This is a genomic window from Actinobacillus vicugnae (assembly GCF_901687125.1).
GTDB classification, from domain to species: Bacteria; Pseudomonadota; Gammaproteobacteria; order Enterobacterales; family Pasteurellaceae; genus Actinobacillus; species Actinobacillus vicugnae.
This window is the reverse complement of record NZ_CABFJY010000009.1, coordinates 1-54502: the sequence shown is the minus strand read 5'-3', so window position 1 is coordinate 54502 and position 54502 is coordinate 1. Positions and strand designations below refer to the sequence as shown.

Sequence of the window (54502 nt, the reverse complement as noted above, 5' to 3'; positions counted from 1 at the left end):
GGAAGAATATGTGATGTATTACAACCAAAAGCGTATTAAAATGGATTTAAAAGGATTGAGCCCTGCACAATACAGAGCTCAATATTTATAGTGTACTAACCTGTCCAACTTTTGGGGGGCAGATCAATAAGCGGTCGTTTTTTATTAACATTTTGTAATTGTCACTAAAAACAACTTGCATGATTATGCAATAAAAATTACTATTCATTCAGTTGTTTAACATGTACAGGATTTTAAACGAATGGCAATTCGTATTCACAACGTTAATTTTTTTTATGGCTCAAGCCAAGCGCTATTTGATATTAATTTAGATATCGAGAAAGGCGATACGGTGGTGCTGTTAGGCCCGAGTGGCGCGGGTAAAAGTACTCTGATTCGTACACTAAACTTAATGGAAGTCCCGCAATCGGGTACGCTTGAAATCGCACAACACAAGTTTAATCTTTCTGCTAAAACGGATGCGAAAGAAATTGCATTATTACGCCGTGAAGTGGGTATGGTATTCCAACAATATCACTTATGGCCGCATTTAACTGTAATGCAAAATCTTATTGAAGCACCGATGAAAGTGTTAGGTTTAGCCAAAGAAGAAGCAATTCAATGCGCGAAAGCACATTTAGCGCGTTTACGTTTAGGCGAGTTTGCCGATCGCTTCCCGCTACAATTATCGGGCGGTCAACAACAGCGTGTGGCAATCGCTCGCGCATTAATGATGCAGCCGCAGGTCTTGTTATTTGATGAGCCAACTGCTGCGCTTGATCCAGAAATTACTGCACAAGTGGTTGATATTATTAAAGAATTACAAGGTACAGGCATCACTCAAGTGATCGTAACCCACGAAGTTGGTGTCGCTCGCAAAGTCGCAACCAAAGTGGTGTATATGGAAAAAGGTAAAATTATCGAACAGGGCGGTGCGGACTGTTTTGAACAGCCAAAAACTGCTCAATTTGAAAACTATCTCTCTCACTCAGAATAAACTATATGCAAGGACACATTATGAAAAAATTATTATTAGCATCAGCAATCGCATTAACTGCATTTTCAGCACAAGCAAAAGATTTAACATTTGCTATGGAACCAAGCTACCCACCATTTGAATTAACTAACGAAAAAGGAGAAATTGTTGGCTTTGATGTGGATATTGCGAGTGCAATCTGTAAAGAAATCCAAGCAAACTGTACTTTCAAAAGCCAATCATTTGATGGCTTAGTGCAAGCTGTGAAACAAAAACGTATTGATGCGGCCATTTCAGCAATAGATATTACTGAAGCGCGCGCTAAGCAAGTCGCATTTACCGATGCATATTACGATAGCTCGGCAAGTTTTATTGCGGTAAAAGGCAAAGCAGATTTAACCACAGCTAAAAATGTGGGGGTGCAGAACGGCACAACTTTCCAACAATATGTCGTTGCTGAAGCAAAACAATATGCACCGAAATCATACGCTTCATTACAAGATGCAGTGCTAGATTTAAAAAATGGTCGTATTGATATTATTTTCGGTGATACTGCCGTGTTAGCGGATATGCTTTCAAAAGAGCAAAGTCTTGCATTTGTGGGCGATAAAGTAACCAATAAAAAATATTTCGGTAACGGTTTAGGCATTGCAGTAAATAAATCAAATAGCGAATTAGTGGCTGAATTAAATAAAGGTTTAGCTGCGATTAAAACGAATGGCGAATACCAAAAAATCTACGATAAATGGATGACTAAATAAGCTTTATGTTTTCAGAATATCTTCCACTTATTTATAGTGCAACCCTAATGACCTTAGGGTTGGCGCTTGCCTCTCTTGTGGTCGGCTTATTACTTTCAATGTTATTTGTTGTATTTGAAATGCACAAACAACCTTGCATAAGTAAACCGACTTCTGTTTTTTTAGCGCTGTTACGTGGCTTGCCAGAAATTTTGGTGGTGTTGCTGATTTATTTTGGCTCGACAGAATTAGTTGAGAAAATCACGGGTGAATATATCGAATTTAGCGCATTTAGTTGTGGGGTGTTGGCGCTTTCATTAATTTTTGCGGCATACGCTTCGCAATCGCTACGAGGCGCAATTCAAGCAGTGCCAAATGGACAATGGGAAAGTGGTGCAGCCCTAGGCTTGAGCCGAGCACATACTTTTCTAAAAATTATTATGCCACAAGTTTGGCGTCATGCTTTACCTGGGTTAAGTAATCAATGGTTAGTGTTATTAAAAGATACCGCTTTGATCTCATTAATTGGTGTGGACGATTTAATACGCCAAACCGATTTAATTAATACCAATGAACATCAGCCGTTTACTTGGTATGGTTTAGCCGCATTGATTTATTTGGCGATTACCTTAATCAGCCAAGTGATTATCAACCGCCTTGAAAAGCGCTTCACTCGTTTTGAAAGAGGGGGTAAATAATGTTTCAAGATTATTTAGCCGTTATTGCGCAAGGGATCCCGACCAGCCTTGGTTTAACAGCGGTTTCATTATTGATTGCCTTTGTATTAGCGGTGATTTTAACCTTTTTGCTTTCGATGCAAAATAAGTTAGTCAAAGCATTAGTAAATGGCTTTTTAATGCTATTTACAGGCACGCCGTTGTTGGTACAGTTTTTCTTGATTTATCACGGGCCTGGTCAATTCCAATGGATTGTTGATAGTTTTGCATGGCAATTTTTATCGGATGCGTGGTTTTGTGCCGCATTAGCTTTGGCGTTAAACAGTGCCGCTTATTCCACTCAATTATTTCACGGTGCGGTAAAAGCGATTCCAAAAGGGCAATGGGAAACCTGCGCAGCACTGGGTTTAAGCCGTTTAGATACGCTGAAAATTTTAATTCCGTATGCGCTACGTCGTGCGTTACCGTCATACAGCAATGAGATTATCTTAGTATTTAAAGGAACTTCACTCGCTTCGACCATTACCTTACTAGATATTATGGGCTACGCTCGCCAGCTTTACGGCACGGAATACGATGCGATCACCATTTACGGTATTGCAGGCGCAATTTACTTAGTGATTACGGGCATTATGACGCTGTTATTACGCAAAGTAGAACGCAAAGTATTAGCATTTGAACGCCCTGCGACAGATAAAGCGTAGATGTGAATACTAAAGACAATTTTGTCTAATATGATTATACGGACGCCACACTTGGCGTCCGTTTTAAATTACGCTCTGTTTTTGATGGACACGAAGCGTTGTGTCCCTACCAATCACATGGTTTATATTTAGAGTGAAGCTACAACAAGCGGTCAAATCTTTCTGATTTTTTTGCAAAATTTTAGAGGAATTTGACCGCTTGTTTTTAGAATAAAATGGATAAATTAAGCGATTTTCTTGGCTAGCATTGTCACAAAACGCATTTTAATGCGGTTGCCGTTTTCGTCGGTTTTGTGTAGTTCGCCTAGATCTTCGTTGTATTTCACCAATTCCCAGCCTTGGTAATAATTTGCTAATTCGCCTTCTGCAAAGGTAAATGAGAATGGCATTGGGCATGGGTATTCCTCGGTACTCATCGCACAGACAATCAAGTTATAGCCGCCTACTTTGGTATTTTTCTGCATATTGTCGATAATCGCAGGAATACGTTCACGATTTAAGAACATCATTACCACGGTTGAAACAATCAAATCATATTCGCCATTTTGATTGCCAATAGTTGCTTGGTTAATATCATAAATGCCAGTTTCAATATTGTTGAGCTGCTCTTTCTCAATCATATAGGTTAAGAAATCGATGCTTTCAGCATTGTAATCAACCGCTTTCACATCAAAACCTAATAAGTTGAGATAAAGTGAGTTGCGTCCACGTCCACAACCTAAATCTAACGCTTTGCCTGATTTCACATAATTTACCGCATTCAGTACTTCGGAGTGCGTTGTAGTCAGATTATATTTTTTCGCATAGTAATCTTTCGGCTCACAATAGAAAGCCAGTTGGCATGCTAAATCATCAGAAAGCGCTTCAACTTTGTGCCAAAGTTGCGGTTCAACAAACGGCGGTTGATTTTCAGGCGTGAAAATTACGCCATTTACTTCTTCGCCTTGCTCGGTGAGTACATAGAATTTTAGTTCGCCTTTTAAAATCGTCAGTTTTGCCCAAGTGCCTTCTTTGGTGTTGTGTTTTTCTTGAAACATTTGTGGCAGAGAGTCTTTTTTCCAAACGGGCATTTGTTTATAGCAAATTAAGTTTTCCATATTTGATCCTTCTAACAAAGTAAATAATGCTGAATTTTACTCCGCTCATTTTTCTAGGCAATAAAAAAACCGACTAAAATAGTCGGTTATATCAAAAATACCTAAGATTTATTAGATTTCAACGCCTTTAAATTGGCGTCCGAAATAGACTAGGCTGGTGTTTGGGGTTACATCAATATGTTTCAGTTCAACCATAAAAATGGTGTGAGTGCCTACCGAATGGGTATCAACAATATCGCCTTGTAAAGATGAAATGGAACCACGCAATATGGGCTGACCGTCAAAGCCTTCATCCCAAATATCCCAAGCGAAACGCTCTTCCATGCTACTGCACATCATACAGGCAAAATGTTTTGCCATTTCTTCTTGTTCATGGCTTAACACATTGATACATACTTTGCCGTTTTGTTTGATAATATCGTGCACAGAGCTATTTTGATTAATACAGAACAGTAAAGTTGGGGGCGTGTCGGTTACTGAGCAAACCGAAGATACCGTAATGCCGATTTTACCTGCGGCACCATTCGTGGTAACAATACTTACCGCAGCAGATAAATGCGCCATAGCATTGCGGAATTGCTGCGAAAATTCAGATACTTCTTGGGGTTTTGGAATACAAGACATAAAGCTCCTTTTAAATTATTCTTTCCAGATAACGTGATATTCTCGGTTATCGGCATCATGAGAGATTAAGAAGCGGGCGAATACATCGTCCATTTCATCATTATCATTGACTAACCCAACCCATACTTCCGCAAAGGCTTCAGGATCGATGAGTGTACCAATTTCTTGATCCCAATCTTCCGAGGTTTCAACCATTTCAACGGCACCACGCTCTTCAAATTGTAAGTTAAATAATAAAATGTCCGCAGGATCTAAGTTCTCGCCTGCCATTTCAAGGAAAATATCGTAAGCGATGTCAATCGCTTCATCTGGCGTTAATTTGTTCATAATTTGTTATATAAAAGTAAAATAATATGACTTAATTTGCCATAACAGCGAAAAAAGTCAAATTTATAGACATTGGATCAAGCGACTTATTACTTGTCCTGCGCTTTTTTCTTTGATGATTTGCCAGTTGGCAGGGAGCTCAAGTGGTGGATGATTTTTTTCTGTTTCCACATAAATCAATGCATTTTCAGCAAGCCAGCCATTTTCTGCCAATAACATTAATACTTTTGGCACTAAATCATGATTAAAAGGCGGATCAACAAAGACGATTTCAAAGCCTTGTTCAGAATTTTTTTGCGCTAAATACTGCAGGGTATCGGTATTAATTACCGTGGCATTATGCGTTTTTAGCGAAGTGATATTCTGCTTTAATAACTTTGCCGCATTTGCAAATTTTTCAAGAAAAACGACCGCTTGTGCTTGGCGAGAAAGCGCTTCAATTCCAAGAGAGCCACTGCCCGCAAAGCAATCCAAACAACGGCTTCCTGCCACATCATTCATCAGCCAATTAAATAGCGTTTCTTTTACTCGATCCGTGGTGGGGCGCAAGCCTTCTGCATTAAGCACAGGCAGTTTTCGTCCTCGCCATAGCCCCGCAATGATACGCACTTCACCAAGCGGTTTATTTTGTAAAGTGGAATTACGATTTTTTTTCATACTACTAAAGGAAAAATAAGGATTATTTGATAAACTAGACAAGTTTAGTCCATTTTAAAGGAAAAGTGAGAAAAATATGGCAGAAAAGAAAAAAGGTTTTTGGTCTTGGTTAGGTTTTGGTAAAAAAGAGGAGCCGAAACAAGAAGCGGTTTCAACGGAACAAAGCACAGAAACAGTAGAGCAGGCTACTGAAAGTTTAGAACAAAAATTAGAACAAGCAGAACAAAAAGTTGAGCAATTAGCTGAAACGGTTGAGCAAAAATTAGACGTTATTGAAGACAACACAGAAGATAAATTTGAGCAAATAATTTCGCAACCTAAGGTGAAAGAGCTTGTTGATTCTGTTGAACAAAAATTAGAACAAGTAGAAGATTTTGTTGAACGCATTGAAGATTCAATTGAGCAAAAACTAGAGCAGGTTGAAGAATTTTTCGAACAAAAATCAGAGCAAGTTGAGCAATTTGTTGAAGATAAAGTTGAAGATGCGAAAAGCTTTTTGCAAACCAGTGTTGAGAAAATTGAGCAGGCTTTTGAGCAAGAAAAGCAAGAGTCAGTATCTATTGTGGATGTTACCGAGTCAACACAAGCAGAAAGCTCACCCGTGGCTGAGGCAGAGTCTGAACAAGCGGTCGAATTTGCGCAAAATTTTGCAAATGAGCAAATTAGCGAGTCAGAACCCATAAATCATCATCAGCAAATCGAACAACGTGTTGAACAAGTGGTTGAAGCGGAGTTAACGGGCGCTCAACAGCAAAAATCCGATGCAGAAGAGTATTTTGAAGAACTGGTAGAACTGGAAGCTGAAAAAGCAGCACACGAGCAAACCGAAGCAGCAGAAGCTGAAATCATTGCAGATGAGTCAAAAGCAGATGAATACCAAGAAAAACCAAGCGAAGGTGGTTTTTTCAGCCGTTTATTAAAGGGGTTGGTAAAAACTAAACAAAGCATTGGTTCGGGTTTCCGCAATTTCTTTAGTGGTAAAAAAATTGACGATGATTTATTTGAAGAATTAGAAGAGCAATTATTGGTGGCGGATTTAGGTATGCCAACTACTACTAAAATCATCAATAATTTGACCCAACACGCCACCAAAAAACAGCTGAAAGATGCTGATTTACTCTATCAGCAATTAAAATTGGAGCTAGGCGAGGTATTAAAACCCGTTAGCCAACCACTTGAAATTGACACGAGTAAAAAGCCGTATGTGATTTTAATGGTTGGCGTAAATGGCGTAGGTAAAACTACGACAATCGGTAAGCTAGCACGCAAATTCCAAGCTGAAGGTAAATCAGTGATGCTAGCAGCGGGCGATACCTTCCGTGCAGCGGCAGTAGAACAGTTACAAGTATGGGGCGAACGGAATAATATTCCTGTTGTCGCACAATCTACGGGTTCAGATTCTGCCTCAGTAATTTTTGATGCGATGCAATCTGCCGCTTCAAAAGGGATTGATGTGCTGATTGCCGATACTGCAGGCCGCTTACAAAATAAAAATAACTTAATGGATGAGCTGAAAAAAATCGTCCGAGTGATGAAAAAATATGATGAAAGCGCGCCGCATGAAATTATGCTCACCTTAGATGCAGGTACAGGGCAGAATGCGATTAGCCAAGCCAAACTCTTTAATGAAGCAGTTGGTTTAACGGGGATTACGCTCACAAAATTAGACGGCACGGCAAAAGGTGGTGTGATTTTTGCGATTGCAGATCAATTTAATATTCCAATCCGCTTTATCGGGGTGGGTGAAAAAATTGAAGATCTGCGCCCATTTAATGCTGAAGAGTTTATCGAAGCATTATTTGAACACGAAGCATAACAAGTATTGCGAATCGGCAGAAATTGCAAAAAATGAACAAAATCAGACCGCTATTTCTGTATATGTCGTGGTAGAAAAAGGTAAACACAATGATTAAATTCACAAACGTAAGTAAAGCTTATAAAGGCGGTAAGCCTGCATTGCAAGGGATTAATTTCCATTTGCCTGCAGGCGGTATGGCATATTTAACGGGGCATTCTGGTGCGGGTAAAAGTACGTTGCTCAAGTTAATTATGGGGATTGAACGAGCAAATGGTGGACAAGTGATATTTAATGGGCATGATATTACTCGTCTCGAAGCGCATGAATTGCCGTTTCTACGTCGCCAAATTGGTATGGTGCATCAAGATTACCGCTTACTTACCGACCGTACGATTCTGGATAACGTGGCTTTGCCATTGATTATTCAAGGTATGAATCAGCAAGTAGTGGAGCGTGAAGCACGTATTGCATTAGAGCGAGTTGGTTTAGCAAATAAAGCGAATTACTTACCGTTGCACTTGTCAGGTGGTGAGCAACAACGTGTGGATATTGCTCGTGCAATTGTACATCGTCCAATTTTATTATTAGCTGATGAACCAACGGGCAATTTAGATGAGAAATTATCGTTTGAGATTTTTCGTTTATTTGAAGAATTTAATCAGGCAGGCACGACAGTATTGGTGGCGACACACGATATCAATATTATTTCGAAACGTCCGAAACCATGCTTAGTCTTAGAGCAAGGTTATCTTAGAAATTAAGGAAAAAATATGGCTCGTTCATTTAATAATAGCTTTGGTGCGCAAACACGTTACACCTTACGTTCCGTCTGGCAAGATCTGCAAAAACGTAAATTTGGCACTTTTTTAACCGTGTTAGTGATTGCGGTATCGCTTACTATTCCAACTGTAAGTTATTTACTGTGGAAAAATACCCATCAAGCAGCAACTGAGTTTTATCCTGAACCAGAACTCACAATTTATTTGCATAAAAATCTTGCCGAACATGATGTCAATGCAGTAGTGGAGCGTATTCGTCATTTTGATGTGGATAAAATTGAATCCTTGAATTATATTTCTCGTCAGCAAAGTTTAGATGAATTTCGATCATGGTCTGGTTTTGGTGAAGCGCTAGATATTATTGATGACAATCCTTTGCCTGCAGTGGTTATTCTAAAGCCGAAAAAGCAATTTACAGGCAATGACAGTATGTTAGAACTGCGTAATGGCTTGCAAGCGATTAAAGGGGTACAAGAAGTTCGTTTAGATAATGGCTGGTTAGAAAAATTAACGGCACTCACTTGGTTAATCGCTCGAATTGCGATGGTTTGTACATTATTAATGCTGATTGCTGTCTTTTTAGTGGTAGGAAATGCAGTGCGTACCGATGTGGCAAACAGTAAGGCTTCAATTGAAGTACAACAATTACTTGGTGCAACCGATCATTTTATTTCTCGTCCATTCCTTTATACTGGCATGATTTATGGCTTCTTCGGTAGCTTATTGGCAATCTTATTTAGCTCGGTATTAATCGGCTATTTTACTGGCGTAGTGAAATATGTTACCGATATGTTTACTGTAAAATTTGAGCTAAATGGTTTGGCATTTAGCGAAATATTCTTCCTGATTGTGGCGTGTATTTTTATCGGCTGGTTATCAGCAAAAATTGCGACCAATCGCCATATTCATCGAATTGGTTCTCGCTATTAAGCGATAAGTAGAAGGCAATAAAAAACGGATATTCAATTGAATATCCGTTTTTTATTCCTTAAAGGCTAGAAATACCCTGCCTTAGCTGTCCTGTTAGAAGCGTCGGCTAAATTCAATAAAGGCACGATGTTTATCATAGCTATAGAACACATGGTTACTTTTCACTTTATTAAAGCTATAAGTTAAGTGAGGGGGAATGCCCCAATAGTGAATCGCGCGGTGCCACATACTCATTGAAGCACCATATTCTTTATTGCGCTGAGTAATGCCAAAGATTGGCATTGGTGCTTTGTAATTTTTTTGTGCATAGCTTAGCGCGAAACGGGTAGATAATCCAAACGGCCATTCTTGTCCCCAACCAAACGTTACACCACGGCGCACAAAGCTGTCGTCTTTGTCTCGCGTGGCGGTGCGGTTGTAATTAAGATGCGTAAACCAATACTGCTTGGCGCTAGCTAAATAGATTAAACCGCTTGAAATAAAATGATAGTTACCGTTTAAGTGTTTACGATCCATATAGCGTTGTTCAGCATATTCATAGTTTGCTTCCCACTGCCATTTTGGCGAAAGCCAGTAACTCATTTCTAAGCCTGTACCAGCTGACTTTGAGAAACGTTTTAAACTATCGCTGCTATTTGAACCGCCCGCATAGAAAGTTTGATCGATAAAAGGCAATAATGCCAGATTGAAACGTGCAGTTTGATATCCTAAGCCAAATCTTCCACGTACATTGACTTCGTTATATTTTTTATTATTCCAATAATGTTTTCCGTGACTACTCAAACGAAGCTCGTTATAGAAATTATTCCCCAAGACCACTTTTTCCCCGCATACAAATTAAAGCCGATGCCTTGTGCTGATTCTGATTTTGGCGCTTTCCATTGTCCGTAAGTTGTACTTGATTTGGGGGCGTTATTGATATTTGGATCGTTTAAATAAGTCAGTCCACCAGAGAATGTCCAACGATCTTTATTGACGATAGCTTCAATATAGTTATCAATAGTTAATTTAATTTGTTCTGGGATATTTTCAGAACGGATTTTTTGGAATTGATCTTCTGCCGCCTCTAACTCATTATTTTCAAATAATGCAATAGCAAGCTGTAAGCGAACAAGTGATAATTCAGCATGTTTAGCTAAGATTTCACGATAATTGTTGATCGCAATGTCATACGAGCCCCGATGACGAGCGATAATCGCATTAGCCCATTGGTACAAAACTGGATCTTGGTATTTTGTTGAGATCTGTTTGTAAAACGGTTGCAGGAAGATTACATTATCAACGTTATTAGTTCGTAATGACCAAAGTAGCGCATTAATAATTAAATCAGGGCGCTTAGCAAATGCTTCTTTGCTCATTGATGGTATTTTTTGTTTAGTAGCGTTTGGCTGTCCGATCGGGCGGACAACGGGCTTTTGTATACGAGATTCAATCGCTACTTCAGTTTGGCTACGAGTATCATTTAAACGTTCAGAAATTTGATGCTCAACCGTATCTGCCAATGTAGAAAAAGTTGTAGTGAGCGCAAGTGTAGGAATAAATAGTTTTAATTTCATTGGATAAGTTTTAAATAAAGAATGTAAATGAATTCTATAAGAAGTATTCTTATTAAAATGATTTTATAGAAAATTTGTGTTGTATTGCGGTGAAATTATGGTAAAGGGCGGAAACTATACCGCCCATATAAAATATTGCTGAAGGTGCGTATTAGTTAACAAATTTAAATGTTTTCAATGCGTGTAGAATACCGTCTTCTTCAATATGTTTTGTGACGTAATCAGCGTGCTGTTTTAATTCTGCTTCGGCATTTCCCATTGCTACGCTAAAACCAACGGTATCGAACATTTCAATATCATTGAAGCCATCGCCAAATGCCATACTATTTTCAATTTTTAAACCAAAATGTTTGAGTACATCTTCAATTCCACGGGCTTTTGAATTTTCGATACGGAGAATATCCACCGCTTCCGCATTCCAGCGCACCGCTTTAAGATCGTCAGACAATAAACCTGAAGCACGTACTGCTTCGTCACGGCTTTCTGGATAATAAGCAAGCATCTGTACAACGGTATTTTTTAAATAAAAGTCAGGATCAACAACATAATCGACTTTAATTGGCGCAGTAGCAGCACGCACAATTGGATTATCTTCAGATACCGCAATATCGTCAGTACTTACGAAAGCATAAGCAATACCTAATGCACGGAATTTCTCAATACAACGTTCAATTTGGGAGCGAGTTAAGCCGTATTCGCTAATCATTTGATCTTTATAGAAATTGTACTGACCGTTAATTGTTACAAATAATTCAAAACCGTGTTCGCCAATGAGGGGTCTTAATGCTTCAGGAAAGCAGCCAAAGTTACGTCCAGTTGCAATTGCAGGAATAATGCCGTTTGCTTTTAATTGAGGTAAAACTTGTTCGGTAATTGAAGTGGGGATGTAAGCTTTGGATTTGACATAAAGGGTTTCATCAATATCAAAAAAGATGATTTTAATTGGCTCGCTCGGTTGGCTCATAAATAAATGTTTCCTTAATAAAAAAGAGTAAATCAATAAAGATTTTACTCTTTTTTCGATCTATATCGCAAAAAATCTCCTAGGTTTTGCATAAAAGTTTGATAAAACAAAGTGAAAAGGAGAAAAAGATGAATTTTTGGGGATTTAGTTGCATTCATTGCCGTAAGCCATTAGCGCTGGCAAATCATATTATTTGTAGTCATTGCTATCGAAAAATAGAGCAAAGTAGCTATTGTGGTTGTTGTGGTGCGCTTTTGCCTGAGAACCAGCTTCATTGTGGTAATTGTTTGAAGGACGAGCCAAAATGGCATAGTGTTGTACAAGTAGGCTATTATCGACCTCCACTTTCTGAATGGATCCATCGTTTTAAATTTCAGGATCAATTTTGGCTGGATCAGGGATTGGCTCGCTTGTTATTGCTTGCGGTTAAACAAGCACAGCGAACGCATCAATTGGAATTACCTGAGGTGATTTTACCTGTGCCATTGTTTTGGCAGAGAGAGTGGGCGAGGGGATTTAATCAGGCACAGTTATTAGCGTACTATTTATCTCGTTGGCTTGCTATTCCACTAGATACACATAGTTTACTGCGAATTAGAGCAACATCTTCACAACGCCAATTAACCGCCAACGAACGGCGGTGCAATTTAAAAAATGCATTTTGCTATCAGCCAATCCAACCCTATCAAAGCGTAGCGATTATTGATGATGTACTCACCACAGGTTCAACGCTGAACGCAATTTGCGCCGAATTATTAAAACATGGCGTGAAACAAATTCAGGTCTGGGTATTGGCGAGAGCTTAAATCTTAAATAAAGAAACAAGCGGTCGAATTTTTGCAAAAAATAACCGCTTGTGTTGTTTTTTATTTATCGCCAATCAGCTCAAATGTTTAAAATAATCAATAATAAGCTGGCTTGCTATTCTCACTTTTTCCGATTGAATACGTTGTGGGGTGACCAAATACAGTGGGGTTTGAGGTAGTTTCCAATCTGGACATAAAGTAATTAACTCACCCGAATCCAATTGTTTTTGAATATATTGAATGGGCAATTGAGTAACGCCGAAGCCATTTAGTAATAGCGTTTTTGCGGTATTGAGTGAATTACAACTAATTCGATGATAAGGCATAAAAGTTTCATTATCTTTTCCTTTACTCAGCTGAATCGGTAATTGCTTCGAGCTGTTATTTGGATAGCTAATCCAGTCAAGTTTCTCTAATTCGGATAAATTCGAAGGCAACCCATGATGCTTGATATAGTCAGGGTGAGCCACAATTACCCACTCAAAATCATATAAATGACGAGCTACCATATGTTCATCGCTAATATCCCAATGTAATAAAATATCAAATTTTTGTTGTGAAAGTTCAATGAGAGAATCTTTAATAGTAAGCTCTAATTGAATTTCGGGATAATTATCGAGAATACTTTTGAGATGGCCACTTAAAAAAGTATCAATTAGACCACTTACAGAAGCAATTTTTAATTCACCAACAGGTTCGGAATGCAATGCTTCAATGCTACGAATAGCATTTTCTGCAGTTTGTTGAATGTGTGATATATGCTGGTAAAAAATATTTCCAGCATCAGTTAAAGAAAGCTTCCTTGTTGTTCTGCTTAACAGCTTAATTTTTAATTGGTTTTCTAACTTTTTAATCGATTGCGTTACTGCTGAAGGAGTCATGGATAACTTCTCAGCTGCCGCTTGCATAGTTCCTTGCTCTACGACCGTTACAAAGACCAACATTGCCTTGTAATCATACATACAAAATCCTTTATTAAGTTTTGCTTAATAATGTATTAAGCAAAACTAGATTGTTTCGGTGTTTAAAATCATTACAATAACTTTGAAATTTTTACTGTTTGATGTTTTAGCAATAAAATATGTATGTTTTTACACCTTTAGAATTGATGTGAATTCTACGGGATTTTGCTATATTTTCTTAGCGGACTTTTGTATAAAAATAGAAAATATTCTATTTACAATGTAAATCGCTTATGAGTAAATTAAATAGAAAAGTTTCAGTTGTCTCCATGTAGCTATGATTGTTCTTTGCGATATGTAAATCATACATGGAGTATAAGCATAGTGATCAACCGCACTAAACTATTTTAATAGTGATTTATGAAATTATTATTAGAAGTATTTTGTGACTGGTTTTTTCAAAGACGGCCGAAAAGGATTTCCTCGCCGTCTTTTTTCGTTTTAGGCTTTTGCGCAATACACTTTAAATTTGTTGGATTTAGCGATCACTTGGTGCGAACCAAATGCGTTATCCAACAATTCTGGATAAGGTAGGAATGCGTTTGCCACGATACGAAATTCTCCGCCTCGATTTAAGTGGCGTTTCGCCTGTGCGATCAAGGTTTCTACTGCGCAATAAGCGGTATCAATTCCATCGTGAAATGGTGGATTTGAAACAATTAAATCAAAGCGCTCTTCAATATTTGAAAACACATCGCTGGCGATAACTTCGCCTTCAAGCGCATTTACTGCCAAGGTTTTGCGAGTAGATTCCAGCGCCATCGCATGAATATCGGACAGCGTTAATTTTATTTTGCTAAATTGCTGTTTTAGCGTAGCGCCAATCACCCCCGCCCCACAGCCAAGATCCAGTACTTTACCTTTTAAGCGATCAGCTTTGTCAAAGCTAGCCAGTAACAGTTGCGTGCCACAGTCTAATTTTGCCGAACTAAACACAGAGGGTAAAGCAAAAATGTGTAGATCTTGATACTGGTAAGATTTCCAAAACTTCTGACTGTCGAAATTTGGTACATGAGTTAGCTCAAAATGATACAAACCACAGCGACGAGCTGAATCAATCTTCGCAATATTGCCATAATCAGCGAGTAATTTTTCCGCTGAGCGCACACCTGCACGGTTTTCACCAATCACTAACACTTTTTGCCCTGTACTCGCTTGCGAAAGCCATTGGAGTAATTGATATTGGCATTCTTGTTTATTTTTAGTCCAATAGAAAACGGCTAGATCAGCTCTAATTTCACAATTTAAACCAAAACTGACATCGCTATATTGACGAGCATAATCAAAATAGCTACTAAAAATAGCGACACTTTTCGCAGTTGATTTGATTTGATCAGCAAAACGATCACGCACATCACCAAACAACAATACCGATTTATTGGCAAATAATGGCAAATGGCGTGCTAAAACTTCACTTTCAAGAGAGAGCATAAATATCCTTTTATTCCCATATTACAGCAAAAACATTTCCGCATTGTACCGAGTTTTGATACTATTCCCTACTTGTTTTTGCGAGGTATGAGATGAATCGGCGAGATTTGTTATTAAATGAGATGAATATTACGCAATGGGTGCTAACCAAACCGCAAGTCTTAAAAGGCGATGCGCAAATTCGCCTTGATAAAGCGGTGAAGCTTGTTGTGGTATGTGAAGAGAATCATCAAACAAGCGGTCTATTTTTAGATGTTTTACGTACCTTGCAATTGCAGCCGAGTCAGTATCAATGGCTGGATGCAGAACAAGCTCTACGTTTATCTTTTGAACATCAACCGATTTTTTGGTTAATACAAGCAGAGCCACAAGCGCTCGAAATTGCAAAAAAATTTGCAGATCAAACCGCTTGGCAACATACCTCATGGCAAGATTTAACCCAAGTTGAAACAAAACGCCAACTTTGGCAACAAATGGCGATATTTTGCCAGCATTTCGAGGATAATCATGATTGATGTTATTAAGCCATCAGATTTTGACCGCTTGTTTGATATTGAGCAAGCGGCACACCTTGTGCCTTGGAGTAAAGGCACCTTACTGAATAATCAAGGCGATAAATATTTAAATCTGAAACTGACCAAACAACAGCAAATCGTCGCTTTTGCGATTTGCCAAACAGTATTGGACGAGGCTACGCTCTTTAACATTGCGGTTGAGCCAGCGTTTCAGGGTAAGGGCTATGGCAAGTGTTTATTGTTAGAACTAATCGAAAGGTTACGTAACCAAGGGATTTTAACCCTTTGGTTAGAAGTACGAGAATCGAATTTAAACGCCCAAAAATTGTATGATTCAGTGGGCTTTAATCAAGTGACTATTCGCAAAAATTATTATCCAACAGCAACGGGCGGCAGAGAAAATGCTGTGGTGATGGCGCTGTATTTATAAATTATTAGGACACAATAACAATGACTAACGAAACCCCATTACTGACTTTTGAGGAATTAGATTTAGCCCCTCAACTGTTAAAAGCACTGGCTAAAAAAGGCTATAAACGCCCGACAGCAGTTCAAGCAGAAACCATTCCACACGCATTGGACGGACGTGATTTACTTGGTTCAGCGCCAACAGGTACTGGCAAAACTGCCGCATTTTTATTACCCGCTATTCAACATTTGCTGGACTACCCACGTCGTAAACCTGGTGCGCCACGTATTTTAATTTTAACCCCAACCCGTGAACTTGCGATGCAAGTGGCGGAAGAAGCGCAAACCTTTGCGGAATTTACTAAACTCAGCATTGCGACAATTACGGGCGGAGTGGCATACCAAAATCATGGTGAAGTGTTTAACAGCAATCAAGATATTGTGGTCGCTACCCCTGGGCGTTTAATGCAATATATCAAAGAAGAAAATTTTGACTGTCGTGCGGTAGAGATTTTGATCTTTGATGAAGCCGACCGTATGCTCCAAATGGGCTTTGGTCAAGATGCAGAAAAAATTGCCGCAGAAACTCGTTGGCGTAAACACACGTGGTTATTCTCGGCAACGTTAGAAGGCGAATTATTAGTTGATTTTACCGACCGAATTTTAGATAACCCATTAAAAATTGATGCAGAGCCTAGCCGTCGTGAACGTAAAAAAATCCAACAATGGTATTACCATGCGGATAACTTAGATCACAAAACAAAACTGCTTGCCCGTTTAATTTCTTCCTTTGAAATGGAAAAAGCGATTGTATTCGTTCGTCGTCGTGAAGATGTACGTGAATTGAGCGAAACGCTTCGCAAACGTGGACTACGTTCTACTTATTTAGAAGGCGATATGGCACAAAGCCAGCGTAACCAAGCGATTGCCCGTTTAAAAGAAGGCGTGGTGAATGTGTTAGTCGCAACCGATGTTGCCGCTCGTGGTATTGATATTGATGATGTTGATTATGTTATTAATTTTGATTTGCCATACAGTGCAGATACTTATTTACATCGTATCGGGCGTACTGCGCGTGCGGGTAAAAAAGGCTCAGCGATCTCATTGGTGGAAGCGCACGATTACAAACTGCTTGGCAAAATCAAACGTTATACCGAAGAATTGCTGAAAGCACGAGTGATCGAAGGTTTAGCGCCTCGTACTAAAGCGCCAAAAGATGGTGAATTAAATACCACCACCAAAAAAGAAAAAGCGCGTATTAAAAAGCGTAAAGTGGCGAAAAAAGAAGCAGCAAAAACCAAAGTCAAGGTACGTCATAAAGACACTAAAAATGTTGGTAAACGCCGTAAACCTACTTTAGAACAGGCAGCAGCTAAATAAAACAAGCGGTTGAATTTTTGCAAAATTTTGCAGAAATTTGACCGCTTTTGTTTTAGTGATTTATAGGTTTAGCAAAAGGTGAAACAATGGATCTACATAATATTCGAGAAGATTATAGTAAACAAACATTATCACAAGCACATTGTCATGCTGATCCGCTACAGCAATTTGAACTTTGGCTAAATGAAGCCATGTTGGCGAAAGTCAATGAGCCTACCGCAATGAATGTAGCAACTGTGCTTGACGGAAAACCAACCAGCCGCATTGTGCTTTTAAAAGAAGTAAATCCAACAGGATTTGTGTTTTTTACAAATTACCAAAGCCGAAAAGGACAAGCGATTGAACAGAATCCTTATGTTGCCTTAACCTTTTTTTGGGCGGAATTAGAACGCTCGGTGCGGGTTGAGGGACGAATTGAAAAAATTTCAGAAGCGGAATCCGACCGCTATTTTTCTAGCCGTCCTTATACCAGCCGAGTTGGTGCTTGGGCGAGTGCGCAAAGCCAAGTGCTAGCGAGTAAAAGTGAGTTGGTGGCGAAAGCAGCATTGATTGCGGCGAAGCATCCGTTACAAGTGCCTCGTCCTCCACATTGGGGTGGGTATATTGTGTTACCCGAACGTATTGAATTTTGGCAGGGTAGACCAAGTCGTTTACACGACCGAATTTGTTATTGTTTGGTTGAAGGACAATGGCATAAAGAAAGGCTATCGCCATAAAATGGCAGAAAGAAAAAATGGTGGGTAATAATCCCACCATTTTTATTTGAATTGCCTAACCTAGCGTTAGTCAGCCAATTTTGTACCGTAGAGGTAAGTGTAGCCGAATGGACTTTGTTTGTAGTCTTGTACACGTTTACTGGTTGGCGCAAAGTTGATTGAGTGCGCTACATTAATCCATGGCGCTTGTTCTTTTAACAATACTTGCGCTTGTTCGTAGAGCTTTGTACGTTCCGCTTTATCGGATAAACCCAGTGCTTTATCTAATAACGCATCTAACTCAGGGCTGTTAAAGCGTGCGTAGTTACTGTTACCCACATTCGATGAACCGAATAATGGTGATAAGAAGTTATCAGGATCACCATTATCACCAGACCACCCGTAAGTACCTGCAGTTAATTCGCCTGCTTTGGTACGTTTGATATAGTCGCCCCATTCATAGGTAACGAGTTTTGCGTTCACCCCAATTTTTGCCCAGTCCGCTTGAATAATCTCAGACATACGACGTGGGTTTGGGTTTGAAGCTCGCACCACAGGCTGAACCCAAAGTTCGGTTTCAAAACCGTTTGGATAGCCCGCTTCTGCTAATAATTGTTTGGCTTTTTCGATATTGTATTCAGAGTCTGCTACGTTATCGTTATAGCCCCAAATGGTTGGCGGTAATGGATTTTTCGCAGCGATTCCCGCACCTTGGTAAACCACATCAATAATTGCTTTTTTATCCACGGCAAGATTTAATGCTTGGCGAACTTTCACGTTATTAAATGGTGCTTTTTCAGTATTAAATGCCACATAAGCGATATTCAAACCAGGTTGTGAAAGTAATTGTACTTTCGGATCGGTTTTCATTTTTTCAATATCAGTTGCATTTGGGAAATCGATTAAATCACATTGACCTGCTTGTAATTTGGCATAACGCGTGGTTGCATCAGGCACGATTTCAAAAATTAAACGGTCAATATCTGCTTTACCATTCCAGTAATCTTTATGTGCAACATAACGACTCGCTTGATCTAAAACGTAGCCAGTAAATGCAAATGGACCTGTGCCGATAGGGGTGTTATCAATCACTTCAGGCGTACCTGCTTGTAACATTTTATCCGCATATTCCGCCGAATAGATAGAGGTGAAATCCATACCAAGGCTTGATACAAAAGTAGCATCACGTTTGGTTAATGTGAATTTTACTGTGTGATCATCTACTTTTTCGACCGCTTTTAATAAAGTCGGGAATTTCATCGCTTTAAAGTACGGATATGTCGCTTTTGACACCGCGTGATAAGGATGATTTGGATCTAACTGGCGGTTAAATGAAAATAGTACGTCATCTGCATTGAAATCGCGACTTGGTGTGAAATTTTTGTTTGAGTGGAATTTTACCCCTTTACGTAAGTGGAAAGTGTAAGTTAAGCCGTCTTCAGAAACGTCCCAAGATTCAGCTAAAGCGGGTTCGATTTCGGTTGAACCACGTTTAAACTCAACTAAGCGGTTATAAACTTGTTGCGAACTCGCATTGTACGAAATACCATCCATTGCTAGGGCAGGGCTAAGGTGTTGTGGTGAACGGCTTACGCAGTTCACAAAGGTTTTTTCAGCAGTAGTTTTTGCTGTGGTTTTGCTGTCAGTGCTTTTATCATCACAAGCGCTTAGGGCAAGCGCAACTAATACGCCTGTGCTTACTTTTGTTAAAGTCGCTAATTTCATAACTGCCTCTCCAAGTAGGATTAATATTTCAAAATAAAAATTGGCGAGAGATTACCTTTTCTTCAGCATGGAGTAAAGAACAAAAGGCATTTCGTTATAATAAAATGATATAAAAGCGGTCTGATTTTTACCAAGATTTGCAAAAAATTGGCAAAATTAGACCGCTTGTATTGGTAACTAATATCAAAAAATTAATACATTCCCTCACGTTCTTCTCGGGTGCTAATATAGATATTTTTTACTTGGGTATAAGCATCTAACATCATTTGATGGTTTTCACGCCCGATACCAGAAGACTTGTAACCGCCAAATGGTGCGCCTGCTGGCAGAATATTGTAGCAATTCACCCAAATACGCCCTGTTTCAATGGCTCGCGCCACGCGTAATGCACGGTTAATGTCTTTAGTCCAAACCCCGCCACCTAAGCCGTATTCCGAATCGTTTGCCATACGGATAACATCCTCTTCGGTTTTGAATTTAATCACGGTGGCGACAGGTCCGAAAATTTCTTCTTGTGCAATGCGGCTGGTGTTATCTTTCGATTCAATTAAGGTTGGCTCAATAAATTCACCATTCGCAAGGTTTTCAGCTAATACTTTTTTACCACCAGTGATAATACGACAGCCTTCTTGTTCACCAATATTTACATATTTTAGGATGGTATTAAGTTGCCCTGCATTGACTTGTGCACCCATTTGAGTGTCGTCCTCCCACGGTAAACCCACTTTTACTTTACGGAATTCTTCCGCAAGTGCCGCCACAAATTTGTCATAAATACCTTCTTGCACAAAGATTCGAGAACCTGCACAGCAGACTTGTCCTTGATTGAATAAAATGCCTTTTTGAGCGCCTTCTAATGCTTTATCGAATGGCATATCATCAAAGAAAATATTTGCCGATTTGCCTCCTAATTCAAGCGTGGCTGGGATCAGTAATTCTGCGGCTGAAATCGCAATATGACGTCCAATTTCCGTTGAGCCCGTAAAGGCTAATTTATTAAAGCCTTTATGGTGCAACATATATTCACCCGATTTTGAACCTTTACCTGTAATGACATTTAACACGCCTTTTGGCAACAGGTGATTAATTTTTTGTGCGAAGGACAATAAACTGAGGGAAGTTGTGCTAGAAGGGTGAATGACTACGGTACAGCCTGCGGCCAACGCGGGTGCAATTTTCCATGCAGCCATTAAGAACGGGAAATTCCACGGAATAATTTGCCCAACCACGCCAATTGGCTCACGTAGCACCAATGAAAGTTCTTCTTGATTGATTTGATTTAAACTGCCTTCGTGCGCACGAATTGCACTCGCGAAGTAGTGGAAATGATCGGAGGCTAACGGAATATCAGCGGCTCTTGTTTCACGAATAGGTTTACCGTTATCTAAGGTTTCTTGCAAAGCAAATAGCTCGCTATGCTCATCAATCATATCGGCAATTTTATTTAAAATCGCCGCACGTTCAGCAACAGTAGTTTTACGCCAAGATTTAAATGCTTGTTGTGCCGCAGCTACTGCTGCATCAACATCCACATCTGTTGCATCCACAAAGTGCGCTAATACTTCACCATTTGCTGGATTATAGGAAGCGAGTAGCTCGTTACCACTGCCTTGAGTCCATTCACCATTGATTAATAAGCCATAAGTTTTATCAAAAACATTGAGATCTTTCATTGTCTGCTCCTTGGTTTATCACGGGAAATAAACTGTTACTATTTTAGCAATATACGCCTGAAATTTGTTCTTACAATGTTTTTGTTAAAAAAATGTGAAAAGTGTGAAGTGCTTCTCAAAAGCGGTTAAATTTAGCAATAATTTTGCAAAAAAGGACGCCGTAGCGTCCTTCTTGACAGAAAATCTGATTATTGTTTTGGTGCACCGATTGGTAATACTGTACGACCGAAGCTTTCATTGATGATTTCAGCAGCCGCTAAGTAGAACGCTAACAATGCAGTTAATAAACCGAAGTTACCGCCGATATGTGTGATTGAGTGATCACCAGTGAAATCACCTGTTGCTAATAAGTAGAAAGTGATGGTTAGGCTTAAGAAAATAGCTTGTAATGCACGTGCTTTTGCTAAAGTACCGATAAACATCATGAATGTGAATGTACCCCAAGCGATTAAGTACCAACCGATAAATGGCGCAGTTACACCTTCAGTGAAGAATACTTTGAATAATGCGAATGACCACCAGAACGCACCGTAGCTAGTGAATGCTGTAAAGCCAAAAGTGTTACCTTTTGAAAATTCGAACATACCAGCGATCATCTGTGCAGTACCACCGAAAGCAAAACCCATTGCAAGCACTAAGCCCACGTTTTCGCCACCGAATGTACCGTTGTTGATTAAGCTAAGTAACCAAGTTGTTAAAGCAAAACCGCATAAACCTAATGGACCTGGATTTGCAGTTAAAGCGTTATGATTTGACATTTAAGACCTCGAGTCGTTGTTTAATGTTTAAAAAAATTCGCCCTTCCACAAGGAAGGACGTTTGAGTTATAAGAAATAACAAGCGGTCGTTATTTCTTTAAATTTTGCAAATGGTAATTTGCGAATTTATTTGCCTGTTTTTAGCAAATTCCAGTATTTTTCGTAGATTTCAACCGCTTGACCTACGTCTGCTTGTAAGATGCCTTTATTAATTTCTTCCTTAGGCGGAAAAATTAGCGGGTCATTTGCAAGCTCTGGAGAAAGTAAGCTTCTTACACCTTCATTTGGCATAGAAAAGCCCATAGTTTCGATCACTTCTTTCGCACTTTCTGGACGTAACAAGAAATCGATAAATTTATGTGCGGCTTCTTTGTTTTGTGCGCCTTTTGGAATCACATAGTTATCCATCCAAATCACAGCCCCTTCTTTCGGGAATACAAATTTCAGATCTAGGTTTTCGCTTTTGGCACGATGAGCAGAGCCGCTCCATTGCATTCCCACTGCGACTTCGCCTTGTAAATAAGGCATTTCTGGTGAATCTGAATTAAATACCAATACATTTGGCATCAGCTTTTGCAAGCGTTGGTAAGCATTTTGAATGTCTTGCTCATTCTCGCTGTTTGGTGATTTGCCATCAAGTAACAGTGCAATATGGAACACTTCACGTGGATCATTCATCAGCAATAATTTGCCTTTGTATTCATCACGCCATAAATCACCCCAGCTAGAAATGGTCGTTGGATCAAAATCCTGCGAATTAACCCCAATTCCCGTTAGCCCGTAAACATAAGGCAATGAATATTTATTCTCAGGATCAAATGGCTTAGCCATTAATTCAGGCGTAACATTATGCAAATTGGTTAATTTGCTTTTATCTAGCTCAGCCAGCATGCCTTCTTTTGCCATTTTGCCAACGTAATAGCTGGAAGGAAATACGATGTCATAACCTTTTGAATCTGAAAGCTTTAATTTTGAATACATTTCTTCATTGCTTTCAAAGGTGGAATAAATCACCTCAATGCCTGTTTCTTTTTTGAATTGCTCCAATAACGATGAAGGCACATATTCTGTCCAGTTATAAACGTATAATTTCTCAGCAGCTTGGGCGCTGAATGCTGAAAATGCTAAGCCAAGTAGCGCAAGTTTTGCTAAAAATGCACGACCGAATTTAATCAATTTTTTGTCCTCTGCAAAAGATCCATAAAAAAACCAGGAGTGTCACCTAGCCCAAAGGCGTCGAATTATATAGATAACTTGCATTACTTTCTATAAATAGTGCTTAAAATTGCAAATTTTTTTGGAAATTTAACCGCTTACTCTTTAAACGCTAATAAGTTTTAATTAGAATTGCTTTTATTTATTTCGGAGTTTTTGTGTTTTTAATTGAAAATGCGACTTTTAAGATTCCTAGTCGCACCTTGCTACATCCTATTTCACTGCGATTTGAGCAAGGCAAAGTGTATGGATTAATCGGACACAACGGCTCGGGCAAATCTACTCTTATTAAATTACTCGCCAAACAAAATCCTTATTCATCAGGCAAAATTTTATTTGATCAGCAAGAACTTAGCCTTTGGTCATCTCGAGAATTTGCTAAACAAGTAGCTTATCTTCCACAACATCTTCCACAAGCAACCAATTTAACCGCTAGAGAGCTAATTGCGATGGGGCGCTATGCTTGGAACGGTTTATTTGGTTCAAACAAACAAAAAGATCATGAGGCAATAGAACGGGCATTGGCGCTTACCCATACCGAAAAATTTGCTGATCAGTTGGTTGATACCCTTTCTGGTGGTGAACGTTCTCGCATTTGGTTGGCGATGCTATTGGCGCAACAAAGTAAGTTTTTATTGCTTGATGAGCCGCTTGCCGCATTAGATATTGCCCACCAAGTCGAAGTGATGGAGCTGGTAAAAAAATTAGCACATGAGCTAAATTTAGGCGTGATTATTGTGATTCATGATATTAATTTGGCGGCTCGTTATTGCGATCAGCTAGTGGCATTACATAGCGGTAAATTATTAGCACAAGGTGATGCGTTTGAGATTGTAAATAGCTCGAAACTCAAACAGATTTACGGCATTGAACTGAATGTGATCGAACACCCACACACCAAACGACCAGTGAGTTTCTATTAATGATTAAGCAAATGTATTGGCGCAAGCAACAGGTTTTTCCGCATAAGCTAACAAGGAATAATCGCTTACAAGCGGTCGCTTTTTTATGGTTTTTTACCCTTTTTGCCAGTACGATTTTTAGCTCGAAAGTACAGGCGAAATCCTTTGCTACCTTGGATTGGACAGTGGCGGAAACGCTGATCGCATTAGGCGAGAGACCTGTGGCGGTGGGCGGTGTGAAAAGCTATCAGCAGTGGGTTAGTCAGCCTGCGTTACCTGCGGAAACTTTAGATCTTGGTGTGCGTCTACAACCCAATCCAGAACAACTTTTAGCGCTGAAGCAAGACAATCACGATTTGCATTTTATTAATAGCGGTTTTTATGCTCAAGCTACGCCAACGTTAGCGCCGTTTTCAGAAGTTTCATTGGTCGATTTCTACCAAGCAGGCGATGCGTGGTACAACATGGTGAACGCCAGCCAAAAAGTGGCGCAATTGGTAAATAGAGAACGGCAGTTTGAACAGCTTATGGCGGATTATTGGCAAAAAATTGCTGAAATTCGACCGCTTGTTCAACCTTATTTGACACGTCCAATTGCTTTAGTACAGTTTATCGACACTCGTCATTTGCGCATTTACGCCCCGAATAGCCCATTTGGTGCGGTGTTGACCCAACTTGGCTTTACTAATGCGTGGCAAGGCTCACAAAATTTATGGGGCTTTGAAACGATTGAAGTTACTCAATTGGCAAAGCTAGCGCCGAATAGCCGTTTTGTAGTGGTGAAACCTTACCCTGCCAATATTGGCTCTGCGTTGCAATACAATACACTGTGGCAACATTTAGCAATGGCGAAAGATCCGCTGATTCTACCCGCTGTTTGGACTTTTGGCGCGATTCCTTCGGCACAACGTTTTGCTGAAGTCTTTGCCAATGGCTTAATGCATGGAGGAGAGCAATGGTAAAGCAGATTAGTGCGCTCTTTATTGGATTAGCGATACTTTTCATTGGTTTGTTTGTGATTAATTTACGTCTGCAATTACCAAGCGGGGCAACATTTAGCGAACTATTTTTACCAACTGAAAATTTAGATCTGTTATTGTTACAAAGCTACATTCTGCCGCGTATTGTGATCGCTTTATTCGCAGGTGGCATTTTGGGATTAGCAAGTTTGTTGCTTCAACAAGTCATGGCGAATCCATTGGCTTCAGATAATACTTTAGGGATTAGCAGTGGTGCGCAATTTGCATTATTTTTGACCGCTATCTTTTTACCTGATTGGCTAGAAAATGGCTCAAGTGCGGTCGCATTAGCGGGCGCGATATTAAGCCTTATATTAGTGCTCAGTTTAGCTATGCGAAAAACGATGTCACCGTTATTACTGATTTTGGCAGGCTTGGTGGTCAATCTCTATTTTGGCTCGTTTTCGGCGTTAATGATGTTGTTTTACCCCGAAGAAGCACGAGGTTTGGCACAATGGGGGGCGGGTTCGCTGGTGCAAGAAAGCTGGCGAGATTCGTTATTGCTTATGGCGCAAAGTCTGCCAGCACTGTGCTTAATTGGCGTGTTTATTCGTCCACTCACGATGTTAGTACTGAATGATGCCAATGCGCAGAGCTTAGGCGTACCTGTGGCAAAACTGCGTGTGGTCGGTGTATTGATCGCTGCATTTCTTATTGCGGTGGTTGTGGCAAAAGTAGGGATGTTAGGTTTTATCGGCTTGGCTTCGGCAACCATTGTGCGCCAGTTAAATATTCGCCGTTTTAGCATTCAGCTAGTTGCTGCTTTTGCGATGGGCGCTTTATTGCTAGCAAATACCGATTTGCTATTACAGTTACTTGTCTATTTTAGTGGTATCAATTTGCCGACAGGGGCAGTGGTCGCCTTATTAGGCACGCCGTTATTATTGTGGCTGATGTTTAGCGCCTTGCCACAAACAGGGCGATTACAAGAAGCCGATTCGCAAAAAATTCACCAATTTAGACCGCTTGTTTTAGCGCTTATTTTAGCAGGATTGCTATTAGCAATTTGTTTATCGCTATTGCTAGGCAACAGTGGAAATGGCTGGCACTGGGCGCAACAAAGCGAGTTGATTGCATTACGAATGCCTCGAATGATGGTTGCGCTAGCAGTCGGTATTTTGCTCGCGGTAGCGGGGGTGATTTTGCAACGCTTAACTTTAAATCCTACGGCAAGCCCTGAATTGCTAGGGGTCTCTTCTGGCACTTCGATGGGCATTTTAATTATGCTGTTTATGTTTAGCGTTCAGCAAACGGAATGGTTCTATTTAGCAGGCATTATTGGGGCGTGCGTAGCGTTAGTGATTTTAACTGCGATTAATCAGCGCAGCGGAATGTTGCCTGAAAAAGTATTGCTCACAGGAATTAGCCTGTCTGCGCTGTTTGACACGCTACAACGTTTGGCAATTGCCAGTGGTGATCCTCGAGCAAATCAATTAATTTCGTGGACATCGGGTTCTACCCAAAATGTCGCAAATGAATTTGCCGTTGGCTTACTAGCGGTCAGTTTTCTGCTACTTTTTGCAAGTTTGGTTTTTAGCCGCTGGTTGGCAATTTTGGTACTACAAGCCCCGATGGCACAAGCGCTTGGCTTAAATCTAAAACAAGTGCGTGGCTGGCTAATTTTTTTTAGTGCGCTACTTACTGCACTGGCAACATTGGTTATCGGGCCACTCAGTTTTATTGGATTACTCGTGCCACAAATCACTCGCTTTCTGGGAGTGAGAAAAGTGGTGCCACAGATTTTTATCTCTGCCTGTTTAGGCGGATTGATTATGACACTCGCCGATTGGCTTGGCAGACAATTGCTGTTCCCGTATGAAATCCCTGCGGGACTTGTTGCCACCTTAGTCGGCGGAACTTATTTCTTATGTATTGTAAGAAGAGTTTAGGACAAATTTATTAACTACAATTTAGGATGAATAAAATGAAGAAAACATTTTTCTATTCAACAGTTGCTTCAGCCGTAGCATTAGCGATCTCGCCAGTGATGGCGGAAGAAACGGTTGTGTTGGATGAGGTTGACGTAGTTGGCTCAATTAACAAAATTGGTCAGGGCGTTGAATTCTTATCAGCACAATCCAATGCGGTTATCAATGCAGATCAAATTAAAGCATCTGGCGCTAAAAAAGTTGATGAAGTATTGAAATATGAAGCAGGCGTTCAAGTGGGTAGCTATGGTAATGATACAAAGCAAGAATGGATGAAAATCCGAGGTTTTGATCCAAGCCTTGTTATTGATGGTGCGCCAGTTGCAGATCATGGCTTTTATCGCACGATGCCAAATACTTATGGGATCGAAGCGATCGAAATTGTAAAAGGTGCTGATTCTATTACTTATGGTGCGGCACAAACAGGTGGCTTAGTAAATATCGTAACTAAGCGCCCAACTCAAGAAGCACAGGGTGAAATTGGTGTAAATTACGGAACACAGGGCTATCGTGGAGTATTTGGTGATTATAGTGGCGCTTTAACATCAGATAACCGTATTCGTTACCGTTTAGTTGGAGATTATAATCATCGTGAAGGCGATACTAACGGACGCACAGATAACTATTATTTTGCACCTAGCCTGACCCTAGACTTATCAAAAAATACGAATATCACGCTATTAAGTAGCTTTTCTCGCCAAGTAGGTAATCCTACAAGTGTACATATGCCTGCAAATGGTACGTTATTTCCAACTTCTGTAGGAAAAATTGCACGTGGTACGGATTATAGTGAACCAAATGATGAATATGTAAAACGTAATGTGTGGCATTTGGGTTATGAATTTAACCACGATTTTGGTGATGGATTGAAATTTAGTCAAAATTATCACTTTACTCAACAACAGCTTGATTGGTTAGGTGTATTTGCATGGAGTTCAGATGGCGCACGTACCGCTTACCGAGGCTATTCTTATACCGACGGTAAAGTAAAAACTCATACGGTAGATAACCGTTTGAGCAAAAAATGGCAAGGTGAAAATTGGTCAAATACCTTATTAGGTGGAGTGGACTATGTGCATTCAAAAACAACAGGGCTTAATAATGGTTTCGGCTTAGTAAATCCAACCGATTTGTTTAATCCTGTAGCAGGGAATAGTGGCGTAGTAAAAGCTGGATCTATTTATGATAACAAACAGCGCCAAAATGGCTTTTATTTACGTGATCAATTTACTTACGGTAATTTTGTAGGAAATGTAGGAATTCGCCGTGATAAGGCTTATGGATATACGGTAAATAGTGCTTCTGTATCCAATTACGATACTTACCATACCTCTCACCAAGCAAGTGCGATGTATAACTTTGACATTGGAGTGTCACCTTATGTTAGTTATTCTGAATCATTCCGACCATTAGCGGGAGTGGACAGTAATAATAACTTGTATAAACCATATGAAGGTCAGCAATATGAAGCAGGATTGAAATTATTACCAAGTTGGTTAGACGGTAAAATCTCCTTTGCTTATTTTCATTTAAAAGAAAAAAATGCTCTAGTTGCAGATGCAAGTGCGATTCAGCGACAGGTGGGGGAGCGTGTAAGTAAAGGTATTGAAATTCAAGCTGATGCCAATTTAACTGAAAATATCAGTGCAGCTGTTTCTTATGCCTATACAAAAGCTGAACAAGATATAAGTGCAACCAAAAAAGTACGAGCAGCACTTGTTCCTCGTCATCAAGCAAGCGCTCAGCTCAATTACCACTTTAAAGATAATACTTTAAATGGTTTAACAGTTGGAACTGCGGTTCGTTATGTGGGAACAACTGTGGATGAACAATACTTCCCAGGCTATAAAGTTCCTGCTTATACGCTAGTAGATTTATCAGCTCAGTATGAATTTGCCAAAAATTGGCGTGCACAGTTAAATATCACGAATTTAACCGATAAAAAATACTTAGCTGGCTGTGACTATTATTGCTACTTCGGTGCTGAGCGTAGCGTTAGTGGTTCATTAAGCTATAAATTCTAATTTGCAAAACCTATCAAAAGAGCTGATAATCTCAGCTCTTTTTTATCATACTTATAAGGACACAATATGCAATTTAAAGATTATCTAGCGACATTCCCTGCGGTTGACCATCTAGCAGGTTTAAACGTGCGTAATACGCAAGGCGAAGTGATTCATCATATTCCTGCCATTGAAGGTAAATTAGGTTCACTTAAACTTTATAACGCCTTAGCTGTAAAATTCGACGGAAAATTGACCGCTTTATCGGCTCAACAAGGCATTGAGTGGTTTGCGGAACACGTGGAAGATGCTAAACAGAATGTCGGTAAGCACCCAAATATTGATTTGTTATTTAAAGTGATTAATGAAGATTTAAACTTAACGTTAGAGCCTATTGCTAAGTAATGAACAAACAACAAGCGGTTAAATTTTCTAAAATTTTGTATTTGCAAAAAATCAGAAAAATTTAACCGCTTGGTTTATGTAGAAGGGGCTATTTAGTTAATAAATCCAACGCTTCTTGGTATTTTGCTACGGTTTTTTCGATCACATCCTCAGGCACTTTGGGTGCGGGTGCTTGTTTATTCCAACCGCTATTTTCTAACCAGTCACGTACAAATTGTTTGTCGAATGACGGCGGATTTGTGCCTTCTTGATAAGTTTCAACTGACCAAAAACGGCTTGAATCAGGGGTTAAAACTTCGTCCATTAAGGTTAGCGTACCGTTTTCATCTAAGCCAAATTCAAATTTGGTATCACAAATAATAATACCCTTCGTTAAAGCATAGTCAGCTGCTTCGCTATAAAGTGCAATCGCGGCATCACGCACTTTCGCTGCAAGTTCTGCACCGATTTGGCGTTCACACTCTGCATACGAAATATTAATATCGTGATCACCTACTTCCGCTTTGCTTGACGGAGTGAAAATGGGGTGTGGTAATTTGCTTGCTTCTACCAAACCTTCAGGCAATTTCAAACCGCAAATCGTGCCTGTTTGGTTATAATCTTTCAAACCAGAACCTGTCAAATAACCACGCACAATTGATTCAATTTTTACAGGGGTTAAACGTTTACAAACTACCGCACGGTGTTGAATCGCTTCCGCTTCTTGTTTTGGTAACACATCAAAAACAGAATCGCCAGTAAAGTGATTTGGCATAATGTGCGCCAATTTTTGGAACCAGAAATTAGAGATTTGGGTAAGGATTTCGCCTTTATGAGGGATTGGGTCATCGAGGATCACATCAAATGCAGATAAACGGTCGGTTGCCACCATTAACATACGTTTGCCGTCGATTTCATATAGATCACGAACTTTTCCTGAATAGATTTTTTTTAAGCTAATTTGCATGGTCAAAAATTCCTTTAGAACAAAAAATTAGCAGAATTATATCTGTTTACGCAAACGATTGCGAACTTATTCTAAATCAGTAAAATTTTTGCTCAAAAAAGCTTGCAATCTATAAATTTTGGGCGTATTTTAAATAGCAATTCATTCTTTCAATATTTACTGAGAATTTATTATGAACATGATTCGTACTCATCGCCATCACCATTTAACCTGATATCTTTCGGGCATTTGGCGTGGCTGGAAGATAACAAATCTTCCGAGTACGTATAAGGCATACAATAGACATAACCTCTCGGAAGGCAACTTTCGAGAGGTTTTTTTATAGCTAAAATTTGAACACAACATAGGACATAAAAATGACAACAACAAACCGTTTACGTATTGCACTTCAGAAAAAAGGGCGTTTAAGCAAAGATTGCAACGAATTACTCAAACAATGTGGGGTAAAAATCAATTGGAATGAGCAGCGTTTAATTGCTTATTCAGAAAATATGCCGATTGAAATTTTGCGTGTACGTGATGACGATATTCCAGGCTTAGTTTTTGATGGCGTGGTTGATCTTGGGATTATTGGTGAAAATGTGTTGGAAGAAGAAGAACTTGGACGTATTGCTAGTGGTGAAAAAGTTGAATATAAAAAGCTACGCACACTAGATTTTGGCAGTTGCCGTTTATCGTTAGCGGTTGATCGTGACCAAACTTACAATGGCGTACAAGATCTTAAAAATGCTCGAATTGCCACCTCTTATCCAAATCTACTGAAACGCTATATGAAACAAAAAGGCGTGTCATTTAAAAGTTGTTTACTCAACGGCTCGGTTGAAGTTGCACCAAGTGCAGGTCTTGCCAGTGCTATTTGCGATTTAGTTTCATCAGGCGCTACGCTTGAAGCAAATGGCTTAAAAGAAGTTGAAGTTATTTACCAATCTAAAGCTTGCTTAATCCAAAGAGCAGAGCCTCTTCCCGCAGAAAAACAAGCGTTAGTCGAACGCTTATTAACCCGAATTCAGGGTGTACAACAAGCCGCAGAAAGCAAATACATTATGTTGCACGCCCCCAAAGATAAACTCAAAGAAATCACCGCGCTTTTACCAGGTGTGGAAAACCCAACTATTCTACCACTTGCCAACGATTCCGCCCGTGTCGCCATGCACGTAGTGAGCCAAGAAAACCTATTCTGGGAAACGATGGAACAACTCAAAGAAATGGGCGCAAGCTCGGTGCTAGTGCTACCGATTGAGAAAATGTTGGCTTAATAAATATGTAGGGGCAGGTCCTGTGTCTGCCCGTAACACCAAATCATGAACGGGCGGGCACAGGACCCGTTCCTACAAGCGGTCAAAAAAGGATAAAAATATGCAAACCCTTATTTGGAAAAATCTGACAGAACAACAACGTAAAGAAGCACTCACTCGCCCTGCGATTAACGCTTCGACCAATATTCAACAAGCGGTCGATGCTATTCGAGAAAATGTTTTGGTGAATGGCGACAAAGCATTATTTGAATTGTGTGAAAAATTCGACAAAGTGAAGCTCAATAGCCTTATCGTGTCTGCCGAGCAAATCCAAGCGGCAAGCGACCGCCTTTCGGACGAGCTAAAACAAGCAATCCAAAACGCCAAAGCGAATATTGAGAAATTCCACACTGCACAAATTCCGCAAGCGGTTGATTTAGAAACTCAAGCGGGCGTGCGTTGCCAAGTGGTAACTCGCCCAATTAACCGTGTTGGTTTATATATTCCAGGTGGTTCAGCGCCGTTATTTTCTACTGTATTGATGTTAGCCATTCCAGCCAAAATCGCAGGCTGTAAAAAAGTGGTGCTTTGCTCACCACCACCGATTGCGGATGCGATTTTATATGCGGCAAATTTATGTGGCGTGGAAACCATTTACCAAGTGGGCGGCGCACAAGCGGTGGTCGCAATGGCGTATGGCACCGAAACGGTGGCGAAAGTGGATAAAATTTTCGGACCAGGTAATGCGTTTGTGACCGAAGCAAAACGCCAAGTTTCACAATCGGTAAAGGGTGCAGCAATTGATATGCAAGCGGGGCCTTCAGAAGTATTAGTGATCGCTGATGAATTTGCCGATCCTGATTTTGTGGCAAGCGATCTGCTTTCCCAAGCAGAACATGGTACAGATTCACAAGTGATTTTAGTCACCAATAGCGAAGCGCAAGCAAAAGCGACTGAACTTGCTATCGACCGCCAACTTGCAAAGCTACCGAGAAAAGAGACTGCTTGCAAAGCGTTAGCTCATAGCCGTATTTTTATCGCTGACAGCATCAAACAAGCGGTCGAAATTAGCAATGAATATGCACCAGAACATTTGGTGGTACAGGTAGAAAATGCCCGCTCACTGCTCGACCAACTCGACAACGCAGGTTCAATTTTCCTTGGTGCGTACTCGCCAGAAAGTATGGGGGACTACGCCAGCGGCACCAACCACGTGTTACCAACCTACGGCTACACCCGCACCACTTCAAGTTTAGGGCTAGCTGATTTCAGTAAACGAATGACTGTGCAAGAGCTCACGCCACAGGGCTTTAAAGACCTCGCTAAAACGGTAGAAGTGATGGCAAGCGCAGAGCAGTTAGATGCACATAAGCAGGCGGTGAGTATTCGGTTGGCGAAGCTATAAAGTTTGATGCTAAATTGCAAATGGTAGGAAACACTACGTGTGTCCTTACCAAGATCGCAAATAAAGAGCGGTTAGTTTTTCTGGAATGTTGGCGAAAATCTTCCCCATTTAGACCGCTTGTTAAGCATTAAATGTAAACTCAACAGAAGGATTCACAATGAAATTTATTATCTCTCCCGACATTTTTAATGTATTACCGCAATTATGTGTTGGCGTAGTGGTGGCAAAAGGTGTTGATAATCGCCAAAGTTACCCAGAAATTAGTGCTTTTTTACAGCAATCTATTATTCAGGCTGAACAGCAGTTTAAAGAGAAAAAAGTGAAAGAATGTGCAGAAATTGTGTCTTATCGGAAGGCTTTTCAGGCGTTAAATATCAATCCCAATAAATTTTTATGTAGCATAGAAGCATTATTTACGCGTATTGCCAAAGGAAAAGGTATGCCGAGTATCAATCCCTTAGTCGATTTAAATAATGCAGTAAGCCTTGCTTTTACGTTGCCAATGGGAACACATAATTTGGGATTAAGCGATCAGGATATTTACTTGCGATTTGCCACAGAACAAGATGAATTTTTGCCTTTTGGAGCAAGTGAGCTAGATAATCCTGAATTAAATGAAGCCGTTTATGCTGTGGGTAATCAGGTAAGAACCCGCCGTTGGACGTGGCGACAAAGTGAAAACGGCAAAATTGATGAAAATACCCATTATGTTTTCTTTCCGATCGATGGTTTTGTTGGTGTAAATGATGAGCAAGTGCGTCAAGCTGCTGAAAAACTTGCCGAATGGCTAAAAACACAATTTCATGCCGAAGTAAAAATCGGTTTTGTTGATCAAACTCACCCTGAAATAGAACTATAACGATCACACTCATTACTAGGAATACAATATGACAATCTCACAACTCTCTCGAAAAAATATCCAAGCTTTAACGCCCTACCAATCCGCTCGCCGTTTGGGAGGCAGTGGCGATGTGTGGCTGAATGCGAACGAATACCCGACTTCACCAAATTTTGATTTAACCGACCACACTTTTAATCGCTATCCAGAAGCCCAGCCCGAAGCAGTGGTGAATAGTTATGCGGCGTACGCTGGCGTTCAGCCTGAAAATGTTATCGTAACCCGTGGCGGTGATGAGAGCATTGAGCTGATTATCCGTGCATTTTGCGAGGCGGACGATGCGGTGCTTTATTGTCCGCCGACTTACGGAATGTACGCCGTGAGTGCCGAAACCTGTGGTGTGGCGTTGAAAACCGTGCCGCTCACCGCTGATTTTCAGCTTAATTTGCCTGAAATCGAAAAAAATCTTGATGGCGTGAAAGTGGTGTTTGTGTGCAGCCCGAATAATCCAACTGGCGGGCTAGTCAAGCGGTCAGATTTACTCAAACTTTTGCAAATGACCGCAGGGCGAGCCATCGTGGTGGTGGACGAAGCCTACATCGAATTTTGCCCAACAGCGACAATGGCAACCGAACTGGCGAATTTTCCGCACTTAGCGATTATCCGCACTCTCTCCAAAGCTTTTGGGTTAGCGGGCTTGCGTTGCGGTTTTACCCTTGCCAATGCCGAGCTGATTAACGTGTTACAAAAAGTCATCGCCCCTTATCCAATCCCTGTGCCAGTGTCCGACATCGCCGCCCAAGCCCTGAGCGAACAAGGCTTAGCCCAAATGCGTTCGCAAACCGCCACCGTGCTTGCCAACCGTGCCGAATTGCAAAAAAATCTGGAAAAATTACCGCTTGTAGAGCAAGTTTTTGAAAGCGAAGCGAATTATCTGCTGGTGAAATTTAAAGACGGGCAAAAGGTGTTTAAAGCCTTGTGGGAGCAGGGGATTGTATTGCGGGATCAGCATAAGGCATTGGGGCTAGCGAATTGCGTGCGGATTACTGTGGGGACGGAGGTGGAGAATAAAAAAGTGGTGGAAAGCCTAGGACGAGTCGTCCTAGGTTAGATAACCCCAGCCCCTTTGGGGCTGGACAGTAAAAGAACTGCAAAGTAGCTCGGATGGTTTAGCCTTATACGGCTCGTATAGGGTAGGAGAAAAAATGAGCTATACCAAATTGTTATACCACGTTGTATTTCGTACATTGCAGAGTGTGCCAGCGATCGAGATCGAATACGAAAAAGAGCTTTATAGTTATATTTGGAGCTTTTGCCAACAACAAAAATGTACGTTGCATCGTATTAATGGTATGCCCGATCATCTGCATTTATTGGTGGAGATTCATCAATCTATGGCAGTTGCTGATTTTGTGAAGCAACTTAAAAATGCGAGCCATAAATGGTTAGAAAAGCACCAAGATCTTTTTCCTGATTTTTATGCTTGGTCGAAAGGCTATTGTGCGTTAAGTTATAGCGAACACGAGAAAGAGAAAATTGTGAACTATATTAAAAATCAGAAAGAGCATCATCAAAATGTGGGATTTGTAGATGAAATGAAAGCTATTTTATTTGAAGCGGGTATTGAAATTAACCAATACCTTGATGATGATTTGTAACCTAGCACGAGCCGTGCTAGCTTAATCAAGCTCAGCCTCTCTGAGGCTGTGTAATATAGAAATAATAGTGAGCCACAGAGTGGCTCAGATCAAGTAACCACACACGGCTCGTGTGTGGGTTACTGTGCTATACATAACAGGAGAAATAAAATGCAACCAACCCTTTTCATCGACCGAGACGGTACGTTAATTGACGAACCGAAAACCGATTTCCAAATCGACAGCCTTGAAAAGCTCAAATTTGAGCCGAATGTGATTCCTGCCTTGCTGAAACTTAAAAACAAATACCGCTTTGTGATGGTCAGCAATCAAGATGGCTTAGGTACAGCCTCCTTCCCACAAGCGGATTTTGACAAACCGCACAACGCAATGATGGCACTGTTTAACTCGCAAGGCATTGAGTTTGACGAGGTGCTAATTTGCCCGCACAAGCCCGAAGAGGGCTGCGATTGTCGTAAACCGCACACCAAATTATTGCAAAAATATATCGACCGAGAACTGTTCGACCCTGCCACTAGCTTTGTGATTGGCGACCGTGCCACCGATGTTCAACTGGCGGAAAATCTCGGTATTCGAGCGATTCAATATCACCCTGAAAAAATGAATTGGGATTTGATTGCGGAAAAATTATTAGGCGAAAGCGTAACCAACTACGGCAACCGCACGCCACGCTATACCGAAGTGGTTCGCAAAACAAAAGAGACCGACATCAAGGTACAAGTGTGGTTAGATGAAACTGGGGTAAACCAAATCAGCACAGGCGTGGGCTTTTTCGACCATATGCTCGACCAAATCGCCACGCACGGCGGTTTCCGAATGAACGTCAGTTGCAAAGGCGATTTATGGATTGATGAACATCACACCGTAGAAGACACCGCTCTCGCCCTTGGCACAGCGCTAAAACAAGCGATTGGCGACAAGCGAGGCATTGCTCGTTTTGGCTTTGTTTTACCGATGGATGAATGCAAAGCGGAATGTGCGATGGATTTATCAGGCAGACCGTTTATCAAATTCAAAGCAGATTTCAAACGTGAAAAAGTGGGCGATTTCAGCACCGAACTGACCGAACATTTCTTCCAATCTATCGCCTACACCCTAATGGCAACCCTGCACATCAAAGCCAAAGGCGACAACGACCACCACAAAATCGAAAGCCTGTTTAAAGTGTTCGGCAGAACATTGAGACAGTGTATTCGGATTGAAGGGAATGAGTTGCCGAGTAGTAAAGGGGTGTTGTGATTTTCGGCAAAGTGTAAATGATATGATGGGGAGGGACGCCACGCATGGCATCCGTTTAAATCATGCTCCGTTTTTGATAGAACGCCAAGCGTGGCGTCCCTACAATCACGTTGGAAAAGAGCGGTTGAAATTTGCAAATTTTTTGGGGAATTTGACCGCTTGTAAAGAAGGAAAATTATGTTGCTCATATTTTATGAATCGATCAGAAAGTATATTGTTTCTGAACAATATCAATCAAATAAAAATACCTCTGTACTTCAAGCTGCTATGGATATTATTGGAGATACATACTCTGCAATGTGTTCATATAAAGTAAGTGATAAAAATAAGGTGGGTAAATATATTTCTTATGTGTATGTTTATGGCATATTAAATATTCTTGAATTACAACAAGATGCAATTAAGGCTATATATCAATGTTTATTAAATAAAAAATATAGTCCCGATAAAGATGATAAATTAAAAGATATAAGAGAAGTTAGAAATAAAGCCATTTCCCATTCTGTTGAATATATTAAAAAAGAAGATAAATTCCAGGGCTATGGAATTATTCGACATTCATTATCAATAGATAATTTTGAATACTATTCTTTTTCTGACAATAGTCTACATATGCAAGTTAATATATTCGAAATGATTGAACGTCAAGAAAAAAGATTGACTGAGCTTTTATCTGAAATTTGTAAAGAATTAAATCTAAGAGAAGAATAATGCGAAACCTCACCATCATCGACACAGGCTGTGCAAACCTGTCATCTGTAAAATTTGCATTCGACCGTCTGAATATTCAGGCGGAAATTAGTCGTGATTTAGCGAAAATCCAGTCCGCAGATAAGTTGTTGCTCCCGGGTGTGGGGACGGCTCAAGCTGCAATGAAGATTTTGCAAGATCGCAATTTGATTGAAACAATCCAAAATGCCACGCAACCAATGCTCGGCATTTGTTTGGGTATGCAGTTAATGACCGAATTTTCCGCAGAGGGCAATGTGCCAACGTTAAACCTAATGAGTGGAAAAACGGAACTCTTGCCAAATCACGGCTTGCCGTTACCGCATATGGGCTGGAATCGGGTCAATTATCAAGCGGATCACCCGCTTTTTCACGGCATTGAACAGGGCGGACATTTCTATTTTGTGCATAGTTATGCGGTGCTGCCGAATGAAAATACTATCGCCACTTGCGATTATGGCGAGCTGTTTTCTGCTAGTATTCAATCCAAAAATTTCTACGGTGTGCAGTTCCACCCAGAGCGTTCTGGCAAAAATGGGGCATTATTGTTGAAGAACTTTGTTGATAAAATTTGATAATAGGGTTTAACAATGTTTGTGTTAAACTTAATACTTGAGGCTATTTATAAAAATAAAAAAATAGTCTTTTATTTTTAAATTAAATTTAGATTAAAAGGAGAACATATGAAAAAATCTAAAATAACCACATTGGAATTTATTGATATTATTATATTATCAATCATCTTTTTTGGTGCTCCAATATATTATTCATTGGCGATGTTTTTTGAAACGCAGTATAAAGGTGTTTCTTTTGATAAGCTAATATTTAATGATCTAGCGAACTATAATGCGCTTATACAGATATTATTATCGCTTTTTGTGGCTTGGATATATCTAACTTTTAGGAAGTTTGATTTTAATGTACTTAATTTTAAAATAAATAGACGGACTTTACCTACTATATTTCTACTAGTGTGTAGTGCAGGCTTGGTTGCGGATATTTATCAATATATACATTATATTATTTTCCCTGAACATTATGCTAATATTTATTCAGGAGAAAGTTATTCTCCTAAATATAATCTAATATTATTAATCACTTGTTTAGCTAATGGTTTCTATGAAGAGATTTTTTTTATGGGATTAGTCTTTGCAACGAAACCAAAATATATGCCATATGCAATAGGATATAGTATTTTAGTTAGATTTATTTTTCATACCTATCAAGGTTGGGCGGGAGCATTAACGATTGTTACTTTAGGTATTGTATTTTTATTTTTCCGCAAAAAGATTTCATCTCTTGTACCTTTTTTTATTGCTCATGCGATATTTGATATTTTTGGACTAGGATTATTAGGGATTATATATTCAGTAGGTTTAAATATATCTTAACTAGTTTGAAGTTAAATTTTATAAATACAAAATAAGGAAGAACAATGGCAACATCTATCATCATTCCAGCTCTTGATCTTATCAATGGCAATGTGGTGCGATTACATCAAGGTGATTATGCGAAACAGACGACGTATTGCGATAATCCGATTGAACAATTCCAAAGCTATGTAGCACAAGGCGCAAAGCAGTTGCACTTGGTCGATCTCACAGGGGCGAAAGATCCTGCGAAAAGACAGATCAAGTTAATTGGCAAGATCATTGAAGCGATTGATTGCCCGATTCAGGTCGGGGGTGGTATTCGCACGGAACAAGACGTGGTGGATCTGCTAGCGATAGGGGCTAATCGTGTGGTGATTGGTTCAACGGCAGTCAAGCAACCTGAAATGGTTAAGAGCTGGTTTGAGAAATACGGTGCGAAGAAATTCGTGCTGGCGTTAGATGTAAACATTGACACAGAAGGCAAAAAAATCATTGCGATTAGTGGCTGGCAAGAAGCAAGTGGCGTGTTGCTCGAAGAACTGATCGAAGATTACCAAGCGGTCGGTTTGCAACACGTGCTTTGTACCGATATTTCGCGAGATGGCACCTTGGCAGGCTCAAATGTCGATCTCTACCGTGAAATCTGTGCCAAATATCCAGAGATTCAATTCCAATCATCAGGTGGAATTGGAGCGCTTGCTGATATTGAAGCGTTAAAAGGCACGGGTGTAGCAGGTGTAATCGTTGGGCGTGCGTTGTTGGAAGGTAAATTTACAGTGGCGGAGGCAATCGAATGTTGGCAAAACGGATAATTCCTTGTTTAGACGTGCGTGATGGGCAGGTAGTGAAAGGCGTGCAGTTCCGTAATCACGAAGTTATTGGCGACATCGTACCGCTTGCGGCACGCTATGCGGAAGAAGGGGCGGATGAGTTGGTGTTTTATGACATCACCGCCTCAAGCGACGGGCGAATTGTAGATAAAAGCTGGGTGCAACGTGTGGCGGAAGTGATCGATATTCCATTTTGCGTGGCGGGTGGCATTAAAACTATCGAAGATGCCGAGCAGATTTTTGCTTTCGGTGCGGATAAAATTTCGATTAACTCGCCCGCACTGGCTGATCCCAATTTGATTACCGCCCTTGCCGACCGCTTTGGCGTACAGGCGATTGTGGTTGGTATCGACAGCTGGTTTGAGATCGATACTGGTAAATATTGGGTAAACCAATACACTGGTGATGAAACACGTACCCGCCAAACCAACTGGCAACTGCTCGACTGGGTGCGAGAAGTACAACAGCATGGTGCAGGTGAAATTGTGCTAAATATGATGAACCAAGACGGCGTGCGTAACGGCTACGATCTCACCCAGCTTAAACTCGTGCGAGAAGTGTGCAACGTACCGCTTATTGCCTCAGGTGGCGCAGGTGAAATGGTGCATTTCCGTGATGCCTTTCTTCAAGCCAACGTGGACGGCGCATTAGCGGCGAGCGTGTTCCACAAGCAGATTATCAATATCGGCGAGTTGAAGGCATATCTTCAAACAGAGGGTGTGGAAGTGCGTTGTTAAATATAAAATCTCCCCCCCAGCCCCCTCTTTATCAAAGAGGGGGAGCAAGATTAACAGTCCCCTCTTTTGTAAAGAGGGGATTTAGGGGAGATTTAAAAACAAAAAGGAAAACCTATGCAAAATAAAATCAACTGGCAAAAAGTAAACAACCTACTTCCTGTTATCGTGCAAAATGCGAAAACTTGCGAAGTGCTGATGTTGGGCTATATGAACGAGGAGGCATTGGAAAAAACTCTCACTGAAAAGGTCGTTACATTCTACTCTCGCACTAAGCAACGCCTATGGACGAAGGGAGAAACTTCGGGGCATTTTTTAAATGTAGTGGATATGAGCTTGGATTGTGATAATGATACGTTATTGATTTTAGTGAATCCAATCGGTCCGACTTGCCATACGGGGGAAGGGAGCTGTTTCCACCAATTTGAAAGTCAATCAGAAGGGGATTGGACGTGGTTTGCCAAACTGGAGCAAGTGCTTGCAGAGCGTAAATATGTCGATCCTGAAAGTTCTTACACCGCTAAACTGTATGCCAAAGGCGTGAAGAAAATTGCGCAGAAAGTGGGTGAAGAAGGGGTTGAAACCGCATTGGCAGCGGTGTTGCAAGATAAAGAAGAAGTGGTATCTGAAGCAGCTGACCTTGCTTACCACTTAACCGTGTTATTGCATTCGATGAACCTTGAATGGGGCGATGTGATTGCTAAATTAAAAGAGCGTCATCAGGGCATAGGTTTGCATCCTGAAGGCTCAAATAAGTAAGATTAAGATACAAGCGGTCTAATTTTGTAAAAAATTTGCAAATTGAGACCGCTTTGCGTATTATCTCGCCCCTCAAAATTGGTTGCCGAGTTCCCTTACCTCGGTTTTTTTATTTTTTAAAAAGGAACAATATGAACTTTCAAATTGATTTTTCAGATGCCCAAAAGCGTCGTTCTCTAATCTTACTTTCCCTTTTTCATATCTTTATTATCGCAATCAGTAACTATTTGGTGCGGATTACGTTTGAGGTAAAAATTCCGTTTAGCGATATTGTGATCCCAACCACTTGGGGAACTTTCACTTTTCCATTTGTGTTTTTAGCAACGGATTTAACGGTTCGAGTATTTGGAGCAAACCTTGCGCGCAAAATTATTTTTGTCGGAATGTTACCTGCTTTGCTGATTAGTTATGTGATTTCGGTGCTGTTTTTTGAAACGCAATTCCAAGGTTTTAGCGCATTAAACGAGTTTAATCTGTTTGTATTCCGTATCGCATTGGCGAGTTTTTGTGCTTATGTGGTGGGGCAATTGCTGGATATTGTGGTATTTAATCGCTTACGTCAGGGCAAAACTTGGTGGCTTGCGCCAATGTGCTCAACCATTTTTGGTACACTGATTGATACCTTCGCTTTCTTTGCAGTGGCGTTTTATAAAAGTGATGATGCATATATGGCAGAGCATTGGTTTACCATTGGTACGGTAGATTATGCGTTTAAGTTGTTTGTCAGCTTATTACTGTTTTTACCGCTGTATGGTGTATTGCTCAATTTCTTGGTGAAAAAATTTAAGCTGAAATAGTCGTTTGGGGATTATGCCGAAAAAAGGTATAATCCCCTCACTTTTTTCTGCGTATTTGCAAGAAAATTGAGAAATTTAACCGCTTAAATAAATAAGAGAGAACAGCATGAGCAAGATTCCATTAAGAACTGAAGCAGAAATTGAGAAATTACGTGTCGCTTGTAAATTAGCCTCTGATGTATTGGTGATGATTGAACCTTATGTAAAAGAGGGGGTAACCACCGCCGAATTAGATCGTATTTGTCATGAATATATTGTGAATGAACAGCAGGCAATTCCTGCTTGTTTAAACTATCACGGTTTTCCGAATGCCACTTGTATTTCGTTAAACGAAGTGGTGTGCCACGGCATTCCAAGTGCAGATCGTAAACTGAAAAAAGGCGATATTTTAAATATTGATGTTACAGTAATTAAAGATGGTTACTATGGCGATAACTCAAAAATGTATGTAGTGGGCGAGCCAAGCATTCGTGATAAACGTTTGATCGAGATAACGTTAGAATCGCTTTATATTGGTTTACGCACGGTAAAACCAGGTATTCGCTTAAAAGAAATTGGTAAAAATATTCAGCAATATGTTGAGAAACAAGGGTTCTCGGTGGTGCGTGAATACTGTGGTCACGGTATCGGGACTGAATTCCACTGCGATCCACAAGTGCTTCATTATAACTCAGATGACGGTGGGGTGGTGCTACAAGAAGGTATGGTGTTTACGATTGAGCCGATGGTAAATGCGGGGAAAAAAGAGATCCGCAATATGCCAGACGGTTGGACGGTAAAAACTAAAGACCGTAGCCATTCAGCACAGTTTGAGCACCAAATCGTGGTGACTAAAGACGGTTGTGAAGTGATGACCATTCGTGATGAAGAAATTGCTGAAGGCAGAATTACTCGTATTATGAAAAACGCTTAAGCAAGCTAAATAAAAATCCGCCGCAGGTTAATTACTTGCGACGGATTTTTTTGTGCGCTATTTACAGTTTTTCGAGGTTTGCCATTTTCGCAATCAACCACTTGATGCCGTTGCCCGCAAAGGCGATTTGCAATCGGGTTGCTTCGCCACTGCCTTCCACATTAATAATGGTGCCTTGCCCAAATTTAGCATGCTGAACTTTTTGCCCCATTTTCCAGCTACTGTCTTCTAAGCAAGAAGCGGTCGTTTTTGGCGGATTTTTTGCAAAAGGTGTCATTTGCGCAAAATTTGCCGCTCGATTAATACTGCCTCTTAAGCGTACTTCTCGAATATGCTGTTCTGGCAATTCCGCAATAAAACGAGAAGCAATATGGCGCTCTTCCTTACCGTATAAGCGGCGTAATTCAGCGTAGCTGATCGTGAGTTTTTTCTTCGCACGAGTAATACCAACGTAAGCTAAACGGCGTTCTTCTTGCAATCTGCCTTCATCAAAACTCATGCCGCTTGGGAAAATACCTTCTTCTACGCCTACCATAAATACACGGGGGAACTCTAAGCCTTTTGCCGAATGTAGCGTCATTAATTCCACATAATCTTGATGCGGAGAGGCTTGAGCTTCGCCTGCCTCTAATGAAGCATGGGTTAAAAATGCGGTGAGATCTGACATTTCTTCAGCTTCATCAGGCTTACTAAATTGTTTGGTTGCGGTGACGAGCTCTTCCAAGTTTTCGATACGCACTTCGCCTTTTTCACCTTTTTCTTGCTGATACATTTCGTATAAGCCTGATTTTTTAATCACAAAATCGGTTTGCTCAAACAGTGGCATTTGCTCGGTTTCTTGCTCAAGCGCATTAATTAATTCGACAAAACGTAGCAACGCTGAAGCGGCTCTGCCTGAAAGTTGTTCTTCTTGTACCGCCACTTGAATTGCTTGCCATAAGGTAATTTGGCGGTTGCGAGTAATTTGACGAATGGTGTCAAGCGTACGTTCGCCAATCCCTCTCGGAGGCGTATTTATGACACGTTCAAAAGCAGCATCGTCTTGGCGATTAGCGATCAAACGCAAATAAGCTAGCGCATCTTTAATCTCTTGGCGTTCGAAGAAGCGCATACCGCCATAAATACGGTATGGAATATTCGCCTGAATCAGAGCCTCTTCAATCACACGAGATTGGCTGTTGCTACGATATAACACTGCACATTCGTTTAAACTGCCTTCGTCTTCTTTCCATTGCTTGATTTGCGATGCAACAAAACGGGCTTCATCTAATTCATTAAAAGCACAATAAATTTCAACAGGATCGCCATCACCTTGATCAGTCCATAAATTCTTACCTAAGCGATCTTCGTTATTGGAGATCAACTCGTTGGCGGTGGCAAGAATATGCCCTGTGGAGCGGTAATTTTGTTCAAGACGAATGGTTTCCGCTTTACGGTAGTCATTTAAAAAGCGTTGAATATTTTCTACTTGTGCGCCACGCCAGCCGTAAATTGATTGGTCGTCATCCCCAACAATCATTACATTACCAGTCTCGCCAGCAAGTAAGCGAATTAGGTCGTACTGAATATTATTGGTGTCTTGGAACTCATCAATCAGAATTTGCTGAAAACGTTGTTGATAACGTTGCAAAATAGGCGGTTTATCACGGAAGAGTTCATAAGCACGAATCAATAATTCAGCAAAATCAAGCAAGCCAGCACGGTCGCATGCCTCTTGATAAATTTGGTAGATTTGTACCAATTTTTTCTCGTTTGGATCGTTGTGATGATCAATATCTTTCGGGCGTTTACCTTTGTCTTTTTGGGCGCTGATATACCACGCCACGTGTTTAGGCGGAAAATGTTTTTCATCAATATTGTGTAGCTTTAATAAACGTTTAAGCAAACGCTGTTGATCTTCGCTATCCATAATTTGGAAATCTTGTGGCAGGTTGGCATCCAAATAGTGTGAGCGTAACAGGCGGTTTGCAATGCTATGGAAGGTGCCAACCCACATACCAAATAAGCGCTGATTACTGCTTGAAGAAAGTGTATGTTCAATACGATGGCGCATTTCAGCAGCAGCCTTATTGGTAAAGGTTACCGCTAAAATATTTGATTCAGGCACATTTTCCACACCAATTAGCCATGCGATACGGTGAGTAAGCACCCGAGTTTTACCCGAACCAGCCCCTGCTAAAACTAAATAATTGCCCAACGGCGCAGCGACAGCCTCTCGCTGTTTATCGTTTAAACCATCTAATAATAAAGAAAAATCCATGACCGCCTCGTGTTAAATTTATGTTTGTTTATACAGTTGTACTCTATTATAGATCAAGCGGTCGAATTTAGCGAAAATTTTGCTAAGTTTGAAACAGTTATAATTGAGGAAATGTAAAGTTAAATAACCATAAAGATGCTTTTTGTATGAAAATGTAATCGTGGTGGTTGAGAATACTTGTCTTTAGTATACTTTGCGCGATAAAGAAATCAGACCAATTTTATATTGGTCTTTTTTTATGTTCGATTAGCAAAATGAATCGTGATAAATATTCACTTTGTTGTATTTGTAAAGTAGTAAGGATAAAAATCCAATGAATAAAATTTTTAAAGTTATCTGGAGTCATACTTCCCAATCTTTAGTGGTAGTTTCGGAGTTGACTAAATCAAATGGCAAATCAGCCTCTTCGACTGATGAACGTCGCTCGCCAATAAAATCACTTCTGGCATTAAGTACTGCAGGTTCTGCGGTAATTGGTAGCGGTATGCTTGGTAGCGTGGCGATCGGTACGGGTGTATTAGCTACAGGTATGGTTATGGAACCAGCTTATGCTGCGATGACAGTTTGTGGTACGGGGGCATCTGGTATTAGTTCAGCAGCTAATGCTACTAATGCAACAGTTATTGGTTATCAAGCAAAAGTTGGCTCTGACGCAGTAGCGGTGGGTGGACATGCTAATGCAAGTGGTGGTGAGTCAGTAACCGTAGGTAACCGCTCATCTGCATCGGGTTATTTAGCGACAGCACTAGGTAGTAATGCAAAAGCAGCTGGTGCTAGTGGTACTGCACTTGGTACAAGCGCTAATGCAAGTGGAAATCAATCAACAGCTATTGGTGGTGATGCAAAGGCATCTGGCTATGCTTCGGTAGCAATTGGTGCAGACGATATTGATGGCGCTAAGACCACGTATATTACATTAGATGGAAAGAGAGTAAATCTCACCACCGCATATACGATGTTTACTGGCGATACGCTAATTTCTACGCATGCTAATGGTACTACTTCAGAATATCGAGCGACCACGGCAAGTGGCGTTGCAGCAGTGGCTATCGGTAGTTATGCTCAAGCAACAGGTAATTTATCAACGGTTATTGGTACTAATGCAACCGCTTCAGATCTTGCATCTATGGCAATTGGTGTTGGTGCTAGAGCGTCAAAAAGCTCAGCATTTGCTATGGGGACAGGGGCAATAGCGAATGGTAGTAAAGCTATTGCTATTGGTACCAATGTAACCGTAGTCGGTAATGTATCTGTTGCAATTGGTGCAGACGCCAATGTTAGTGGCACTCACTCTGTTGCATTAGGACAGGCTTCTAATGTGACAGGATTTTTGGCAAATGCACTTGGTTCTACAAGTTATGCAGGTGCAAATTATGCAACAGCTGTGGGTACAGGTGCTACCGCTAGAGGTATTGGTTCATTTGCGGCAGGTAATTTATCATTAGCAAGTGGGCTAAATTCAACAGCAATTGGTTCATATTCGACAGCTAATGTAACGAATGCAATCGCAATTGGTACTAATGCGACGGCATCACTGGTGGATTCTGTTTCACTTGGTTCAAATGCGACAACTACAGCTGCAGTTGCCACAAATACCGCAACAGTAAATGGTTTAACCTATTCAGGTTTTGCAGGAAATCAGACAACATCTGTGGTTTCTGTAGGCTCAGCTACGCAAAAACGTCAAATTCAAAATGTAGCGGCGGGACAAATTTCAGCTACTTCAACTGATGCGATCAATGGCTCACAACTGTATGCAACTCAACAAACCTTAGGTAACGTTGCGACTTCGCTTAAAACAATTTTAGGTGGTAATGCAAATGTGCCTGCTACTGGCTCGCTAACGATGACCAATATCGGTAATACGGGTAAAAACACGGTACATGATGCGATTGCCGCAGTAAAAGAAAATGTGGTGGCAGGTAAGAATACTCAAGTCACTTCAGCTGTTGCGTCAAATGGTTCAACAACTTATACGGTTGATGCGTGGAATACCACGTTAACTAATGGTTCTGCAGAAGTTAGTGTCACTTCAACAACAAATAATACTAATAAGGTTTTAGCTTATACGGTAGATCTTTCTACGTCTGCAAAAAACAATATTACGACTGCAAATGTAACAGCGCATAACGCTAACTCAACCGCTAATACAGCGAACAACACCGCAAATACAGCGAATACCACTGCTAATAACGCAAATAATACGGCTAATACAGCAAATAACACTGCTAATAATGCCAATACCACAGCGAATACAGCGAACAACACAGCAAATACGGCGCTAACAGAAGTACGTAAGGGCTGGAATCTTACAACTAAAGCAAATGGTGGCACTGCAACAAATAGCTCAGAAGAACAAATAAATATGGGCGAGTTAGTGACACTTGAAGCGGGCGCAAATATTAATTTAACGCAAAAAGGTGCAAATATTACGATTGCAACCAGCGACAAGCCAACGTTTAACACGGTAACTACACAAAACTTTACTGTGCAAAATGGTGGCAACGTGGATATGGGTGGCAATATCGTCTCTAATGTTGGCACAGCGGTAAATGGCACAGACGCAGTTAATTACGATCTGTTAAATAAAACGGTAAAAGCTGCAAGTAGCTCTGTAGTAGCAGGTAGCAATGCGAATGTTGCAAGTAAAACGGACGCCAATGGTACGGTTTACACAGTAAATGCGTATAACACCACAGTAAGTAGTGGCTCTGAAGTAACTGTTACTGGTACTTTTGATGCGAAAAACAATACTACTAACTATGTTGTGGATCTATCTGCGCAAACTAAACAGAACATTACTACTGCAAATACCACTGCGCATAATGCGAATGCGACAGCAAATACCGCAAATAACACCGCTAATACAGCGAATACAACGGCTAATAATGCAAATGCAACAGTAAACAAAGGCTGGAATATCACCACGGCTAAAACAGGTACAGGTAACGCAGAAAATACGACAAATACCAATGTTAAAATGGGTGATAAGGTTGTTATTACCGCAGGCGATAACGTAAATATTTCGCAAAACGGTAGCAATATCACAATTGCAACCAGCAAAACCCCAACATTTATCAATGTAACGGTGGGTGATACGAAGATTACTCATGAAGGTTTAACTATCAACAATGGTCCAAGCATTACTAACAACGGAATTAATGCGGGTAATCACACCATTACAAATGTAGCGAACGGTACAAATGCAACAGATGCAGTTAATTTACAACAATTAAATGCTTCGAAAGTAGCTGTGATTGCAGGCTTGAATACAGCTGTTAGCACTAAAGCGAATACCACAACAGGTGGTACGGATTACACGGTAGATGCATGGAATACTACGGCACAAGGTGCGGCAGATATTACTGTGACAGAAACTGTGGAGGCGAATACGAAATCAATTAAATATGCGATCGATCTTTCACAATCAGCTAAAACCAATATCACCACCGCAAATGCAACGGCGAACTTAGCAAATAGCACAGCCAATACGGCAAATGCAACGGTAAATAAAGGTTGGAATTTGACCGCTAATAAAGCAGAGGCGGGTAAAGCAAATATTCAAATGGGTGATACAGTAGATTTCTCTCAAGGGGATAATATTGTTGTTACTCAAGATGGCAAAGGTATTAAGATTGCTACTTCATTAACGCCAACCTTTACCAATATGACCACAACCAACCTTGCTGTAACCAATGGTGGTATAGTGAATATGGGTGGAAATACGGTACAGAATGTTGCAAATGGTACAAATGCAACAGATGCGGTTAATTTACAACAATTAAATGCAAGCCGTACTTTTGTGGCAGCGGGTACAAATGCGAATGTGACATCATCAGTAGGTGCTGATGGTGCGACGACTTACACGCTAAATGCATGGAATACTACAGCGAAAGGTTCAAATGATATTAAAGTCACTAATGTAACCAATGCAGCAGGTAGAGTGATTGATTACACCGTAGATTTATCTGACAGTGCGAAAAACAATATCACTACCGCAAATAACACTGCACATGCAGCAAATGCAACGGTAAATAAAGGTTGGAATATTACAACGTCTAAATCTGCGGGTAATGCAACGGATATTAGTGTATCGAACGTGAAAATGGGTGATACTGTAACAATTGATGCGGGTAAAAATATTAATATCACGCAAAATGGTTCAACCATTTCAATTGCTACAAGTACAACGCCAACATTCACTACAGTGACAACGGGGAACACAACTATCAATGATAATGGTTTAACCATTAACAATGGCCCAAGCATTACTAATAACGGTATCGACGCAGGTAATAAAACGATTACTAATGTCGCAAATGGTACAAATGGCACAGATGCAGTAAATCTTAATCAGTTAAATGAAGTTAAAGCAGCAACAACAACTACGGTAACTTCTAAGGATAACTCGGTTAACGTAACAGAATCATTAACCAATGGCCGTGTTTATGATCTTTCAATTGCTCAATCGGATGTTGTGATCAATCCAAACGGCACAACTACCAATAATAAAACAGGCAATACCTTTGTAACGGGCGATAACTTGGTGAATGTGTTAAATAACACCAGTTTCAACGTGACTTCAGGTAATGTAAGTAGTGGTGTAGTAAGTGGTACAACAGCAGAGCAAGTTAAAGCGGGCGAAACAGTAACCTTTAAAGCTGGCGATAACTTAGTATTAGCGCAATCAGGACAAAACTTTACTTATTCTTTAGTGAATAACCTGAATTTAACCGATAAAGGCTCGATTACTATCGGTAACACAACAGTTAAAGATAATAGTGTAAGCGTAGGTAATGTAACGGTAACGGATAAAGGTATTGATTTAGCGAATACGACGATCAGCAATGTAGCAAATGGTACAAATGCAACAGATGCGGTTAATTTACAACAATTAAATGCAAGCCGTACTTTTGTGGCAGCGGGTACAAATGCGAATGTAACTAGCGTTTCAAATGAAACAGGAACTTACTACACGGTAAATGCATGGAATACCACAGCGAAAGGTTCTGATGATATTAAAGTAACCAATGTAACGAATGCTGAAGGTAGAGTGATTGATTACACTATCGATCTTTCAGAGAGCGCGAAAAACAATATCACCACCGCAAATAACACTGCCCATGCGGCAAATGCAACGGTAAATAAAGGTTGGAATATTACGACTTCGGCATCAAATGGCTCAGTAAGTGGTTCTAATTTAACCAACGTAAACATGGGTGAAACAGTCACCATTGATGCAGGCAAAAACATCAATATCACTCAAGCAAACGGCACAATTTCGATTGCAACGAGCGATAAACCAACATTTGTAACGGCAGTTGTAGGTAATACCAGCCTAAATGGCGATGATATTAAATTGGGCAATACCACAATCAATGGTAATGGCTTAACGATTAACAATGGTCCAAGTATTACCAATAATGGTATCAACGCAGGTAACCAAACGATTACCAACGTAGCGAATGGTGTAAATGGCACAGATGCAGTAAATGTACAACAGTTAACGAATGCGACGACGAACCTCACAAGTGCAGGTTTAAACTTTGTGGGCAACAACGTAAGCGGTGTGATTCACACAAATTTAGGCGACACATTATCGATTGTAGGTGAGTTAGCGGAAACAGTTGTAGCAAGCGCGCAGAATATCCGTGTAGATAGCGTAGATGGAAAATTGGTGGTGAAATTAAGTGAATCACCAACGTTTACAAATGTAACGACAGGTAGCACAACCATCAATAATAATGGTTTAACCATTAATAATGGTCCAAGTATTACTACAAGCGGTATTAATGCAGCGAACACGACGATTAGTAATGTGAAAGACGGTGAAGTATCTGCAATAAGTAAAGATGCAGTAAACGGTAGCCAGTTATATGCTACTAACCAAAATGTAACGAATGTTACAAATACGGTAACTAAAGGTTGGAATATCACAACGACTAAATCTGCAGGTGAAGTGTCTGGTTCAAATCTAACTAACGTAAAAATGGGTGATACAGTGACCATTGATGCAGGCAAAAACATCAATATTACTCAAGAAAATGGCAAGATTTCGATTGCAACGAGCGATAAACCAACATTTGTTACTGCAACCGTAGGTAATACCAGCCTAAGTGGCGATGATATTAAATTGGGCAATACCACAATCGATGGTAATGGCTTAACGATTAATAACGGCCCAAGCATTACCAATAATGGTATTAACGCAGGTGATAAAGTCATCACAAATGTAGCGAATGGTGTAAATGGCACAGATGCAGTAAATGTACAACAGTTAACGAATGCGACGACGAACCTAACCAATGCAGGTTTAAACTTTGTGGGCAACAACGTAAGTGGTGTAATTCACAAGAATTTAAGCGAAACATTATCGATTGTAGGTGAGTTAGCGGATGATGCAGCGGCAAGTGCGAAGAATGTCCGTGTCGATACTGAAAACGGTAAGTTAGTGATTAAGCTCAGTGAGAACCCAACATTTACGACAGTAACAACGGGTAACACAAGCTTAAGTGATAATGGCTTAACGATTAACAATGGCCCAAGCATTACCAATAATGGTATTGATGCAGGCAATAAAGTTATCACCAATGTTTCAGCAGGGACAAATGGCACAGATGCGGTTAATTTAGATCAGTTAAATAAAACTGCAGCAGCAGCGAAAACAGAGTTAAGCAACGGTTCAACCACGACAGTAAATACGACTCAAGGTGCAAATGGTCAAACAATTTACACTGTTGAAGTGAACAAAGCGCCAGTTACCATCAACAGCACGACGGGTGTAGCAGAAACCAATACTACAGGTGATGTGAATAATAGTTTCGCCACAGTAGGCGATGTAGTAAACGCATTAAACAACGTATCTTGGACTATCCAAGGTAATGGAGTTGAAGCGGATAAAGTGACTGCAGGCAATCAAGTGAACTTTGTAAATGGTAATGGTACGACAGCGCAAGTAAGTGCGAACAAAGAGGGTACACAAACCAACGTAACCTTTAACGTAAACAAATCTGGTTTAACGGTGAGTAAAGACGGTAACGGCAATGTAACGGTCACAGCAAATACAGCAGGCGATACATTTGCAACCGCAGAAGAGGTAGCGAAAGCGATTACAGATTCTGAATTAACTTCAACGGTAGTATCAGGTAATGACAACCTTGTTGTAACGAATGTAACCGAAGGTAATAACACTGAGTTTAAAGTGACGTTATCGAACAATCTGAACCTAACTGAAAACGGTAGTGTAACGATTGGTAACACAACACTTAACAACAACGGCTTAACTGTAGGTAACACTTCAGTAACAGCAGATGGCGTGAAAGTGGGTAATGTGACTATTAACAATAACGGCATTAATGCAGGTAGTACACAAATTACCAACGTAGCAAACGGTACAAATGCAACAGATGCGGTGAATTTATCGCAACTTAATGCAACTGCAGCAGCTGCGAAAACAGAGTTAAGCAACGGCTCAACCACGACAGTAAATGCAAGCCAAGGTGCAAATGGTCAAACAATTTACACTGTTGAAGTGAACAAAGCGCCAGTTACCATCAACAGCACGACAGGTGTAGCAGAAACCAATACTACAGGTGATGTGAATAATAGTTTCACTACAGTAGGCGATGTAGTAAACGCATTAAACAACGTATCTTGGACCATCCAAGGTAACGGAGATAATGTGGATAAAGTGACTGCAGGCAATCAAGTGAACTTTGTAAATGGTAATGGCACGACAGCGCAAGTAAGTGCGAACAAAGAGGGTACACAAACCAACGTAACCTTTAACGTAAATATGACTACAGCAACCATTACAGATGGTAAAGCTAACGTTGCAAATGGTGATTCATTCTTAAATGCAACTACGGTTGCGAATTTAGTGAATAACAGCAGCTGGTCGGTAGGTGCGGGTACTGTTGCAGGTTCTAACGGCAGAAGTGACTATGTAGCGAATGCAAATAGTTCGATTTCAGCAGGCGAACAAGTGAATTACCAAGCAGGTCAAAATATCGTAATTGGTGGTGAAGGCAATAATGTAACAATTGCAACGAACCCGAATTCAACCTTTGATGCTGTGACAGTAAATAACCAAGTGACTGTGGGTAATACGACGATCACTAATGATGGGCTAACTATCAACAATGGTCCAAGTGTGACTAAATCAGGCATTGATGCTGCAAATACGAAGATTGCTAACCTACAAGATGGTGAAATTTCTGCAACAAGTAAAGATGCAGTAAATGGTAGCCAGTTGTACGCAACTAACCAAAATGTAACAAACTTAACCAACGAAGTGGCTAAGGGTTGGAACATTGAAGCGCTTACTGTAGAAGGTTCTACAGGTTCAGCGACAAGCACAGGCAAATCGAATGTTGCAATGGGTAATACGGTGACTGTGAAAGCAGGCAACAACATTAACATTGAACAAAAAGGTAATGAAATTGCGATTGCAACCTCAGATAAGCCAACGTTTAATACGGTATCAACGAATAACGTAGTGCTGAAAGATGATAGTGGCAATAACGTTGCAAATATCAATGCGGTAACAGGCGAAGATGGCGTAAGTGAAGTATCTATTGCAGGTAATAATGTTACTCAAGCAGATGGTTCAGTAAGCAACGCAAGCCGTATTACTAATGTGGCAGCAGGTAAGAAAGATACTGATGCGGTTAATGTGTCACAATTAAAAGGCGCAGTGAACAACATCAATAACAGTATCAACGCAGTAAATAACAAAGTTGATAAGGTTGATCGAAACTTACGTGCAGGTATTGCAGGTGCGATGGCAGCAGGTAACTTATATCACGTAACTATCCCAGGTAAATCTATGGTAGCAGCGGGTGTAGGTACTTATAAAGGTCAAAGCGCAGTAGCAGTAGGTTATTCACGCTTATCTGATAATGGTAAGATTGGTGTGAAAATCTCGGTGAACAGCAATACTCGTGGCGACACAGGTGCTGCAGCAAGCATTGGTTACCAATGGTAATTAGCTTCTAGCTAGGTATAAACAAAAACCTCAATCTGAATGATCTGCACCCCAAAAGTTGGACTAAACAGCCAACTCACTAAGGTGCAGATTTTTTTATGACTAAATACAATCAATCTTTCAAACAACAAGTCATCGAATTTTATCTTCAAAATGGTAAAAATCGA

The 54502-nt window shown here is 40.4% G+C and carries 46 protein-coding genes, 1 pseudogene and 1 other annotated feature; of the genes and pseudogenes, 33 read left to right on the top strand and 14 right to left on the bottom strand.

Annotated features, from left to right (window positions below; translation table 11 throughout):
- The first annotated feature begins 10 nt into the window (after positions 1 to 10).
- The 5 genes from F8M47_RS02860 to artM all read left to right on the top strand — a co-directional run bounded on the left by F8M47_RS02860 (position 11) and on the right by artM (position 3076).
- The gene (locus F8M47_RS02860; protein ID WP_483189294.1) at positions 11 to 91 is read left to right on the top strand and encodes an IS3 family transposase; all 81 of its coding nucleotides are present in this window, start codon (positions 11 to 13) and stop codon (positions 89 to 91) included.
- Positions 92 to 241: 150 nt separating this feature from the next.
- Positions 242 to 976, top strand: a complete 735-nt coding sequence (artP, locus tag F8M47_RS02855; protein ID WP_150538710.1) for an arginine ABC transporter ATP-binding protein ArtP — start codon at positions 242 to 244, stop codon at positions 974 to 976.
- Positions 977 to 996: 20 nt separating this feature from the next.
- Positions 997 to 1716, top strand: a complete 720-nt coding sequence (locus F8M47_RS02850) for a transporter substrate-binding domain-containing protein (protein ID WP_150538709.1) — start codon at positions 997 to 999, stop codon at positions 1714 to 1716.
- Between the two features lie 5 nt (positions 1717 to 1721).
- On the top strand, positions 1722 to 2393 hold the full coding sequence (artQ, locus tag F8M47_RS02845) for an arginine ABC transporter permease ArtQ (RefSeq protein ID WP_150538708.1): 672 nt from the start codon (positions 1722 to 1724) through the stop codon (positions 2391 to 2393).
- Positions 2393 to 3076, top strand: a complete 684-nt coding sequence (gene artM, locus F8M47_RS02840; protein WP_150538707.1) for an arginine ABC transporter permease ArtM — start codon at positions 2393 to 2395, stop codon at positions 3074 to 3076. Before artQ ends, artM begins: the two co-directional genes overlap by 1 nt.
- 224 nt (positions 3077 to 3300) lie before the next feature.
- On the opposite strand, the gene tehB is transcribed toward artM, so the two are convergent.
- The 4 genes from tehB to rsmD form a co-directional block, all read right to left on the bottom strand.
- A complete protein-coding gene (gene tehB / locus F8M47_RS02835; protein ID WP_150538706.1) occupies positions 3301 to 4173 on the bottom strand; it encodes an SAM-dependent methyltransferase TehB in 873 nt (290 codons plus the stop codon).
- Between the two features lie 111 nt (positions 4174 to 4284).
- A complete protein-coding gene (gene hpaC, locus F8M47_RS02830; protein ID WP_150538705.1) occupies positions 4285 to 4797 on the bottom strand; it encodes a 4-hydroxyphenylacetate 3-monooxygenase, reductase component in 513 nt (170 codons plus the stop codon).
- 15 nt (positions 4798 to 4812) lie between these two features.
- The gene (locus tag F8M47_RS02825) at positions 4813 to 5124 is read right to left on the bottom strand and encodes an HI1450 family dsDNA-mimic protein (protein WP_150538704.1); all 312 of its coding nucleotides are present in this window, start codon (positions 5122 to 5124) and stop codon (positions 4813 to 4815) included.
- 63 nt (positions 5125 to 5187) lie between these two features.
- Positions 5188 to 5781 (bottom strand): 16S rRNA (guanine(966)-N(2))-methyltransferase RsmD, encoded by a 594-nt coding sequence (rsmD, locus tag F8M47_RS02820; RefSeq protein WP_150538703.1) that lies wholly within the window; start codon positions 5779 to 5781, stop codon positions 5188 to 5190.
- A 76-nt stretch (positions 5782 to 5857) separates the two neighbouring features.
- On the opposite strand from rsmD, the gene ftsY reads away from it, so the two are divergent.
- The 3 genes from ftsY to ftsX all read left to right on the top strand — a co-directional run bounded on the left by ftsY (position 5858) and on the right by ftsX (position 9288).
- Positions 5858 to 7597 (top strand): signal recognition particle-docking protein FtsY, encoded by a 1740-nt coding sequence (gene ftsY, locus F8M47_RS02815; protein WP_150538702.1) that lies wholly within the window; start codon positions 5858 to 5860, stop codon positions 7595 to 7597.
- A gap of 89 nt (positions 7598 to 7686) precedes the next feature.
- On the top strand, positions 7687 to 8340 hold the full coding sequence (gene ftsE, locus F8M47_RS02810; RefSeq protein ID WP_150538701.1) for a cell division ATP-binding protein FtsE: 654 nt from the start codon (positions 7687 to 7689) through the stop codon (positions 8338 to 8340).
- A gap of 9 nt (positions 8341 to 8349) precedes the next feature.
- Positions 8350 to 9288: a permease-like cell division protein FtsX gene (gene ftsX / locus F8M47_RS02805; protein ID WP_150538700.1), complete on the top strand. Its 939-nt coding sequence runs from the start codon at positions 8350 to 8352 to the stop codon at positions 9286 to 9288.
- A gap of 93 nt (positions 9289 to 9381) precedes the next feature.
- Here the strand turns inward: ftsX and F8M47_RS02800 are convergent.
- A pseudogene (locus tag F8M47_RS02800) lies at positions 9382 to 10844 on the bottom strand (surface lipoprotein assembly modifier).
- Between the two features lie 151 nt (positions 10845 to 10995).
- Entirely contained in the window at positions 10996 to 11808 is an 813-nt protein-coding gene (locus tag F8M47_RS02795) for a Cof-type HAD-IIB family hydrolase (RefSeq protein WP_150538699.1), read from the bottom strand.
- Between the two features lie 128 nt (positions 11809 to 11936).
- Here F8M47_RS02795 and F8M47_RS02790 point away from each other — a divergent pair, with 128 nt between their 5' ends.
- A complete protein-coding gene (locus tag F8M47_RS02790; protein WP_150538698.1) occupies positions 11937 to 12614 on the top strand; it encodes a phosphoribosyltransferase family protein in 678 nt (225 codons plus the stop codon).
- A 74-nt stretch (positions 12615 to 12688) separates the two neighbouring features.
- On the opposite strand, the gene F8M47_RS02785 is transcribed toward F8M47_RS02790, so the two are convergent.
- The gene (locus F8M47_RS02785; protein ID WP_150538697.1) at positions 12689 to 13576 is read right to left on the bottom strand and encodes a LysR family transcriptional regulator; all 888 of its coding nucleotides are present in this window, start codon (positions 13574 to 13576) and stop codon (positions 12689 to 12691) included.
- Between the two features lie 441 nt (positions 13577 to 14017).
- Positions 14018 to 15007, bottom strand: coding sequence for a 16S rRNA (guanine(1207)-N(2))-methyltransferase RsmC (gene rsmC / locus F8M47_RS02780; protein ID WP_150538696.1), 990 nt, complete (start codon positions 15005 to 15007; stop codon positions 14018 to 14020).
- Between the two features lie 92 nt (positions 15008 to 15099).
- On the opposite strand from rsmC, the gene F8M47_RS02775 reads away from it, so the two are divergent.
- The 4 genes from F8M47_RS02775 (at position 15100) to pdxH (ending at position 18026) form a co-directional block, all read left to right on the top strand.
- A complete protein-coding gene (locus F8M47_RS02775; protein ID WP_150538695.1) occupies positions 15100 to 15522 on the top strand; it encodes a DNA polymerase III subunit psi in 423 nt (140 codons plus the stop codon).
- Positions 15515 to 15952, top strand: a complete 438-nt coding sequence (gene rimI, locus F8M47_RS02770; RefSeq protein WP_150538694.1) for a ribosomal protein S18-alanine N-acetyltransferase — start codon at positions 15515 to 15517, stop codon at positions 15950 to 15952. Before F8M47_RS02775 ends, rimI begins: the two co-directional genes overlap by 8 nt.
- Before the next feature lie 20 nt (positions 15953 to 15972).
- The gene (srmB, locus tag F8M47_RS02765) at positions 15973 to 17310 is read left to right on the top strand and encodes an ATP-dependent RNA helicase SrmB (protein WP_150538693.1); all 1338 of its coding nucleotides are present in this window, start codon (positions 15973 to 15975) and stop codon (positions 17308 to 17310) included.
- An 86-nt stretch (positions 17311 to 17396) separates the two neighbouring features.
- Positions 17397 to 18026 carry a pyridoxamine 5'-phosphate oxidase gene (gene pdxH / locus F8M47_RS02760; RefSeq protein WP_150538692.1) on the top strand — a complete coding sequence of 210 codons (630 nt, stop codon included), beginning with the start codon at positions 17397 to 17399 and terminating at the stop codon, positions 18024 to 18026.
- 66 nt (positions 18027 to 18092) lie between these two features.
- Here the strand turns inward: pdxH and F8M47_RS02755 are convergent, their stop codons facing one another.
- The 4 genes from F8M47_RS02755 to F8M47_RS02740 form a co-directional block, all read right to left on the bottom strand.
- A complete protein-coding gene (locus tag F8M47_RS02755) occupies positions 18093 to 19730 on the bottom strand; it encodes an ABC transporter substrate-binding protein (protein ID WP_150538691.1) in 1638 nt (545 codons plus the stop codon).
- 191 nt (positions 19731 to 19921) lie between these two features.
- A complete protein-coding gene (locus F8M47_RS02750; protein ID WP_150538690.1) occupies positions 19922 to 21403 on the bottom strand; it encodes an aldehyde dehydrogenase family protein in 1482 nt (493 codons plus the stop codon).
- A 188-nt stretch (positions 21404 to 21591) separates the two neighbouring features.
- On the bottom strand, positions 21592 to 22161 hold the full coding sequence (locus tag F8M47_RS02745) for an acetate uptake transporter (RefSeq protein ID WP_150538689.1): 570 nt from the start codon (positions 22159 to 22161) through the stop codon (positions 21592 to 21594).
- A gap of 126 nt (positions 22162 to 22287) precedes the next feature.
- On the bottom strand, positions 22288 to 23337 hold the full coding sequence (locus F8M47_RS02740) for an extracellular solute-binding protein (protein ID WP_150538688.1): 1050 nt from the start codon (positions 23335 to 23337) through the stop codon (positions 22288 to 22290).
- 197 nt (positions 23338 to 23534) lie between these two features.
- Here F8M47_RS02740 and F8M47_RS02735 point away from each other — a divergent pair, with 197 nt between their 5' ends.
- The 5 genes from F8M47_RS02735 to F8M47_RS02715 all read left to right on the top strand — a co-directional run bounded on the left by F8M47_RS02735 (position 23535) and on the right by F8M47_RS02715 (position 29633).
- The gene (locus F8M47_RS02735; RefSeq protein WP_150538687.1) at positions 23535 to 24299 is read left to right on the top strand and encodes an ABC transporter ATP-binding protein; all 765 of its coding nucleotides are present in this window, start codon (positions 23535 to 23537) and stop codon (positions 24297 to 24299) included.
- Positions 24300 to 24310: 11 nt separating this feature from the next.
- Positions 24311 to 25240 carry an iron-siderophore ABC transporter substrate-binding protein gene (locus tag F8M47_RS02730; protein WP_208790025.1) on the top strand — a complete coding sequence of 310 codons (930 nt, stop codon included), beginning with the start codon at positions 24311 to 24313 and terminating at the stop codon, positions 25238 to 25240.
- Positions 25234 to 27186, top strand: a complete 1953-nt coding sequence (gene fhuB, locus F8M47_RS02725; protein ID WP_150538685.1) for a Fe(3+)-hydroxamate ABC transporter permease FhuB — start codon at positions 25234 to 25236, stop codon at positions 27184 to 27186. The genes F8M47_RS02730 and fhuB overlap by 7 nt, the downstream gene beginning before the upstream one ends.
- Positions 27187 to 27221: 35 nt before the next feature.
- Positions 27222 to 29249: a TonB-dependent siderophore receptor gene (locus tag F8M47_RS02720; protein WP_150538684.1), complete on the top strand. Its 2028-nt coding sequence runs from the start codon at positions 27222 to 27224 to the stop codon at positions 29247 to 29249.
- 66 nt (positions 29250 to 29315) lie between these two features.
- Complete coding sequence (locus tag F8M47_RS02715) at positions 29316 to 29633, top strand: DUF2322 family protein (RefSeq protein WP_150538683.1); 318 nt, start codon at positions 29316 to 29318, stop codon at positions 29631 to 29633.
- Positions 29634 to 29721: 88 nt separating this feature from the next.
- Here the strand turns inward: F8M47_RS02715 and F8M47_RS02710 are convergent, their stop codons facing one another.
- Entirely contained in the window at positions 29722 to 30579 is an 858-nt protein-coding gene (locus F8M47_RS02710) for a phosphoribosylaminoimidazolesuccinocarboxamide synthase (RefSeq protein ID WP_150538682.1), read from the bottom strand.
- A gap of 192 nt (positions 30580 to 30771) precedes the next feature.
- Positions 30772 to 30901 (top strand) — a sequence feature (His leader region).
- A 34-nt stretch (positions 30902 to 30935) separates the two neighbouring features.
- On the opposite strand from F8M47_RS02710, the gene hisG reads away from it, so the two are divergent.
- From hisG to map, 14 genes are all read left to right on the top strand, one after another.
- Positions 30936 to 31835 carry an ATP phosphoribosyltransferase gene (gene hisG / locus F8M47_RS02705; RefSeq protein WP_150538681.1) on the top strand — a complete coding sequence of 300 codons (900 nt, stop codon included), beginning with the start codon at positions 30936 to 30938 and terminating at the stop codon, positions 31833 to 31835.
- 100 nt (positions 31836 to 31935) lie between these two features.
- Positions 31936 to 33219: a histidinol dehydrogenase gene (hisD, locus tag F8M47_RS02700; protein ID WP_150538680.1), complete on the top strand. Its 1284-nt coding sequence runs from the start codon at positions 31936 to 31938 to the stop codon at positions 33217 to 33219.
- A gap of 157 nt (positions 33220 to 33376) precedes the next feature.
- Positions 33377 to 34078: a B3/B4 domain-containing protein gene (locus tag F8M47_RS02695; protein WP_150538679.1), complete on the top strand. Its 702-nt coding sequence runs from the start codon at positions 33377 to 33379 to the stop codon at positions 34076 to 34078.
- Positions 34079 to 34106: 28 nt separating this feature from the next.
- Entirely contained in the window at positions 34107 to 35168 is a 1062-nt protein-coding gene (gene hisC / locus F8M47_RS02690) for a histidinol-phosphate transaminase (protein WP_150538678.1), read from the top strand.
- Positions 35169 to 35262: 94 nt separating this feature from the next.
- Positions 35263 to 35715: an IS200/IS605 family transposase gene (tnpA, locus tag F8M47_RS02685; protein WP_150538677.1), complete on the top strand. Its 453-nt coding sequence runs from the start codon at positions 35263 to 35265 to the stop codon at positions 35713 to 35715.
- 150 nt (positions 35716 to 35865) lie between these two features.
- Positions 35866 to 36954 (top strand): bifunctional histidinol-phosphatase/imidazoleglycerol-phosphate dehydratase HisB, encoded by a 1089-nt coding sequence (gene hisB / locus F8M47_RS02680; RefSeq protein WP_150538676.1) that lies wholly within the window; start codon positions 35866 to 35868, stop codon positions 36952 to 36954.
- Between the two features lie 177 nt (positions 36955 to 37131).
- Complete coding sequence (locus F8M47_RS02675) at positions 37132 to 37665, top strand: hypothetical protein (protein ID WP_150538675.1); 534 nt, start codon at positions 37132 to 37134, stop codon at positions 37663 to 37665.
- Positions 37665 to 38258, top strand: coding sequence for an imidazole glycerol phosphate synthase subunit HisH (gene hisH / locus F8M47_RS02670; RefSeq protein ID WP_150538674.1), 594 nt, complete (start codon positions 37665 to 37667; stop codon positions 38256 to 38258). Before F8M47_RS02675 ends, hisH begins: the two co-directional genes overlap by 1 nt.
- Positions 38259 to 38366: 108 nt before the next feature.
- A complete protein-coding gene (locus F8M47_RS02665) occupies positions 38367 to 39074 on the top strand; it encodes a CPBP family intramembrane glutamic endopeptidase (RefSeq protein ID WP_150538673.1) in 708 nt (235 codons plus the stop codon).
- A gap of 44 nt (positions 39075 to 39118) precedes the next feature.
- A complete protein-coding gene (hisA, locus tag F8M47_RS02660; RefSeq protein WP_150538672.1) occupies positions 39119 to 39868 on the top strand; it encodes a 1-(5-phosphoribosyl)-5-[(5-phosphoribosylamino)methylideneamino]imidazole-4-carboxamide isomerase in 750 nt (249 codons plus the stop codon).
- A complete protein-coding gene (hisF, locus tag F8M47_RS02655) occupies positions 39850 to 40623 on the top strand; it encodes an imidazole glycerol phosphate synthase subunit HisF (RefSeq protein WP_150538671.1) in 774 nt (257 codons plus the stop codon). The genes hisA and hisF overlap by 19 nt, the downstream gene beginning before the upstream one ends.
- 114 nt (positions 40624 to 40737) lie before the next feature.
- Complete coding sequence (hisIE, locus tag F8M47_RS02650; protein ID WP_150538670.1) at positions 40738 to 41379, top strand: bifunctional phosphoribosyl-AMP cyclohydrolase/phosphoribosyl-ATP diphosphatase HisIE; 642 nt, start codon at positions 40738 to 40740, stop codon at positions 41377 to 41379.
- A gap of 131 nt (positions 41380 to 41510) precedes the next feature.
- Positions 41511 to 42176 (top strand): 7-cyano-7-deazaguanine/7-aminomethyl-7-deazaguanine transporter, encoded by a 666-nt coding sequence (locus tag F8M47_RS02645; RefSeq protein ID WP_150538669.1) that lies wholly within the window; start codon positions 41511 to 41513, stop codon positions 42174 to 42176.
- A 106-nt stretch (positions 42177 to 42282) separates the two neighbouring features.
- Positions 42283 to 43089, top strand: a complete 807-nt coding sequence (gene map / locus F8M47_RS02640) for a type I methionyl aminopeptidase (protein ID WP_150538668.1) — start codon at positions 42283 to 42285, stop codon at positions 43087 to 43089.
- A gap of 61 nt (positions 43090 to 43150) precedes the next feature.
- Here map and uvrD read toward each other — a convergent pair whose 3' ends face one another.
- Positions 43151 to 45349: a DNA helicase II gene (gene uvrD, locus F8M47_RS02635; RefSeq protein ID WP_150538667.1), complete on the bottom strand. Its 2199-nt coding sequence runs from the start codon at positions 45347 to 45349 to the stop codon at positions 43151 to 43153.
- Between the two features lie 313 nt (positions 45350 to 45662).
- Between uvrD and F8M47_RS02630 the strand changes: the two genes are divergently transcribed.
- Positions 45663 to 54335, top strand: coding sequence for a YadA-like family protein (locus F8M47_RS02630; protein ID WP_150538666.1), 8673 nt, complete (start codon positions 45663 to 45665; stop codon positions 54333 to 54335).
- The last annotated feature ends 167 nt before the right edge of the window (positions 54336 to 54502 follow it).

What these genes read in the sequence shown, in the direction of transcription:
- hisA (WP_150538672.1), top strand. Translation starts at nt 39,119, where the DNA reads ATGGCAACATCTATCATCATTCCAGCTCTTGATCTTATCAATGGCAAT.
- srmB (WP_150538693.1), top strand. Translation starts at nt 15,973, where the DNA reads ATGACTAACGAAACCCCATTACTGACTTTTGAGGAATTAGATTTAGCC.
- artP (WP_150538710.1), top strand. Translation starts at nt 242, where the DNA reads ATGGCAATTCGTATTCACAACGTTAATTTTTTTTATGGCTCAAGCCAA.
- hisF (WP_150538671.1), top strand. Translation starts at nt 39,850, where the DNA reads ATGTTGGCAAAACGGATAATTCCTTGTTTAGACGTGCGTGATGGGCAG.
- hisC (WP_150538678.1), top strand. Translation starts at nt 34,107, where the DNA reads ATGACAATCTCACAACTCTCTCGAAAAAATATCCAAGCTTTAACGCCC.
- artM (WP_150538707.1), top strand. Translation starts at nt 2,393, where the DNA reads ATGTTTCAAGATTATTTAGCCGTTATTGCGCAAGGGATCCCGACCAGC.
- tnpA (WP_150538677.1), top strand. Translation starts at nt 35,263, where the DNA reads ATGAGCTATACCAAATTGTTATACCACGTTGTATTTCGTACATTGCAG.
- hpaC (WP_150538705.1), bottom strand. Translation starts at nt 4,797, where the DNA reads ATGTCTTGTATTCCAAAACCCCAAGAAGTATCTGAATTTTCGCAGCAA.
- artQ (WP_150538708.1), top strand. Translation starts at nt 1,722, where the DNA reads ATGTTTTCAGAATATCTTCCACTTATTTATAGTGCAACCCTAATGACC.
- hisD (WP_150538680.1), top strand. Translation starts at nt 31,936, where the DNA reads ATGCAAACCCTTATTTGGAAAAATCTGACAGAACAACAACGTAAAGAA.
- rimI (WP_150538694.1), top strand. Translation starts at nt 15,515, where the DNA reads ATGATTGATGTTATTAAGCCATCAGATTTTGACCGCTTGTTTGATATT.
- uvrD (WP_150538667.1), bottom strand. Translation starts at nt 45,349, where the DNA reads ATGGATTTTTCTTTATTATTAGATGGTTTAAACGATAAACAGCGAGAG.
- F8M47_RS02675 (WP_150538675.1), top strand. Translation starts at nt 37,132, where the DNA reads ATGTTGCTCATATTTTATGAATCGATCAGAAAGTATATTGTTTCTGAA.
- F8M47_RS02730 (WP_208790025.1), top strand. Translation starts at nt 24,311, where the DNA reads ATGTATTGGCGCAAGCAACAGGTTTTTCCGCATAAGCTAACAAGGAAT.
- F8M47_RS02720 (WP_150538684.1), top strand. Translation starts at nt 27,222, where the DNA reads ATGAAGAAAACATTTTTCTATTCAACAGTTGCTTCAGCCGTAGCATTA.
- F8M47_RS02795 (WP_150538699.1), bottom strand. Translation starts at nt 11,808, where the DNA reads ATGAGCCAACCGAGCGAGCCAATTAAAATCATCTTTTTTGATATTGAT.
- F8M47_RS02745 (WP_150538689.1), bottom strand. Translation starts at nt 22,161, where the DNA reads ATGTCAAATCATAACGCTTTAACTGCAAATCCAGGTCCATTAGGTTTA.
- F8M47_RS02850 (WP_150538709.1), top strand. Translation starts at nt 997, where the DNA reads ATGAAAAAATTATTATTAGCATCAGCAATCGCATTAACTGCATTTTCA.
- hisH (WP_150538674.1), top strand. Translation starts at nt 37,665, where the DNA reads ATGCGAAACCTCACCATCATCGACACAGGCTGTGCAAACCTGTCATCT.
- F8M47_RS02755 (WP_150538691.1), bottom strand. Translation starts at nt 19,730, where the DNA reads ATGAAATTAGCGACTTTAACAAAAGTAAGCACAGGCGTATTAGTTGCG.
- rsmC (WP_150538696.1), bottom strand. Translation starts at nt 15,007, where the DNA reads ATGCTCTCTCTTGAAAGTGAAGTTTTAGCACGCCATTTGCCATTATTT.
- F8M47_RS02645 (WP_150538669.1), top strand. Translation starts at nt 41,511, where the DNA reads ATGAACTTTCAAATTGATTTTTCAGATGCCCAAAAGCGTCGTTCTCTA.
- hisB (WP_150538676.1), top strand. Translation starts at nt 35,866, where the DNA reads ATGCAACCAACCCTTTTCATCGACCGAGACGGTACGTTAATTGACGAA.
- F8M47_RS02665 (WP_150538673.1), top strand. Translation starts at nt 38,367, where the DNA reads ATGAAAAAATCTAAAATAACCACATTGGAATTTATTGATATTATTATA.
- map (WP_150538668.1), top strand. Translation starts at nt 42,283, where the DNA reads ATGAGCAAGATTCCATTAAGAACTGAAGCAGAAATTGAGAAATTACGT.
- fhuB (WP_150538685.1), top strand. Translation starts at nt 25,234, where the DNA reads ATGGTAAAGCAGATTAGTGCGCTCTTTATTGGATTAGCGATACTTTTC.
- ftsY (WP_150538702.1), top strand. Translation starts at nt 5,858, where the DNA reads ATGGCAGAAAAGAAAAAAGGTTTTTGGTCTTGGTTAGGTTTTGGTAAA.
- F8M47_RS02785 (WP_150538697.1), bottom strand. Translation starts at nt 13,576, where the DNA reads ATGTATGATTACAAGGCAATGTTGGTCTTTGTAACGGTCGTAGAGCAA.
- F8M47_RS02630 (WP_150538666.1), top strand. Translation starts at nt 45,663, where the DNA reads ATGAATAAAATTTTTAAAGTTATCTGGAGTCATACTTCCCAATCTTTA.
- hisG (WP_150538681.1), top strand. Translation starts at nt 30,936, where the DNA reads ATGACAACAACAAACCGTTTACGTATTGCACTTCAGAAAAAAGGGCGT.
- pdxH (WP_150538692.1), top strand. Translation starts at nt 17,397, where the DNA reads ATGGATCTACATAATATTCGAGAAGATTATAGTAAACAAACATTATCA.
- F8M47_RS02775 (WP_150538695.1), top strand. Translation starts at nt 15,100, where the DNA reads ATGAATCGGCGAGATTTGTTATTAAATGAGATGAATATTACGCAATGG.
- ftsX (WP_150538700.1), top strand. Translation starts at nt 8,350, where the DNA reads ATGGCTCGTTCATTTAATAATAGCTTTGGTGCGCAAACACGTTACACC.
- hisIE (WP_150538670.1), top strand. Translation starts at nt 40,738, where the DNA reads ATGCAAAATAAAATCAACTGGCAAAAAGTAAACAACCTACTTCCTGTT.
- tehB (WP_150538706.1), bottom strand. Translation starts at nt 4,173, where the DNA reads ATGGAAAACTTAATTTGCTATAAACAAATGCCCGTTTGGAAAAAAGAC.
- F8M47_RS02715 (WP_150538683.1), top strand. Translation starts at nt 29,316, where the DNA reads ATGCAATTTAAAGATTATCTAGCGACATTCCCTGCGGTTGACCATCTA.
- F8M47_RS02750 (WP_150538690.1), bottom strand. Translation starts at nt 21,403, where the DNA reads ATGAAAGATCTCAATGTTTTTGATAAAACTTATGGCTTATTAATCAAT.
- rsmD (WP_150538703.1), bottom strand. Translation starts at nt 5,781, where the DNA reads ATGAAAAAAAATCGTAATTCCACTTTACAAAATAAACCGCTTGGTGAA.
- F8M47_RS02695 (WP_150538679.1), top strand. Translation starts at nt 33,377, where the DNA reads ATGAAATTTATTATCTCTCCCGACATTTTTAATGTATTACCGCAATTA.
- F8M47_RS02710 (WP_150538682.1), bottom strand. Translation starts at nt 30,579, where the DNA reads ATGCAAATTAGCTTAAAAAAAATCTATTCAGGAAAAGTTCGTGATCTA.
- F8M47_RS02790 (WP_150538698.1), top strand. Translation starts at nt 11,937, where the DNA reads ATGAATTTTTGGGGATTTAGTTGCATTCATTGCCGTAAGCCATTAGCG.
- ftsE (WP_150538701.1), top strand. Translation starts at nt 7,687, where the DNA reads ATGATTAAATTCACAAACGTAAGTAAAGCTTATAAAGGCGGTAAGCCT.
- F8M47_RS02825 (WP_150538704.1), bottom strand. Translation starts at nt 5,124, where the DNA reads ATGAACAAATTAACGCCAGATGAAGCGATTGACATCGCTTACGATATT.